Origin of the sequence: Synechococcus elongatus PCC 11801 (assembly GCF_003846445.2) — a bacterium.
Taxonomy (GTDB): domain Bacteria; phylum Cyanobacteriota; class Cyanobacteriia; order Synechococcales; family Synechococcaceae; genus Synechococcus; species Synechococcus elongatus_A.
Genome location: NZ_CP030139.2, coordinates 2,274,967 through 2,330,467, shown reverse-complemented (window position 1 = coordinate 2,330,467; position 55,501 = coordinate 2,274,967). Strand labels below are relative to the sequence as shown.

60 protein-coding genes (2 of these 60 running past the window's edge) are annotated in these 55,501 nt (G+C 56.1%); 30 read left to right on the top strand and 30 right to left on the bottom strand.

All coding sequences use genetic code 11. The features are described from left to right. Together DOP62_RS11655 and chrA are read left to right on the top strand one after the other, a co-directional pair. Positions 1-1,414: the 3' portion of an alpha/beta hydrolase gene (locus DOP62_RS11655; protein WP_208674973.1), read on the top strand. 170 nt of this gene lie to the left of the window's left edge; 1,414 of the gene's 1,584 nt are visible here — the last part of the coding sequence; its start codon lies beyond the left edge, outside the window; it ends in the stop codon at positions 1,412-1,414. A gap of 87 nt (positions 1,415-1,501) precedes the next feature. Next, positions 1,502-2,653, top strand: coding sequence for a chromate efflux transporter (gene chrA / locus DOP62_RS11650; protein ID WP_208674971.1), 1,152 nt, complete (start codon positions 1,502-1,504; stop codon positions 2,651-2,653). Positions 2,654-2,680: 27 nt separating this feature from the next. Here chrA and DOP62_RS11645 read toward each other — a convergent pair whose 3' ends face one another. Further along, the gene (locus DOP62_RS11645; protein ID WP_208674970.1) at positions 2,681-2,878 is read right to left on the bottom strand and encodes a hypothetical protein; all 198 of its coding nucleotides are present in this window, start codon (positions 2,876-2,878) and stop codon (positions 2,681-2,683) included. Positions 2,879-2,973: 95 nt separating this feature from the next. Between DOP62_RS11645 and DOP62_RS11640 the strand changes: the two genes are divergently transcribed. Next, entirely contained in the window at positions 2,974-4,098 is a 1,125-nt protein-coding gene (locus tag DOP62_RS11640; protein WP_370538801.1) for a glycosyltransferase family 4 protein, read from the top strand. Here the strand turns inward: DOP62_RS11640 and tsaE are convergent. Further along, entirely contained in the window at positions 4,067-4,573 is a 507-nt protein-coding gene (gene tsaE, locus DOP62_RS11635) for a tRNA (adenosine(37)-N6)-threonylcarbamoyltransferase complex ATPase subunit type 1 TsaE (protein ID WP_208674969.1), read from the bottom strand. The two genes, DOP62_RS11640 and tsaE, sit on opposite strands and share 32 nt — an antisense overlap. 74 nt (positions 4,574-4,647) lie before the next feature. Then, a complete protein-coding gene (locus DOP62_RS11630; RefSeq protein ID WP_208674968.1) occupies positions 4,648-6,057 on the bottom strand; it encodes a gluconeogenesis factor YvcK family protein in 1,410 nt (469 codons plus the stop codon). A 312-nt stretch (positions 6,058-6,369) separates the two neighbouring features. On the opposite strand from DOP62_RS11630, the gene chlP reads away from it, so the two are divergent. The 7 genes from chlP (at position 6,370) to DOP62_RS11595 (ending at position 10,123) form a co-directional block, all read left to right on the top strand. Then, positions 6,370-7,617 carry a geranylgeranyl reductase gene (gene chlP, locus DOP62_RS11625; protein ID WP_208674967.1) on the top strand — a complete coding sequence of 416 codons (1,248 nt, stop codon included), beginning with the start codon at positions 6,370-6,372 and terminating at the stop codon, positions 7,615-7,617. 81 nt (positions 7,618-7,698) lie between these two features. Then, entirely contained in the window at positions 7,699-8,409 is a 711-nt protein-coding gene (locus DOP62_RS11620) for a hypothetical protein (RefSeq protein WP_208674966.1), read from the top strand. Positions 8,410-8,488: 79 nt separating this feature from the next. After that, positions 8,489-8,758 (top strand): hypothetical protein, encoded by a 270-nt coding sequence (locus DOP62_RS11615; protein ID WP_261789936.1) that lies wholly within the window; start codon positions 8,489-8,491, stop codon positions 8,756-8,758. Positions 8,759-8,847: 89 nt separating this feature from the next. Then, entirely contained in the window at positions 8,848-9,171 is a 324-nt protein-coding gene (locus DOP62_RS11610; protein ID WP_261789935.1) for a hypothetical protein, read from the top strand. Positions 9,172-9,210: 39 nt separating this feature from the next. Further along, positions 9,211-9,480, top strand: coding sequence for a TM2 domain-containing protein (locus DOP62_RS11605; RefSeq protein ID WP_208674965.1), 270 nt, complete (start codon positions 9,211-9,213; stop codon positions 9,478-9,480). Positions 9,481-9,511: 31 nt separating this feature from the next. Next, a complete protein-coding gene (locus DOP62_RS11600; RefSeq protein ID WP_261789934.1) occupies positions 9,512-9,904 on the top strand; it encodes a DUF2752 domain-containing protein in 393 nt (130 codons plus the stop codon). A 12-nt stretch (positions 9,905-9,916) separates the two neighbouring features. Next, positions 9,917-10,123 (top strand): hypothetical protein, encoded by a 207-nt coding sequence (locus DOP62_RS11595; protein WP_208674961.1) that lies wholly within the window; start codon positions 9,917-9,919, stop codon positions 10,121-10,123. On the opposite strand, the gene DOP62_RS11590 is transcribed toward DOP62_RS11595, so the two are convergent. The 3 genes from DOP62_RS11590 to DOP62_RS11580 form a co-directional block, all read right to left on the bottom strand. Continuing rightward, complete coding sequence (locus DOP62_RS11590) at positions 10,108-11,154, bottom strand: DUF3086 domain-containing protein (RefSeq protein WP_208674959.1); 1,047 nt, start codon at positions 11,152-11,154, stop codon at positions 10,108-10,110. The two genes, DOP62_RS11595 and DOP62_RS11590, sit on opposite strands and share 16 nt — an antisense overlap. 21 nt (positions 11,155-11,175) lie before the next feature. After that, the gene (locus tag DOP62_RS11585; RefSeq protein WP_208674956.1) at positions 11,176-11,559 is read right to left on the bottom strand and encodes a DUF3119 family protein; all 384 of its coding nucleotides are present in this window, start codon (positions 11,557-11,559) and stop codon (positions 11,176-11,178) included. A gap of 62 nt (positions 11,560-11,621) precedes the next feature. After that, positions 11,622-12,413 (bottom strand): MlaE family lipid ABC transporter permease subunit, encoded by a 792-nt coding sequence (locus DOP62_RS11580; protein ID WP_208676814.1) that lies wholly within the window; start codon positions 12,411-12,413, stop codon positions 11,622-11,624. Between the two features lie 244 nt (positions 12,414-12,657). Between DOP62_RS11580 and DOP62_RS11575 the strand changes: the two genes are divergently transcribed. Genes DOP62_RS11575 through DOP62_RS11565 form a run of 3 tightly spaced genes read left to right on the top strand, consistent with a single transcriptional unit; the run spans position 12,658 to position 15,887 of the window. Further along, positions 12,658-12,954 carry a hypothetical protein gene (locus DOP62_RS11575; RefSeq protein WP_261789933.1) on the top strand — a complete coding sequence of 99 codons (297 nt, stop codon included), beginning with the start codon at positions 12,658-12,660 and terminating at the stop codon, positions 12,952-12,954. Further along, the gene (locus DOP62_RS11570; RefSeq protein ID WP_370538800.1) at positions 12,955-14,472 is read left to right on the top strand and encodes a M16 family metallopeptidase; all 1,518 of its coding nucleotides are present in this window, start codon (positions 12,955-12,957) and stop codon (positions 14,470-14,472) included. Beyond that, positions 14,469-15,887, top strand: coding sequence for a M16 family metallopeptidase (locus DOP62_RS11565; RefSeq protein ID WP_208674954.1), 1,419 nt, complete (start codon positions 14,469-14,471; stop codon positions 15,885-15,887). Before DOP62_RS11570 ends, DOP62_RS11565 begins: the two co-directional genes overlap by 4 nt. A gap of 115 nt (positions 15,888-16,002) precedes the next feature. On the opposite strand, the gene DOP62_RS11560 is transcribed toward DOP62_RS11565, so the two are convergent. The 4 genes from DOP62_RS11560 to xseA form a co-directional block, all read right to left on the bottom strand. Beyond that, positions 16,003-16,902 (bottom strand): homoserine O-succinyltransferase, encoded by a 900-nt coding sequence (locus DOP62_RS11560; RefSeq protein WP_208674952.1) that lies wholly within the window; start codon positions 16,900-16,902, stop codon positions 16,003-16,005. A gap of 48 nt (positions 16,903-16,950) precedes the next feature. Next, the gene (locus tag DOP62_RS11555) at positions 16,951-18,255 is read right to left on the bottom strand and encodes an O-acetylhomoserine aminocarboxypropyltransferase/cysteine synthase family protein (protein WP_208674950.1); all 1,305 of its coding nucleotides are present in this window, start codon (positions 18,253-18,255) and stop codon (positions 16,951-16,953) included. A 161-nt stretch (positions 18,256-18,416) separates the two neighbouring features. Continuing rightward, on the bottom strand, positions 18,417-19,871 hold the full coding sequence (locus tag DOP62_RS11550; RefSeq protein ID WP_208674948.1) for a flavin monoamine oxidase family protein: 1,455 nt from the start codon (positions 19,869-19,871) through the stop codon (positions 18,417-18,419). An 83-nt stretch (positions 19,872-19,954) separates the two neighbouring features. Continuing rightward, on the bottom strand, positions 19,955-21,193 hold the full coding sequence (xseA, locus tag DOP62_RS11545) for an exodeoxyribonuclease VII large subunit (RefSeq protein WP_208674946.1): 1,239 nt from the start codon (positions 21,191-21,193) through the stop codon (positions 19,955-19,957). Positions 21,194-21,324: 131 nt separating this feature from the next. Between xseA and DOP62_RS11540 the strand changes: the two genes are divergently transcribed. Next, positions 21,325-22,248: a bile acid:sodium symporter family protein gene (locus DOP62_RS11540; protein ID WP_208674944.1), complete on the top strand. Its 924-nt coding sequence runs from the start codon at positions 21,325-21,327 to the stop codon at positions 22,246-22,248. Between the two features lie 7 nt (positions 22,249-22,255). On the opposite strand, the gene DOP62_RS11535 is transcribed toward DOP62_RS11540, so the two are convergent. Further along, positions 22,256-24,439 carry a SulP family inorganic anion transporter gene (locus DOP62_RS11535; RefSeq protein ID WP_208674942.1) on the bottom strand — a complete coding sequence of 728 codons (2,184 nt, stop codon included), beginning with the start codon at positions 24,437-24,439 and terminating at the stop codon, positions 22,256-22,258. A gap of 113 nt (positions 24,440-24,552) precedes the next feature. Between DOP62_RS11535 and DOP62_RS11530 the strand changes: the two genes are divergently transcribed. Continuing rightward, complete coding sequence (locus tag DOP62_RS11530; RefSeq protein WP_208674940.1) at positions 24,553-24,696, top strand: hypothetical protein; 144 nt, start codon at positions 24,553-24,555, stop codon at positions 24,694-24,696. On the opposite strand, the gene DOP62_RS11525 is transcribed toward DOP62_RS11530, so the two are convergent. The 5 genes from DOP62_RS11525 to DOP62_RS11505 all read right to left on the bottom strand — a co-directional run bounded on the left by DOP62_RS11525 (position 24,690) and on the right by DOP62_RS11505 (position 27,897). Next, positions 24,690-25,286 carry a response regulator gene (locus tag DOP62_RS11525; RefSeq protein WP_261789931.1) on the bottom strand — a complete coding sequence of 199 codons (597 nt, stop codon included), beginning with the start codon at positions 25,284-25,286 and terminating at the stop codon, positions 24,690-24,692. The genes DOP62_RS11530 and DOP62_RS11525 overlap by 7 nt on opposite strands. Positions 25,287-25,962: 676 nt before the next feature. Then, a complete protein-coding gene (locus DOP62_RS11520; protein ID WP_261789930.1) occupies positions 25,963-26,487 on the bottom strand; it encodes a phycobiliprotein lyase in 525 nt (174 codons plus the stop codon). Positions 26,488-26,638: 151 nt separating this feature from the next. Further along, positions 26,639-26,920, bottom strand: a complete 282-nt coding sequence (locus tag DOP62_RS11515; protein WP_208674934.1) for a DUF7734 family protein — start codon at positions 26,918-26,920, stop codon at positions 26,639-26,641. Positions 26,921-26,945: 25 nt separating this feature from the next. Continuing rightward, on the bottom strand, positions 26,946-27,545 hold the full coding sequence (locus DOP62_RS11510) for a DUF3177 family protein (protein WP_208674932.1): 600 nt from the start codon (positions 27,543-27,545) through the stop codon (positions 26,946-26,948). A 124-nt stretch (positions 27,546-27,669) separates the two neighbouring features. Further along, entirely contained in the window at positions 27,670-27,897 is a 228-nt protein-coding gene (locus DOP62_RS11505) for a Calvin cycle protein CP12 (RefSeq protein WP_208674930.1), read from the bottom strand. Positions 27,898-28,127: 230 nt separating this feature from the next. Here DOP62_RS11505 and DOP62_RS11500 point away from each other — a divergent pair, with 230 nt between their 5' ends. Continuing rightward, on the top strand, positions 28,128-29,324 hold the full coding sequence (locus DOP62_RS11500) for an FIST signal transduction protein (protein ID WP_370538799.1): 1,197 nt from the start codon (positions 28,128-28,130) through the stop codon (positions 29,322-29,324). On the opposite strand, the gene DOP62_RS11495 is transcribed toward DOP62_RS11500, so the two are convergent. Beyond that, a complete protein-coding gene (locus tag DOP62_RS11495; protein ID WP_208674928.1) occupies positions 29,220-30,404 on the bottom strand; it encodes a metallophosphoesterase family protein in 1,185 nt (394 codons plus the stop codon). The two genes, DOP62_RS11500 and DOP62_RS11495, sit on opposite strands and share 105 nt — an antisense overlap. A gap of 75 nt (positions 30,405-30,479) precedes the next feature. Between DOP62_RS11495 and trmB the strand changes: the two genes are divergently transcribed. The 3 genes from trmB (at position 30,480) to DOP62_RS11480 (ending at position 32,828) form a co-directional block, all read left to right on the top strand. Next, on the top strand, positions 30,480-31,121 hold the full coding sequence (gene trmB, locus DOP62_RS11490) for a tRNA (guanosine(46)-N7)-methyltransferase TrmB (RefSeq protein ID WP_370538798.1): 642 nt from the start codon (positions 30,480-30,482) through the stop codon (positions 31,119-31,121). Between the two features lie 30 nt (positions 31,122-31,151). Beyond that, a complete protein-coding gene (locus tag DOP62_RS11485) occupies positions 31,152-32,543 on the top strand; it encodes an IctB family putative bicarbonate transporter (RefSeq protein WP_208674926.1) in 1,392 nt (463 codons plus the stop codon). Positions 32,544-32,627: 84 nt separating this feature from the next. Continuing rightward, positions 32,628-32,828 carry a hypothetical protein gene (locus DOP62_RS11480; protein WP_208674924.1) on the top strand — a complete coding sequence of 67 codons (201 nt, stop codon included), beginning with the start codon at positions 32,628-32,630 and terminating at the stop codon, positions 32,826-32,828. 185 nt (positions 32,829-33,013) lie between these two features. Here DOP62_RS11480 and DOP62_RS11475 read toward each other — a convergent pair whose 3' ends face one another. Then, complete coding sequence (locus tag DOP62_RS11475) at positions 33,014-33,151, bottom strand: hypothetical protein (RefSeq protein ID WP_208674922.1); 138 nt, start codon at positions 33,149-33,151, stop codon at positions 33,014-33,016. A gap of 50 nt (positions 33,152-33,201) precedes the next feature. Between DOP62_RS11475 and DOP62_RS11470 the strand changes: the two genes are divergently transcribed. After that, a complete protein-coding gene (locus tag DOP62_RS11470) occupies positions 33,202-33,360 on the top strand; it encodes a hypothetical protein (RefSeq protein ID WP_208674920.1) in 159 nt (52 codons plus the stop codon). Here the strand turns inward: DOP62_RS11470 and DOP62_RS11465 are convergent. Continuing rightward, the gene (locus DOP62_RS11465) at positions 33,357-35,822 is read right to left on the bottom strand and encodes a sensor domain-containing diguanylate cyclase (RefSeq protein ID WP_208674919.1); all 2,466 of its coding nucleotides are present in this window, start codon (positions 35,820-35,822) and stop codon (positions 33,357-33,359) included. The two genes, DOP62_RS11470 and DOP62_RS11465, sit on opposite strands and share 4 nt — an antisense overlap. After that, complete coding sequence (locus tag DOP62_RS11460) at positions 35,819-36,190, bottom strand: ArsR/SmtB family transcription factor (protein ID WP_261789926.1); 372 nt, start codon at positions 36,188-36,190, stop codon at positions 35,819-35,821. The genes DOP62_RS11465 and DOP62_RS11460 overlap by 4 nt, the downstream gene beginning before the upstream one ends. Positions 36,191-36,348: 158 nt before the next feature. Here DOP62_RS11460 and DOP62_RS11455 point away from each other — a divergent pair, with 158 nt between their 5' ends. Further along, positions 36,349-37,731: an aldehyde dehydrogenase family protein gene (locus DOP62_RS11455; RefSeq protein ID WP_208674918.1), complete on the top strand. Its 1,383-nt coding sequence runs from the start codon at positions 36,349-36,351 to the stop codon at positions 37,729-37,731. 20 nt (positions 37,732-37,751) lie between these two features. Here DOP62_RS11455 and DOP62_RS11450 read toward each other — a convergent pair whose 3' ends face one another. Beyond that, a complete protein-coding gene (locus DOP62_RS11450; protein WP_208674917.1) occupies positions 37,752-39,080 on the bottom strand; it encodes a dihydroorotase in 1,329 nt (442 codons plus the stop codon). A 141-nt stretch (positions 39,081-39,221) separates the two neighbouring features. Here DOP62_RS11450 and lepB (DOP62_RS11445) point away from each other — a divergent pair, with 141 nt between their 5' ends. Next, on the top strand, positions 39,222-39,848 hold the full coding sequence (gene lepB, locus DOP62_RS11445) for a signal peptidase I (RefSeq protein ID WP_208674916.1): 627 nt from the start codon (positions 39,222-39,224) through the stop codon (positions 39,846-39,848). On the opposite strand, the gene DOP62_RS11440 is transcribed toward lepB (DOP62_RS11445), so the two are convergent. Next, on the bottom strand, positions 39,840-41,072 hold the full coding sequence (locus DOP62_RS11440) for a dihydroorotase (RefSeq protein ID WP_208674915.1): 1,233 nt from the start codon (positions 41,070-41,072) through the stop codon (positions 39,840-39,842). The two genes, lepB (DOP62_RS11445) and DOP62_RS11440, sit on opposite strands and share 9 nt — an antisense overlap. Before the next feature lie 6 nt (positions 41,073-41,078). Further along, on the bottom strand, positions 41,079-42,416 hold the full coding sequence (locus DOP62_RS11435) for a histidine phosphatase family protein (RefSeq protein WP_370538797.1): 1,338 nt from the start codon (positions 42,414-42,416) through the stop codon (positions 41,079-41,081). A gap of 118 nt (positions 42,417-42,534) precedes the next feature. On the opposite strand from DOP62_RS11435, the gene DOP62_RS11430 reads away from it, so the two are divergent. From DOP62_RS11430 to DOP62_RS11420, 3 genes are all read left to right on the top strand, one after another. Beyond that, positions 42,535-43,959, top strand: a complete 1,425-nt coding sequence (locus tag DOP62_RS11430) for a CPBP family intramembrane glutamic endopeptidase (RefSeq protein ID WP_261789925.1) — start codon at positions 42,535-42,537, stop codon at positions 43,957-43,959. 201 nt (positions 43,960-44,160) lie between these two features. Continuing rightward, positions 44,161-44,604: a hypothetical protein gene (locus DOP62_RS11425; RefSeq protein ID WP_208674911.1), complete on the top strand. Its 444-nt coding sequence runs from the start codon at positions 44,161-44,163 to the stop codon at positions 44,602-44,604. 2 nt (positions 44,605-44,606) lie between these two features. After that, a complete protein-coding gene (locus DOP62_RS11420; protein ID WP_208674909.1) occupies positions 44,607-46,370 on the top strand; it encodes a peptidoglycan D,D-transpeptidase FtsI family protein in 1,764 nt (587 codons plus the stop codon). Here the strand turns inward: DOP62_RS11420 and DOP62_RS11415 are convergent. The 3 genes from DOP62_RS11415 to cikB all read right to left on the bottom strand — a co-directional run bounded on the left by DOP62_RS11415 (position 46,367) and on the right by cikB (position 50,240). Continuing rightward, positions 46,367-47,224: an FkbM family methyltransferase gene (locus DOP62_RS11415; RefSeq protein WP_208674907.1), complete on the bottom strand. Its 858-nt coding sequence runs from the start codon at positions 47,222-47,224 to the stop codon at positions 46,367-46,369. The two genes, DOP62_RS11420 and DOP62_RS11415, sit on opposite strands and share 4 nt — an antisense overlap. An 88-nt stretch (positions 47,225-47,312) precedes the next feature. Further along, a complete protein-coding gene (locus tag DOP62_RS11410) occupies positions 47,313-48,428 on the bottom strand; it encodes a trypsin-like peptidase domain-containing protein (RefSeq protein ID WP_208674905.1) in 1,116 nt (371 codons plus the stop codon). Between the two features lie 78 nt (positions 48,429-48,506). Further along, positions 48,507-50,240, bottom strand: coding sequence for a photosynthesis regulation sensor histidine kinase CikB (cikB, locus tag DOP62_RS11405; protein WP_208674903.1), 1,734 nt, complete (start codon positions 50,238-50,240; stop codon positions 48,507-48,509). 151 nt (positions 50,241-50,391) lie between these two features. Between cikB and lepA the strand changes: the two genes are divergently transcribed. Genes lepA through DOP62_RS11390 form a run of 3 tightly spaced genes read left to right on the top strand, consistent with a single transcriptional unit; the run spans position 50,392 to position 53,144 of the window. Continuing rightward, positions 50,392-52,206: a translation elongation factor 4 gene (gene lepA / locus DOP62_RS11400; RefSeq protein ID WP_208674902.1), complete on the top strand. Its 1,815-nt coding sequence runs from the start codon at positions 50,392-50,394 to the stop codon at positions 52,204-52,206. After that, positions 52,206-52,814 carry a signal peptidase I gene (gene lepB / locus DOP62_RS11395; RefSeq protein WP_208674901.1) on the top strand — a complete coding sequence of 203 codons (609 nt, stop codon included), beginning with the start codon at positions 52,206-52,208 and terminating at the stop codon, positions 52,812-52,814. Before lepA ends, lepB (DOP62_RS11395) begins: the two co-directional genes overlap by 1 nt. 30 nt (positions 52,815-52,844) lie before the next feature. Next, positions 52,845-53,144: a YggT family protein gene (locus tag DOP62_RS11390; protein WP_222610260.1), complete on the top strand. Its 300-nt coding sequence runs from the start codon at positions 52,845-52,847 to the stop codon at positions 53,142-53,144. Positions 53,145-53,167: 23 nt separating this feature from the next. Here DOP62_RS11390 and clpS read toward each other — a convergent pair whose 3' ends face one another. Further along, on the bottom strand, positions 53,168-53,458 hold the full coding sequence (gene clpS, locus DOP62_RS11385; RefSeq protein ID WP_323368543.1) for an ATP-dependent Clp protease adapter ClpS: 291 nt from the start codon (positions 53,456-53,458) through the stop codon (positions 53,168-53,170). Positions 53,459-53,576: 118 nt separating this feature from the next. Here clpS and petN point away from each other — a divergent pair, with 118 nt between their 5' ends. Together petN and DOP62_RS11375 are read left to right on the top strand one after the other, a co-directional pair. Next, a complete protein-coding gene (gene petN, locus DOP62_RS11380; protein WP_011243356.1) occupies positions 53,577-53,681 on the top strand; it encodes a cytochrome b6-f complex subunit PetN in 105 nt (34 codons plus the stop codon). A 15-nt stretch (positions 53,682-53,696) separates the two neighbouring features. Beyond that, a complete protein-coding gene (locus DOP62_RS11375) occupies positions 53,697-53,834 on the top strand; it encodes a hypothetical protein (protein ID WP_011377590.1) in 138 nt (45 codons plus the stop codon). 94 nt (positions 53,835-53,928) lie between these two features. Here the strand turns inward: DOP62_RS11375 and DOP62_RS11370 are convergent, their stop codons facing one another. From DOP62_RS11370 to DOP62_RS11360, 3 genes are all read right to left on the bottom strand, one after another. Further along, positions 53,929-55,035, bottom strand: coding sequence for an alkene reductase (locus DOP62_RS11370; RefSeq protein ID WP_208674899.1), 1,107 nt, complete (start codon positions 55,033-55,035; stop codon positions 53,929-53,931). A 76-nt stretch (positions 55,036-55,111) separates the two neighbouring features. Further along, positions 55,112-55,336 carry an exodeoxyribonuclease VII small subunit gene (gene xseB / locus DOP62_RS11365; protein ID WP_208674898.1) on the bottom strand — a complete coding sequence of 75 codons (225 nt, stop codon included), beginning with the start codon at positions 55,334-55,336 and terminating at the stop codon, positions 55,112-55,114. 115 nt (positions 55,337-55,451) lie between these two features. Continuing rightward, positions 55,452-55,501, bottom strand: partial view of an NAD(P)H-dependent oxidoreductase gene (locus DOP62_RS11360; protein ID WP_208674897.1) — the 3' portion only. Its footprint extends 598 nt past the window's final position; 50 of the gene's 648 nt are visible here — the last part of the coding sequence; the start codon falls outside the window, past its right edge; its stop codon occupies positions 55,452-55,454.

Genomic DNA, 55,501 nt, shown 5'->3' with positions numbered 1-55,501 from the left:
CCCTGTCGGGTCCGACCTGCGGGCACTGTTAACTTTGGTTTCACCGGAAGTTCAACAGTCCATCCGCGAAGCCCTGACATCACCCGTCCCGATCTCGCCGCAATCGATCCAGCAAATCGTCAATCGGGGCGATACCTTCAGCATCTTCCTGACCCGGCTCTCGAACGTAATTCGGGCTGAGCCAGCAGTTTCCCTAACAGATCCAGCGATCGCCACGGCGATCATCACAGCAGCACAGTCACCCCAGGGACTCTCGTTCCTCAGCGCGATTCAGTCCTTCCCAGCCGAGACGCTGCTGTTCGACCTCAATGTATTTCTGACCTACCTTCAGCAGCTCAATGACCAGCTGCTGGCGACTGAAGCGATCGTAAACCGCATTCAGCAACGTAGTCAGCCAGCAGATGCCAACCTGCAACAGCGCTATCAGTCGCCTGGCCCTAATGCAGTTCAGGTGCAGACCTTGAACTGGCAGGATCCTCAGCGCAATCGGCCCGTCCCCACCGATGTCTACCTGCCCAGCGGAACGACTCAGAATCTACCCCTCGTGGTCATTTCCCATGGGCTGGGGGAAAGTCGTCAGACCTTTGCCTACCTAGCTCGTCATCTGGCCTCCCATGGCTACGCAGTCGCTGTTCCCGAGCATGTGACCACCAGTGCCCAGTCATTTGAGAACATCTTGGTTGGCATCAGTAGCCCACCTGGCCCGCAAGCCCTGCTGGACATTCCCACGGATATTCGGTTTGTGCTCGATCAGCTGGCTGCAACACGGACGATCGCAGCACGGGTTCAAACCCAGAAAGCAGCGGTGATCGGTCATTCCTACGGAGGCTATGGCGCAATCGCTGTTGCAGGTGCCCCCCTGAGCCCTGTCAATGCTCGGCAACAATGTGAGCCGCTCGATCGCTTCCGCAACAATCTCTCGACACTGCTCCAATGCATTGCCATCAACCTGCCGCAACCCAGCTATAGCCTGAGCGATCCGCGAATTGTGGCAGCGGTCGCAGCCGATGGCCTATCCAGTGATGTGTTTGGGCCAGCCAGTCTGGCACAGGTGACAGTCCCGACGTTAATTTGGGGCGGAAGCCGTGATGTGGTCACTCCACTGAAGCCCGAGGCCGTGGCTGCATTCCAACAGCTGGGGAGTCGTCAAAAGTGGCTGGCCTTAGCCGTCAATGGCACCCATTTCACGGTGCTACCACCCAACTCCCAGCAACCGCAGGGGTTTCAGATTAACTTGCCGCCGGAGCTAATTGGCCCTAGCCAAGCCGCTGGTAATCGTCTCTTCCAGGGGTTGACTTTAGCCTTCCTTGATCAAACCCTGCGGGGCCAACCCGCCAGCCTCTTGCCTACTACGGGAACGACCACGATCGCTACGCCTGAGCTGCAGGTGTTGTTGACTCAACAGGCACCCTAACGCCCGTCCCATGACGACGTTGGCTAGGGGACAGACAGCGCGATCGCGATCGGTTTAGCCTCCAACAGCGCCCCCTGCTGGACTGTCATGGCCGATCGCTCACCCCTGCTAGAACTTGCTGCTCTCTTCCTTACTCTGGGAACCGTGGGTTTTGGGGGTCCCCAAGCTCACCTCGCGATGATGGAAGAGGCGGTCGTTCAACATCGGCAGTGGCTAACGCCCGAAGAATTTAGCGAAGGGGTGGCGCTCTGTGAGATGCTGCCGGGACCTGCATCGACCCAGATGGGCATTTACATCGGCTATCGCCGAGCGGGATGGCTGGGAGGTGTGGTCAGCGGCGTTTGCTTTATTGCACCAGCCTTTGCGATCGTGGTGGCCTTGGCTTGGGCCTACTTTCGCTTTCAAACGGTTCCTACTGTCCAAGATCTGTTTCTGGGTGCCGCACCAGCAATCACTGCGATTATTACCGCATTCTGTCTCCGTCTCAGCCAACGGGTGCTAAAAGAGCCGCTGCACTGGGGTCTGGCGATCGCAGCACTGATCCTGACGCTGAGTGAGGCCATCCCTGTATTCCTCGTCCTAGTCTTGGCCGGAGCCATCAGTTGGCTGTGGGCGAAACGATCGCAGGCTGCTTGGCTTCCCCTCTTACCGGCTGCGATCGGCCCCACTGACTTCTGGGGCTGGTCCCAATGGCCAGAACGAAGTGGTCCGCTGTTTCGCTTCTTCTTGGAAACAGGCACCTTCGTTTTTGGGGGTGGCTTGGTGATTATTCCCCTGCTCCAGCAACAAGTTGTGCAGCAATGGCAATGGCTGACAGCCCAGCAATTTGTCGATGGCGTCGCGATCGGCCAACTTAGCCCGGGGCCTGTTGTCTTAACTGCGGCTTTCATTGGCTTTGCAGTCGCAGGTTTGAGCGGGGCAGCAACGGCTACCTTCGGGATCTTTCTGCCTTCCTTTCTGTTTATTCTGTTGGCCGCACCACTTTTACAGCGATTGCGGCAAAACCAAGGCATTCAGCAATTTCTGCGCGGGGTCAGTCCCGCCGTACTCGGTGCGATCGCTGCGACCCTTTGGCCTTTAGCCCGTCCTTCTCTACAGAGCGATCAGCTGTCGATTCTGCTGTTCAGCCTGTTGCTCTTTGCCGGTAATCTTGTAGCTCTCGTGCGCTGGAAACGACCCACTTGGCAGGTAGTGCTGGTGGGAATTGGGCTAGGGTTTGCAATCGGGCCACTGCTCTAGACGGCGATCGCCAGTCCTAATGGCTGACTAGCGCCGTGCCGCGACCTGCAGGCCAATCACGGTAAGTCCCGCCGCCGCGATCGCAGACTTGAGGGGCCAAGACTGCGCGATCGGTGGCTGCGGCAGTTCGAAAGCAGCAGTCGGCAGAACAACGCCCCCGCTGATGGCCCCCAACAGGAAGCCAAGGGTCGCTAATGTTCCCAACCACTGGGTAGAAGATCGCATGCCAACAAGCTGCTCTTATTTCGGCTCATTGTGCCATCCCTGATCCCAGCATCGGCTAAGGTGGGTCGAAATTCTCTTGCGCTCCGGCGGGTGACATGCCAACTTCCCACCCCACAACAGCGGTGTCGATCGGAGGTCTCATTCCAGCCTCGACGGAGTTGCTGATCAACCTGGCCTATCTCAATCGAGAGGCTACAGGCTTGAGTCACTATGGGCTGCAACTCGTTCCTCACTTAGCGCGGACGCTCCACCCAGTGTTGCTGGCTCCCTACGGTTTGGATGGCGCAACAACCCTGCGGATCCCCGATAACATGACCGCAATCCAAGGACTGCAGGGACACCTACGACGGTTGATTTGGACCCAGACCCAGTTAGGGAAAATCTATCGGAACCTGGGCAGCCGACTGCTCTTTTCGCCGATCCCTGAAGCGCCGCTCGGGCGATCTATTCGTAAAGTCATCATGGTCCATGACGTTATTCCGTTACGGTTTCCCAACCATTCTTTTTCCTCACTTTATTTCCGTCACTATTTGCCAGCACTACTCAACGAAGCAACCCATATTTTCTGTAACTCCCACGCTACGGCTCAGGATTTACAAACCTTCTTTCGCGTTCCAGACCAGCACGTGACCATCACGCCTTTAGCCTGCGATCGCCAGCAGTTTCGACCTCTTCGGCTCAATCGCCGTAACTATTTTGTCTATGTTGGTCGCCTCAATCCCTACAAGAATCTGCAGCGTCTGATTGAGGCATTTGCGATGGTGCAACAGCAATTGGATTGTGAGCTCTGGATTGTTGGGCCTGTGGACCGTCGCTTTCTGCCCGTGATTCAAGCCCAGCTCGAGGCGCAAGGGCTGACAGCAGTCGTGAAGTTCAAAAACTATGTGCCTCGCGAGCAGCTGCCCATCATCCTCAACCAAGCGATCGCCCTCGTGCATCCCAGCCTCTGGGAAGGCTTTGGATTGACGGTTTTGGAAGCGATGTCCTGCGGAACGCCGGTACTTGTCTCCGATCGCGCCTCTTTACCAGAAGTAGTCGGCGATGCTGGGCTGTACTTTGATCCGTCCCAACCCGCAGCGATCGCTGCAGCCATGCAGGCTGTCGCTCAGGAGCCTGGGCTACAACAGCGTTTGAGTACTGCGGCCCTAGCGCGATCGCAGCAGTTCTCGTGGGAACGCACCAGCCAAATCACGATTCGGCAGCTTCAGGCATTACTGTGAACTGGGCCGCTAGTTGCGTTTGCAATTCCGTCACCGTCTCAGCATCTTGACCGACTGGGGTCAGTACCAGCTGGCGTCCTTCGGGATCCTGCATTGGGGTCAGTTGTAAGTCCCAGTAGGCAGCCGGACGATAGGGCAGGCGATCGGGCCACTCGATCACCACCAGGCCTGGCTCAAACTCCACCCCCTCCCAGTAGAGTTCGGGCAGCAGGCGCGCCACATCCGCAGTCGTTAATCGATAGAGATCGAAGTGATAGAGAGGTAAACGGCCCTCAGAATACTCGCAGACCAGCGTAAAGGTAGGACTGACCACCGCATCCACAATGCCTAGACCTTGGGCAATTCCCTGGGTCAGCGTTGTTTTACCGCTCCCCAAGTCGCCCTCCAGCAGGAGCGTGCTGCTGGCCAAAAGCTTCCGTCCTAACAGGACTCCAAACTCAGTCGTAGCAGTGGCATCCGGCAAGAAAAATCGCATTGGCTTAGAGACTGGAAAAGATCGAAGCTCAGAGCAATTAAGACATCCCCTGTAAGAGCCCTGTCAGACAAAGGTTACTTCGCGGCATGGCGATACCAACGCATCAGAGCAGCCGCCAAGCGCGTTGGTTGATGACGCACACAGTGTGTTTGCGGATCCTCTTCCATGACGTTAGCCAGGATCATTTGCCGTCCAAGTTGCAGCACAGCATCGCGATCGATCTGCACAGGCTGGGAGTTCTGCTGCGCATAGCGCTGCACTGCCGCCTCGGAAGGAGGCTGGCGCTGAACCAAGACCGCATCAAACAGCGGCTCTGGATAGACGGAATCGATCGCGCGAATATGGTCAGCCACGGTGTAGCCCAAGGTCTCACCGGGCTGGGTCATGATGTTGCAGACATAGACTCGGTAAGCAGAACTCTCCGCGAGGGCTTTGGCAATCGCCGGAACCAGCAAGTTGGGAATGATGCTGGTAAACAAGCTCCCAGGGCCAATGATGATGTAGTCCGCTGCCGCGATCGCCTCCAGAGCGCGAGGTAGAGCCGGGAGATCCGCAGGGGTGACGCCCAGACGAACGATGCGCCCACCCGCTTCAGTAATCTGCGACTCGCCTTCAATGCGGCGACCGTCCTCCAATTCTGCCCAGAGGCGCATATCTGAGAGAGTAGCCGGCAAAACTTGCCCCTGCACCGCGAGCACCTTGGAACTCGCTGCGATCGCCTTCTCAAAGTCGCCCCCAGTGACAGCAGTCATCGCCGTCAGAAAGAGGTTACCGAAGCTATGGCCGACTAAACCATCGCCACTGGCAAAGCGATAGCGAAACAGTTCCGTCAGCAGTTTTTCTTCATTGGCTAGTGCCGTCAGACAATTACGGATATCGCCAGGAGGCTGAACCCCCATCTCTCGGCGCAGGCGTCCCGAGGAGCCGCCATCATCAGCAACCGTCACGATCGCCGTCAGATTGGTGCTGTACTGCTTTAAACCACGGAGCAGTGTTGAGAGACCGGTACCTCCACCGATCGCGACGATCCGAGGACCACGGCTGAGTCGTCGGTGTGAGAGCAGCACATCCACCAGCTCTTCTTCTTGCTCTGGCCGCAGTGCTTCAGTAATTGAGCCAACGGTTCGCGACTGACCCAGGTAGAGCAGCAGCAGGCCAATGCCTAGCAGCAGAGGCCCACTCCAATAGTTGGGCAACAATTGGGTCACAAAGCCGAGGCCGCGTTGCACCGTTGTCAGCAAGAAGTAGACCGGCGTTAGGTCAGCCCAAATTGCCGCGCCGAGAAGGGCAGCAAAAAAGCCCAAAATGCTCAGCAACATCCAGCGTTTGATCAGCAGTCCTGGGCGCAACCACTTAAACCATTGCCCCACTCGATGCTGCGATCGCGCAGACAGTGCTCGCCCCAACTGCACAGAATTGCGCCGCAGTTGTCGGGAATTGAGACGCCGATCAGAAGGCCGGAGTGCGGATCGTTGACGAGTCACAGGTTTTCAGAAGACAACAGCGAATCACCAAACAGGGCAATCGATCGCTGGCCTCTAGTCTATCGCTGACCCCGACGGACCCCAAGGGATTAGCCAGCTCAAGTGCGACTGTGACCCTGGAGGGGACGGACGCCACTGAGCATTGCGATCGCGGCGATTCTCTGGGATCGCCATAGAGTCACCAAGGGAAAATCTCTCGTTCTGTTAACGTCTGTTTCAGCTTTGACACAGAGGTAAAAGGCCAGTCGGGGACAGCAAAATGCCCGTGATAGGATCCCAACCTGTAGCCAGAAAACGTTAGAGGGCAAAGCGTTGGCACTTCGGGTGGCTGTGGTCGGCGGCGGACCGGCGGGATCTTGTGCGGCGGAAACGCTCGTCAAAGCCGGCATTGAAACTTATCTGATCGAACGCAAGTTAGACAACGCAAAGCCCTGCGGCGGTGCGATTCCGCTTTGCATGGTCAGCGAGTTTGACCTACCGGCGGAGATCATCGATCGTCGCGTACGCAACATGAAGATGATTTCGCCGTCCAACCGCGAGGTCAACATCAACCTCGACAACGAGGACGAGTACATTGGCATGACCCGTCGGGAAGTGCTGGATGGCTTTCTGCGCGATCGCGCTGCCAGTCTGGGTGCCAAGCTGATCAACGGTACGCTCTTCCGCTTGGAACTACCAAAGGGCGATCGTGATCCCTACGTCTTGCACTACGCTGACCACTCCAACGGCAGCTTGGAAGGCATTGCTACGACCCTCGAAGTCGATGTGGTGATTGGTGCTGACGGTGCCAACTCACGGATTGCTAAGGCAATTGATGCAGGCGATTACAACTACGCGATCGCTTTCCAAGAGCGCATCCGTCTGCCCGAAGACAAGATGCACTACTACGAAAATCTGGCGGAAATGTACGTCGGTGGCGACGTTTCGCCCGACTTCTACGCTTGGGTCTTCCCCAAATACGACCACGTAGCGGTCGGCACAGGCACGATGCACGTCAACCAACGCCTGATCAAGAAATTGCAAGCGGGCATTCGCGCTCGGGCAGCGAACCGTTTGGAAGGCGGCAAGATCATCAAAGTCGAAGCGCACCCCATTCCCGAGCATCCGCGTCCGCGTCGGGTTGTTGGTCGGGCTGCACTGGTTGGCGACGCGGCAGGCTACGTCACCAAGTCTTCGGGTGAAGGCATCTACTTCGCTGCTAAATCGGGTCGGATGTGCGCTGAAACGATTGTTGAAACCTCCAACAATGGCGCTCGTATCCCCACCGAAGCGGATCTGAAACAGTATCTGCGCCGCTGGGATAAGAAGTACGGCACCACCTACAAAGTGCTGGACTTGCTACAAACCGTCTTCTATCGCTCCGATGCCACCCGCGAAGCCTTTGTGGAAATGTGCGACGACAAAGACGTGCAGCGACTGACCTTTGACAGCTACCTCTACAAGACTGTTGTGCCGGCGAATCCCTTGGTGCAGCTGAAAATCACGGCCAAAACGCTGGGCAGCCTGCTGCGCGGTAATGCTTTGGCTCCGGCTGAATACAAACCGATTGATGCGGCTTAATTACAGCCTCTGATGCACAATCAAAGCGGCTCCTGCGGGGGCCGTTTTTTATTGAGTGCGACTGGCAATCGCGAAACTCTGATGACTCCACTCAAACTGCGATCGCTCTGGCAAGAAGGCTGGCAACTGTTTCAGCAATATCCGGCTGAATTGCTGGGTTTCTCGGCAGTCAGCTTACTGATTCAAAGTGGCTTGCAAAGCCTACCAATCCTTGGCTGGTTAGCGCTCCCCTTCTTTATTGGCCCCCTGACCTTGGGTTTGAACTGGGGAATTTGGCAGCGGCTCCGCGATCGCGATCGCCCCTTTAGTGACTTCTGGATTGGCTTTCAGCACCCCTTCCTGTTTTGGCAGTCCTTCTGGGCCGTGACTTGGATCAGTACGATCGCCCTAATCTGCTGGAGTCCTTGGCTGATTGGGGTTGTTGGACTATGGAGCTGGTGGGAGGTCAATCGCAACATTGCGATCGCGATCGGCATCAGCAGCAGTGCTTTGGGTCTGATCGGCTTCGTCAGTTTTTGCTACCTGATGATTGGCTATCAATTCACCTTCCTTTTGATTGCCGATCGCCATCTACGGGCTTGGCCAGCCATGCAACGCAGCCTGCGCATGGTGCGATCGCATTGGCTACCAGCGGTTGTTGGGATGACTGTCTGGACAGGGGTGAGTAGTGCGATCACGATCGTTACCTGTTGTCTGGGCTTGGTAGTGATTCTGCCGCTGTTTTATTGCTGCCTCGCGGTCGCCTATCAACGCTTGCAAACACTGGAGCAGGCGCTAGACCAACACGCTTGAGCCTGAATTTTTCTTAAGAAGAGCAAAATCTCCGGCGATCGCCCCGATACTCGAAACGTCAACTTCCCCTGCGATCGCGATGACCTCTGGCTCTGGGTCCAGTCATGAGGAGCTGCTGGAGCGCCACTATGAGTTTCGCCTTGGCGCGTATCTCTCGCGAGGCTGGGAGATTTTCAAGGCAAATATCGGACTCTTTATTGCTTACCTTTTAGTCGTTGGCATCATTTACGCAGTCTTAGCTGGCATCGATGGCGCCTTTGCAGGAGATGACAATACGGTGCCACGATTGGGTCCTGGGGGAGCAATTCAACTAATCGTCAATGGACCACTGTCAGCAGGATTTTTTTAGTTGCATTCAAAATAATCAAGCAGCAACGTATCGAGTTTGGGGATTTCTTTCGCGGCTTTAATTGTTTTCTGCCCTTCTTCCTCACGTCTTTGCTGATCAGCGCATTAACAGTGATCGGCTTTGTCCTGTTGGTCATTCCTGGTATTTATTTAAGCGTTGGTTATCTTTTTGCGATCCCTTTAGTAGCAGAGCGCCAATTCGAGCCTTGGCAGGCTTTAGAGTTTAGCTGCAAGCTGGTTACTCAGCAGTGGTTTGCCTTTTTCGGCTTTTTGATTGTTCTTACATTAATTAATATCGCTGGCATTATTCCCTGTGGACTTGGTTTACTGTTCACAATTCCTTGGTCTGTTTGTGCGATCGCAGCAGCCTATGAAGACATTATTGGGATTGCCAATTTTTCAGAAGATGCTTGAATAAGGAAGAAACTTCTTTCTCAGCTTGAGCCCATCCCAATGACGACATCACCATCGAACAATCAAGCCAATAGCAAGAAAATTTTGGCTGGTATTTTAGCCATCATTCTGGGTGCCTTGGGCATTCACAAATTTGTCTTGGGCTATACCACCGAAGGTATCATTATGCTTTTGGTCTCCATCCTCAGCTGTGGTTTTCTGGCGCCTGTCATGAGCATCATTGGCATCATTGAAGGCATCATCTACCTGACCAAGACTGATGAGCAATTCGAAGCGATCTACATCACGGGTCGCAAGCCTTGGTTCTAGTCGAAAATTTCGACAGCAACGGCAGGTAGGCTTGCTCCTCCTCGGGGGTGGAGCGCTGTATACGGCACTCTACGGTCGCGATCGCCTGCCACTGCAATGGACCTGTCCACTCTTAGCGCTTACAGGTTTGCCCTGTCCTACCTGTGGCATGACGCGATCGCTCGCAGCCACTGGGCGTGGTGATTGGGCAACAGCTGTTCAATTTCATGCGTTTGGGCCGCCTCTACTGATTGCCAGTCTGGCAGCAGGTTTAATCTGGGCAGCTGAACTGTGGCGAGGGCGATCGCTCCTACCTTGGCGATCGCTTATTCGCAAAATTGGGCTACCACTCTTAGTGGGTCTACTGATCTACTACATCACTCGCTTGTGGATCAGTTGGCAAGCGGGCAGTTGGCCACCACCTTGGGCGATCGCTCCTCTTTAACTTGGGCGTCCTATGAAATCTCGTTTCCTGATTAATCGCAGTCTCTTGCTAGTCATGGGAGGCGTCTACTTCGTTGCTCTCTCACAGTTGCAATGGCCAGTCGTCGCGCGCGAGTTTCTCGCCCTCGTTCCCTTTCAACTAGTGATTCTCTGGGGATTGCGCCGCTATTGGCGACCCTCTCTGAGCGATCGCCCGAGCTTGGATCAGAACAGGTCGTAGCTAGGTTGACGGGGATCGGGTGCAAAAGCCAACCAAAGCGGGAATTGCAGCAGCGACAGGCTAACGCTCTCCTCACCGTCATCAATGATGATCAGGGGCAGATCGCCGCGCTCCTCAATCCGTTCTGCTTTCTGAACAAGTGCATCGGCAAACTCAAAGAGCGTGATGCCTTGATTTGGGCCAAAGTCTTCCCGCGAAAGCCCTAAGCAATCCTGTAGACCTCGCCGCCATTCGCCAAGCCGTTCGGGGGTACTGGCCAAAATCAGCGGCACGAGTCGCTCACCATAGAGGTGGTTGAGCACGGAAATCACCGCGGAAGCAATCAAGACATTCTGCTGACGGCTGCCAAAACTACGGAGTGCCCCGCGGCCACCAGCGGTAAAAAACCAGTCGCGGACAGGCTCTTCATGCACCGCTTCAAAGGTGCGACGCAGCACCCACGGTTGACCGTAGTAGTCTGGCGACTGGCGGTAGCGATTGAGTTCTTGCTCGATCAGTTCTGCCTCCGGTGCAAATTCTGGGTCTGCAAAACCGGGGCGCAATGGCACCATCTGCTCGGGAGGTGCCGGTGGTGGTGCAATTACTTCCGGCGCTGCGATCGGTTGTGGCGGGACTAAATCCAACTGCTCAGCCGTGGCTGCCAAATCCTGCAGGCTACCGACGAGATAGTCTTTAAAGCTTTGAACGCGGACAGCGATCTCCTGCGATTTGCCGGCAAAGCTGCTGCGAATTTCCTGCTGAATGCGATCGCGCCGCTGCTCTAGCTTTTCAATGGAGGCCAGCAACGCGGCTTGGCGGGCTTCCAGATCTGCAAGGGCGATCGCGGTCAATCGCTGCAGAGCATCTTCAGCAGTCGGGGTGTCATCAATGCTGGCGCTCGGTGGGGTTTCCTCCCTCGGAGTGACCTCAACGGGGGTGAACAGCTCGGGTGTCGGTTCAGCCACCGCTTCAGGATCTCGTCCCAGCTCTGGCAACAACACCGGCGGTGTCTCTGGTTCTGGGGGTAATACCGAGAAATCGTCTGGCAGCATGGAAAACCCTAGGAACGACAACTACCGAGCCGGACAAAACTGTTCGAGCGCTGCCCGTAGACCGCGACTATCAAACAGAATCGGTAGAAAGTGAATGCTTTCAGTCTCGCGAAAGTAGAAGAGGACCGGCAGCGGCGACCAATAAATACGCCAGTTCAGCCACATCGAATAGGGAAAACGACGCAACAGGCGATCGCCCCGATAAATGTCTAAATCCGTGGCGGTAAAGAACAAGCGCAAGGTTGCTGCTTGATAGACCAAAAACAGCCCAAATGCGGCAACCCCCAAACTCAGCCAGAGATTGAGCCACAGCAGCGGCAGTGCAGCCAATACTACAGCGCCCGGCAGCCGATAACTGGGGGCTAGGGGTAAAACAGTTGGCGCTGTTGCCACATCAGTCAGCATGATGTTTTTCGCTCACGCGATCGCTGTCCTCGCTATTTTGCCATTGCTGTTGTGGCGGATGGTCACAGCGCGACATCGCCCACACCACTAAACATGAACTGCGACAGGAAGAAATCCAAGACAAAAATCATCAAGAGGGAAGTGACAACCGAACCTGTCGTAGACTCACCGACGCCTCTAGCACCGCCAGTGGTGGTTAGCCCCCAGTTGGTCCCGATCGCTGCAACCACCAGACCAAAGATCACCGCTTTAATTAAGCTGCTCAGCACATCCCAGGGCTCCAGAAAATTCCGAATGCCGTCAAAAAAGATACTGAGCGGAATGCCATAGGCAGACTGCGCCACCAAGCTGCCGGCAAACAGGCCGATCAGGCCAAACCCGAGCGAGAGCACCGGCATCATCAAGCAGCAGGCCAACGTCCGTGGCACCACCAAATAGTCGACCGGATCAGTCCGCAACATCAACAGCGCATCAATCTGTTCGGTCACTTGCATCGTGCCGATTTCAGCGGCGAAGGCGGAGCCAATCCGACCCGCCACCACCACACCGGTTAGCACTGGTGCCAGTTCTCGAAACAGGGCCAACGCCAAGACGCCACCCACGACATTGCCAGCCCCAAAATTGATGAACTCTCGGGCCACTTGAATTGTGAAAACGGCCCCGACTGAGACACCTGTCAAAAGCGTGATTAACAGTGAGGATGGCCCAACGTTGGCCATTTGCTCTCGGGTGTTGTGGGGATCGATCCGAGCACGAAAGAGATGAAGCACCACCTGCCCAGCCAGCAACACAGCGAGCAGCAGTCGACTTAACCAGCGCTTGAGGCTGTTCAGGGCTCTTCTCCAGCAATTAATAGGCCGCGATCGCCGCTTAGGCTACCGGTCGATTCTCCAAGATGGAGAAATCCAAGATAAAGTGTTTCTAAAATGAGAGCCAAACGTTTTGCAACAGTTGGCTTCAATTCCTTCTCACGATACGAACGGCTTTTCGGTTCCGCCAACTATTACTTAATTAAGTCTTAAGAATTTTAACGATTTCAGGTCTCTCCGGAAGGGCATCGCTAGATTGAAAGCAACTAACTTGCCCTTGGTGTCTCCCATGCTCCTTCGGCCCCTGCCTGAACGATTTTTGCGATCGCTTGCGGTTGCAGGAACTTTGGGCTTTGTTGCACCGCTAGCGGTGATGGGGGTGCTGTGGTTGGTGATGGCCAGTTTGAGCTGGCTACCCGGTATCGGATCTTGGGGACAAGCTGGTTTACAAGTTTTGCGTTACTTCTGCGATACCTTCGGCAGCGGTAATCCTCTTTATGGGCTGCTGGTCATTGGCTCTACCTGCGCAGTCGTCGGCATGATGTTCGACACTTACGCAGTCTCCGTGTCACGGGCTTCACGCTAATTGTTCCGGCTTTCACCTCAGCGATCGCGCCGTCGCGGGCTGCTCTGGCTGCTCATTGTGTTGTGTGTTGTTGTCAGCCAGAGCACCGCGATCGCAGCACCACTCGATCTCAGTCCCTACTGGCAAGCTGCTCAGACACAGGTTGAAGACTTTCAGTTGCGCAACGGTTTGCACTTCATCGTCATGCGGAGGCCACAGGCTCCAGTAGTATCCGTGCTGACCTATGCCGCCGTGGGCGGTGCAGATGAACAGCCTGGGCAGACGGGGATTGCTCACTTTCTCGAGCATCTAGCTTTTAAGGGCACCACGACCATCGGCACTCGCAACTATGCTGAGGAAGCGCCCTTACTGGCTGAACTCGACCAACTTAACCGGCAACTACAACAAGCTCAGGGGGCAGAGATCACAGCTTTGACCCAGCGCTTTCAGGCGGTGCAGGCCCAGGCTGCCCGCTACGTTCAGCAGAATGAATTTGGGCAGCGCCTCGAGAATGCCGGAGCGGTGGGTTTGAATGCCACCACCAGTGCAGATGCCACCACCTATTTCTGTAGCTTGCCAGCCCAGCAACTTGAACTCTGGATGGCGCTGGAAGCGGAGCGTTTTCGGCAGCCGGTGTTCCGTGAGTTTTTTGAAGAAAAGGCTGTCATTCTCGAAGAACGGCGGCAGCGCTTAGACAATGACCCCGTCAGTCAGCTGCTGGAAGCCCTCAAAGCCAAAGCCTTTCCCAATCAGCCCTACGGACGTCCTGTGATCGGTGAACGGGCAGATATTGAAGCCCTCGATCGCGCCACAGTCCAGCGGTTTTTTGAGCAGTATTACGGTCCCAATAACCTGACGATCGCGATTGTTGGGGATGTGGATCCGACCCAAGTTCGTCGTTGGGCCAACCAGTACTTTGCAGCCGAACCATCGCGACCCACCCCGGCACGCCCCAAAGCGATCGCTAAACCTCAAGCAGGCACGATGACGTTAACGGCTCGCAGCCAGCCCTGGGCAGTCGTCGCCTATCCGATGCCAGCGGCTCGAGATCCGGATCAACTGGCGATGCAATTACTGGCGGAAGTTCTCAGCAGAGGGCGGCGATCGCGGCTTTACCAGAACTTAGTTGAAGGCGATCGCTTGGTTGTGGCGGCCCAAGCCTTTCCAAATTTCCCCGGCGATCGCCTGCCCAGTCTATTTGTCATCTCCGCTTCACCACGACCGGGTGTTGAGCCGCAAACAGTTGTTCAAGCTATCACCGCTATGGTGGAACAGCTCCGGCAGCAACCCCTGACTCAAGCGGAACTCGATCGCGTTCGCAATCAACTGCGGATGGATTTACTGGAGGGCTTGGAGTCTAATGCAGGCATGGCTCAGCAGCTAGCTGAATATCAGGCCGAGGCGGGTGATTGGCGGCAACTCTTCCGCGATCTGGAAGCACTGGAGCAGTTAACCCCCGAAGACTTGCAGCGAGCAGCTCGCCGTCTCTTCCAGCGCGATCGCCAGTTGGTGGGGCAACTGTTAGGAGCCGCATCGTGATCCGCCGCTGGCTCCTGCTTGGGATTGCACTTCTGCTCTGCTGGCTCCAGAGTCCTGCCCATGCGATCGCAGCGACTAATCTGCAACAACCCAACATCGATCGCTGCCGCTTAGATAACGGCCTGCGGGTGTATCTGCTTGAAGATCGCAGCTTGCCTTTGGTCAGTGGCCGCCTGTTAGTGGATGCAGGTTCCCGTCTGGATTCAGCTGATCGCTGGGGAACCGCTGACTTCACGGCGGCGATGCTTCGTCAGGGCAGCAGTCGGGCATACCCCATCGATCGGCTCGACCAAGAGCTCGAAGAACGGGCTGCCAGCCTTGAATCCAGTCCCGGCGTTACTGTCGCTAGCCTCAGCTTTCGCAGCTTTAGTCCTGACCTTGCCTTTGTGCTCGATCGCCTGTTTGAGCTGCTGACCGATCCGGCTTTTCCCAGTGATCGCCTCCAGCAGCTCCGCGATCGCAGCTTAGCGGTCTTGGCCCGACAAAACGATCGTCCCGACGCGATCGCCAGTCGAGAACTGCCCAAGTTGATCTATGGACCTAGCGATGCTTTAGCTCGGAGCCTAACAGCTGCTGATCTGCAGCGGGTACGGCGGGAGGATTTAGTCGCTTTTCACCAACGCTATTACCGTCCTGATCGCTTCTGGTTGGGAATCGTGGGGGATTTCCAAGCGGCGCCACTCTGTCAAACCCTGCAAGCGACTTGGGGGCAATGGCAACCCTCTCAGACCTCTACGATTGCTGACCTGCCAACCGAGCCGCTAACGCCACCCGCCACAGCTATCTATCTCATCGACCAGCCACAGCTCAGCCAAAGTACTGTTCAGATGGCAAGCCTTGGCGGACGCCTCGACGATCCTGACTATGCCGCCCTGACAGTGCTCAATGAACTGCTCAATGGCTTCTCGGGACGGCTCTCCAACCAAATCCGATCGCGGCTCGGCCTTGCCTACAGCGTCTATGGCAGCGGTCAGCCTAATTTTGAGCGTCCGGGTCTGTTTGTGGCAGGAGGCCAAACTGCAGAATCCACGACCGCAGCCTTGATTCAAGCGCTCCGGGCTGAGTTAGCCACCGTGCGATCGCAGCCCATCAGTGAGGCTGAACTGCAGCAAATCCGCGATCGCCTGCTCAATAGCTTTGTTTTCAACTTCCAATCTCCCGACCAAACCTTGGGGCGGCTCCTGCGTACCGAATTTTTCCAATATCCCGAAGACTTTCTCTGGCGCTATCGAGACGCACTGCTGAAAGTGACCCCTGCCGATGTGCAGGCAGTAGCCCAGCGCTGGATTCAACTAGATCAGATGCCGATTCTGGTGATAGGCGATCGTGCCGCTCTCTTACCGCAGCTGCAAACACTTAACTTGCCTGTTCAAGACTGGCCGCTGGATCAACAGCCAACATCCGTCACACCCTAACGACTCACCAAAAAAGCAGTCTCTTGGGGGGCTGAAAGCATAGGTAAACCTGACAGTCGTCCATCCTCATCGGTACTGGCTCAATGCCAGTAAGAGACCGATTGCTCAGCTGGGATTAGCAGGACAGCGGCTGATAGACCTCATAGTTGAGCCAGTTGGTGTAAAGCAATTGGGCATGGCTGCGCCAACGCACACGGGGAGTCTGATTAGGATCGTCGTTGGGGTAATAGTTCAGCGGCAGATTGATCGGGAGGCCTTTGTCGCGATCGCGCCGATATTCGCGATCGAGCGTGTCAGCATCATATTCGGGATGGTTGAACAGATAGGTTCGATGTTGGGCAGCATCCCAGAGGAGATGCAGACCTGCTTCATCGCTTTCAGCTAACACTTGTAGCTGCGGCTGAGCCACGACTTCTTCTGTGATGACTTCTGTGTGACGACTGACCGGCACGAGGAAATCATCATCATGGCCGCGCACTAAAGGGGAACTGCGATCGCGGAGATGATGCCAAAAGACGCCAAATCGTTTGGCCGGTAAGGTGCGTTTCTCAATGCCGTGGAAGTGCTGCAGCGCCGCTTGTGCACCCCAGCAAATGAACAAGCTTGATCTCACAGCCTCGCGACTCCAATCCAGAATCGTCGTTAATTCCGACCAGTAATCTACGGCTTGCCAAGGCAGGGTTTCCACCGGCGCACCCGTCACAATCAAGCCATCGAAGCTGCGATCGCGGATTTGATCGAAGGTGCGATAGAAGTTGCGGAGATGTTCGGGATCTGTGTGAGTCGGTTGGTAGCTGGCGGTGTGAATGAGTGTCAGCTCGACTTGCAGCGGCGTGTTTGCGAGGACACGCGCAATCTGAGTCTCGGTCGTGACTTTGGTCGGCATCAGGTTGAGCACCACCACCTGCAAGGCTCGGATGTCCTGTCGCCGGGCATCAGCATCCCCCAAGGTGAAGACGTGTTCCGCGTCCAAAATCCGACGAGCCGGTAAATCCTGCGGAATGATGATCGGCATAGCAAAACACTGGGTGGGCCTGCGATCGCAAGCCCAGAACAGAACAACCTAGGCGACTTGCGAAGCCTGCAGGGCTTGGTCGAGATCGGCCAAAATGTCATCCAAATGTTCTAGCCCAACTGAGAGCCGCACAAAGTCAGGGCTCACGCCTGCGGCCGCTTGTTCCTCGGGCGAAAGCTGTTGGTGGGTTGTGGAAGCGGGATGAATGACCAAGGTTTTGGCATCCAAGACGTTGGCCAAATTGGAGGCGAGTTTGACCGCCGAGATAAAGCGCTTACCAGCCTCCAGTCCGCCTTGGACACCAAAGCCCAAGATTGCGCCCGCGCCGTTGGGGAGATAACGTTGCGCGCGATCGTAGTCGGGATGGCTGGGGAGTCCCGGATAGTTCACCCAAGTCACGAGGGGATGCTGCTCCAGCCATTCCGCCACTGCTTGCGCATTGCGAACGTGGCGCTCAGCTCGTAGGGGCAGGGTTTCGACCCCTAGCAAAACTTGCTGGGCATTGAAGGGCGAGAGGGTAGCGCCGGTGTCGCGCAGCAGTCCAGTCCGAATTTTGAGAACGTAGGCTAGGCCAGGGGCAACGGCTCCCGGATGGTTACCAAAGGCATCCCAGAAATTCACGCCGTGGTAGCTCGGGTCGGGGCCTGCAATTTCGGGAAACTTACCGTTATTCCAAGGGAAATCGCCTTTTTCGAGGACAAGACCGCCGAGGGAAGTGCCATGGCCGCCCGCCAGTTTAGTCAGGGACAGGACGACGATATCTGCTCCATGTTCTAGGGGATTAAAGAGAGGCGGCGGCGTGACGGTGTTATCGACAATGAAGGGGATACCGGCTTCATGGGCGATCGCCGCGATCGCTTCAAAGTCATCGACATTGCCTTTGGGGTTGCCGATCGACTCGGTGTAGACCAAGCGCGTGTTTTCATCGATCGCTGCCGCAACATTGCTGGCATCACTGCTATCGACAAAGCGCACCTCAATTCCGAAGCGTTTGAGGGTGTGGCGGAAGAGGTTGATTGTGCCGCCGTAGAGATTCGTCGTGCTGATGATGTTTTGACCGGCGGAGGTAATCGCCGCGATCGCATAAAAAATCGCTGCCTGACCCGAACTGGTGGCAACCGCACCCGTGCCCCCATGCAGAGCGGCCAGTCGCTGCTCCAACACATCCGTGGTGGGGTTCATTAGGCGGGTGTAGATGTTGCCAAACGCCCTGAGTGCAAACAGATTGGCAGCGTGCTCGGCGTCCTGAAAGACGTAGCTGGTGGTTTGGTAAATGGGAACCGCTCGCGAGCCGGTGGTGGGGTCAGGCTTCTGGCCTGCATGAAGCGCTAGCGTTTCCAGGTGTTGAGACATGAAATTTCCTCGAATCTAAACTCGCAGAGACAGCCAGCTCGATCGCCCTGCAACCCCCAACCGTTCTGTCTTGATTGGGTAGCATCGCAGCCCGCTGGGCAATCTCAAGGTTCCCGCGATGACAAGTCAGGCGACGTTGCCCAACTTCTGAGGGGTGGGCACTACCGCTGGCTAAGGATCGCTTGCGCTGCCCGTTCACCTGACCGAATCGCACCATCGATAAACGTCGGCCACTGACTCGCAGTTTCTGTCCCTGCCCAGTGCAAGGGCCCGACAGGATCGCGAACAGTGGATTTGAACAGGTAGGTTGCTCCCGGTGCAAGATAACCGGCGTAACAGCCCTTGGTCCAAGGCTGCATTGCCCAGTTCATCTCTTGGTAGAAGACGGGTTTGAGGATGCGATCGCCAAAGCGGCTTTGCAGGGAAGCCAGGAGTTGTTGACGGCGATCGCTAGCGGAGAGTCGCAGTACCTGTCGCGCGGTTTCAGCGTAGACAAAGCCAGTGAGGATGCCCTGTTTGGAATATTCGGGCGGGGTACTGCTATCGGCGGTTTCACCAACTAAGGAGCCGTAGTCAATCGAAGCTCCGCTGAGGCCGTCCTTGCGCCAGAACGGTTCCTCAAACACCATGCCGACTTTGATCACACAGCCTTGGGGCCAGCGTTGAGTAATTTGGGCGCGATCGGTGGGCAGGCTTGGCTCGTATTCAATGCTGCCTGCTAAAGTCGGCGGCACGGCGATGACAACAGATTTGGCGGCGATCGCTTGTTGATCGGTGAACACGGTCACGCCGCGATCGCTCCAGCGAATTTTGCGGACGGGTTGTTTGAACTGGATGCGCGAGCCGAGTCGCTCTGCCAATCGCTTCGCAACAACTTGTGCCCCGCCAATGATCCGATCCTGCTGGGCGGCGCCCTCAAAGCCATCCAGCATCGCCAAGCCCCCACAGGCGCGGATGATGAACAGTAGTTGCAGCATCGAAATTTCTTGGGGACTGGCGCAGGCGTAGGAAACGCTGGCAATCAGAAAGCGGCGCGCATTGGCATCCGGTACGTTTTGATCCAACCACTGACCAAACGTGATGCCGTCCCAGACTGCTGCTTGGGGATGCTGCCACGGTGCATTCGGGTCGATCTGATCGACCATGGCTGACAGTTGTTCGTCGGCTGCATCGATCAAGTCACTGCCAGGCACCGACTCCCAGTTGCTGCCATCTGCTTTGACGCGGTAGTAGCCACTGCTGGTCACGCCTCGGTAGAGGGTGTCGCCAAAGTTAGGGGTCGGATAGGTTTCGCAGCCCATCTCTTGAATCAGGGCGGCAAAGCGGTCTTGGGTTGCTCCCAACCACTGACCGCCTAAATCGAGCCAGCCGCCGCCTTTGAGGTCAATCGACCAAACCCGCCCCCCCACGCGATCGCGGGCTTCGAGCACCAAAACATTAAGCCCAGCCTTTTGCAGTTGCCACGCGGTCGCCAATCCTGCATAACCCGCACCCACAACAACGACATCAGCTGTTGTCGAACGCGTCTGTGCTTGGGCATGGGGCGATCGCGTCAGAACACTCGCACCAGCGGCAGCTGCTGCTCCACCCAGCAACGCACGACGAGAAACCTTCATGAATCGCGAGCCCCCGCAAGAGAATCAGGATCCATTGACCCTGTTGGGCAATCTAGCCAGTCCCTTGTTCGAGATGCGGGCTCTTAACGATCGCTTTGGTTCTCAGGTGCGGGTGTAACGGTTTCCACACAGACTTCTGCGGTGCCATCGGCCCACTGAAGGGAGAGGCAATCGCCCACCGCTAAATCCTGCGCCTGCCGAATCAGGGCACGATCGCGGCGTACCAAGGCATAACCCCGCTGCAACACGGATTCTGGATTGAGGATCGCCAACAGTTCCTGGAGATGCTCTAGGCGCTGGCGTTCCTGAGCGAGTTGCGATCGGCTGGCCTGTTGTAGCCGCTGACGCAGAGATTGCTGCTGATGTTGGGCTTGCTGTAAGCGGCGTTGGAGCAGCGGCCAACCTAAGCGGGTTTGACAGTGCTGTAGTTGGCGGTGATAGGTCTGCCACTGTTCTCGCTGTGCCTGAATCAAGCGTTGGCGCAGTTGCTGCCAGCCTTGACGCAAGTCTGTCCAAGCTGGGACGGCTCGCGTCGCTGCTGCTGTTGGGGTATGGGCAGCCCAATCCGCGACGCGATCGGCCAAGGTTTCATCCTGCTCGTGCCCCAAACCAGTGACCACGGGCATCGGACAAGTGGCGATCGCCCGCACCACCCGCTCATCGTCGAAGCAATCCAAATCTTCGCGTGCCCCACCGCCCCGCGCCAGAATGATCAACTCAGCGCGACCATCAGCCACGACCCGTGCGATCGCTGTCGCAATGGCTGCTGGCGCTTGCTCCCCTTGCACTAGCGTTGGCGAGAGTAAGACCTTAAGTCCTGGCGATCGCTGTCGCAAACTGCGTTGAATATCACCCCAAGCAGCGGCCTGAGGGGAAGTGACGACCGCGATCGTTTGGGGATAGAGCGGTAAAGGGCGCTTGCGATCGTCAGCAAATAAGCCTTCCGCTAGGAGTCGCTGTTCCAGCCGTTGGCGTTGCAGTGCTTTCAATCCATCGCCAAAGGGCAGACATTGCACAACTTGCAGTTGGTAGCTGCTGCGCTTGGGATAAAGGCGTACGGATCCCAGCAACAAAACCTGTTGCCCCACTTCGGGTCGGTGTTGCAGTTTGGCCAAGCTATTCGACCAAGCAACGCAGTCCAGCTGTTCTGAGCTCTGTGAATCCTTCAGGGTGAAGAAGAGTCCATAGGTGTGGGCTTTGCTACTGGAAACCTCGCCACAGATCCAGAGGTGCTGCAGTTGCCGCTCATCTTCAATCAGGCTTTTGAGGTAATCACTCAACCCCGCCACTGTGATCGGCGTTATGCGATCGCTGGTGGTCACTCAATCACTCCGCTCAACTGCTGGGATTCCCTGTCAGTCTGGCGCAAAGTGCTCATTCGGTTGTTCAGCGGTCAAAGCCGGTGAAGATTGAGCGATACAATCACCACCATCCTTGTTCGGCAGTCGCAGCCATGCAATCCAGTTTGCTCTCCACAGTGTTGCTGCCGCTGGCACTGTTCATCATTATGTTTGGCATGGGCCTAACGCTGACGGTACAAGACTTTCGGCGGATTTGGCAGCAACCCAAAGCGGTGGCGGTCGGACTGATTGCCCAGCTCCTGGTCTTGCCCCTTGTGGGATTTGCGATCGCTAAGTTACTGCCCCTCTCGCCTGCACTGGCTGTGGGTGTGATTATTTTGGCGGCTTGTCCGGGTGGGCCAACCTCCAATCTCTTTACGTTTTTGGCAGCTGGCGATGTGGCGCTGTCGATCACGTTGACTGCGCTCAGTAGCCTGATCACGATCGTTTCGATTCCTTGGGTGGTGAATCTCGGCCTACGGCTGTTTTTGGATCAAACCGATTCCTTTTCGCTGCCCGTTGGCCCTACAGTTTTACAAATCGCCGTGATCACGATTCTGCCCGTGACCTTGGCCATGAGCCTCCGGCATTCTGCCCCTCAACTGGCTCAGCGAGCCGATCGCAGTGTGCGGTGGGTTTCAACAGCGTTTCTGTCAGCTGTGATCGTCGGCTTCTTTGCCCAAGAACGCCAGAATATCGTGTCTTTTTTCCAAGAAGTGGGCGGAGTAGTCCTGCTTCTCAACCTCTTGTCCATGGCCTTAGGAGTGGCGTTGGCGAGCATAACCCGTTTGGGCTACGCCCGTGCTACCACGATTGGTCTTGAAGTGGGCATACAAAACGGCACCTTGGCGATCGCGATCGCAGCTTCTCCGACATTGCTCAATAACCCCACCATGGCGATTCCGGCAGCAATCTACAGCTTGGTGATGTTTGCCACCGGCGGTGCCTTTGCGTGGTGGCGCCAACGCTATCAGCCGTCGCGAGCCTCGCAGTCTGCCAGCGAAGCACCCACTGCCGTGGGCTCCCGCGCCGACTAACACAGCCCTACGACTGAAGATAGTGCTGCCGCAATTGCTGATCGTGTAACTGCTCACTTTGGCGATGGAGCAGCCAGCGATAGAGCGCGATCGCGACCATGGGGTGGCTTTGCTCTAATTCCGCCAGCGCGGTGCGGCTCAGTCCATACACCGTGCAGCGACCAACGGCGATCGCCGTTTGGGGTTGCGTTTCGCCGCGGAGAAACGCAAGCTCACCGCAGGGACTGCCGGCCAACACCTGCCGCGCTTCCCAGGCTTCGGTCGCTTGTAAATACAGCTCACCGCGCTCCAGCCAGTAGAGGGTCTCAGCCCGATCGCCCTGCTGATAGAGCACTTGGCCATCTTTCAGCTGCGATCGCTGCCATCGATGGAGGGGCACCTCGCAGTCATCAGCGAGCCTCAACAATTCGGGCAAGAGCAAGGCAAAGGGCAGACTTTTGGGGCGGCGGGCGTACCGCTCAAGGAGTTGCGCTTCTGCGGCTTGCAGAGCAGCATTCAGATCGGGAAACTGCTGATGCCCTGGCAAAACCTGCAGAAAAGGCTGGAGGGGCTTTTGATACTCGGGAGCGATCGCCGCTACCCACAGTTGCACTGACCGAGCTTGTAACTCTACGGCAAAACGGCTAAACACCTCAGCGGTTGAAGAGTCTGCCCCAGTGACTGCCTGGTAGTCCAGCAGTACGAGATGGATCTCCTCAGGACTCTGGCTCAGGCGATCTCGCACCGCTGCCACAATCCGCCGAGCCGTTCCAAAAAATAAATAGCCTTGCAGAAAGACTACCTGCAGCACCGCCCCCCGACGACGCAGAATCGCTTGCTGTGCTTCTACTCGCTCAATATTGCTATGCAGATAAGCGCCGGACACCATCGATCGAATGACCGGAGCCCGACAGTAGCTGACGATAAACGTCAAGCTACTGAACAAAATGCCTGCGGTAATCGCCTCTAGGAAACCTGCAACAATACTGATCCCCAGAATCGCGATCGTCACCCAATACTCTCGCTGGGGCAGCAGCCGAATAGAGCGAAAGACCCAGCGATCGATATAGAGCAAGCCGAGGTTGATCAGGAGCCCTGCCAAAACGGGTTTACAGAGCCACTGAGCTAGATCGCCAAGACTGACAGCGACCAACATCAGGCCAGCCGCCACCCAAGCTGCCAAGGGCGTTGAAGCCCCCGCAAGGCGATTGAGAGTACTCCGACTGCCGGATAGCAGCCCCGGCGAAAACCCACCGAACGGCACCATGATCAAGTTGGTCAGCCCAGTGCGCTGCAGCTCTTGATTGAGATCCAGCTCCCGTTTCTCAATATTTTCGAGACTGCTGAGATTCAGCGTGAGCGAAATAGCAGCTAGCAAAATCAACACTGGAATCACAGCAAACTGCGGCCAGAGCAAGGCCCAGTCAATACTTGGAATCGCAGGCCAGTTCCAGAAGAAGATTAAACGAGGGGTCAGTTTCGGTAGAAACCAGCCCGCTTGCGCTGCCTCTACGAGGGAAGCACCCAAGCCCAACCGGATCAGATGAGCGCCCACCAAGCCACTGAATAAGAGGGCTGGAGTAATCCAAACGCGGTTAAGCCTTGTTCCCAACTGCCAGAGCAGCAGACCAAACACCACTGCCACCAGCAGTTTTGCACCCGAGTCGAGGTTCCAGAGGCGATCGAGGCTCGCCGCAGAAAGCTTGAAGCCCAAGGCAACATTGAAACCGCCGGAAATCAGCAGCCAGCCCGTCGCCGCTAAAAATCCACCGACAACCGGATAGGGAATATAGCGCAGCCACTCGCCGAGCCCCAGACGCCCCATCAACCAGAGGGCAACACCGATGCTGGTAGTAGTCACAATCCAGTAGATCAGCAGAGTTGCCCCCAGCATGCCGGTATCGACCAAGGCTTCTGACTGGCTAATGGCAGCTGCCACGATCGCGAGCAAGGAGTAGATGCGTGAGTCTGGCGTGGCAATGCCATAGGCAAGCCCCTGACGATTCACACCCAAGCAATTGAGAAAGGCCGTGCTGATCAGCAACCCTGCTAGCCCCGAGGCGAGATAGGGACTGAGAACACCACCGTAAATGAGCAATCCAGCTGAAAGATTTTCACTGAGCAGGAGCGAACCTGAAACGAGTCCTGCTAACAAATTCCGCAACGGTTCTAGCTTGAGTTCAGCCCCAAGCCGTCGCCACTCCCACCCCATCGTGATTACTGGCTGAAGTCTGCTTGGCAATCCTAACCTCTGGATCGCTCAACGGCTGACTTTGGGTGAGCAAGCCTCTAAGCTCAACACGTAAGGTTGTTGGGCAGTGAGCAATGAAGTCTTCCCGTTGGATTTCTGTTGTGATCGTGGCGATCGCAGTGGGATTAGCGATCGCCTTTAACATCGACGAACTTGCTGCCCTGATTGGCGCTACCGAAACTAAAGAGGAGATTCAAACCCCAACGCCAGCTCAATAGGGACGTCCTCGGTAGAAGCGCTGAGGCTTGGGCGTTTCAGGAGCGGGAGGAGCCGGAGGCTGAGACACCGTGGGAGCAGGGGCTTCTGCCACTGCTTCGGCCTCGCTACCTGGCACGGCTGGGGTTTCGAGTAACTTTGGCAGGATTTGGATCAGTGCCTGCTGGTCTAGGATGGGCAGTCCCAAAACCTGCGTCGTTTGACCCAGCGCTGTGATCAAATCCGTGAGCAACGAGCTTGTTTGAAAAGCGGGCAACAAATCCTGAGCACCTTGGGAAATAGCCCAGCGCTGCTCAGATTCCGTAACTTGCGTTTGCGTGCTGTTGGTCAGCAAGACCTTGACGTTGGGATATTGATTGCGGCAGAAGCGGCAGAAGGCAAAGGGATTCATCCCTTCCGAGGCCATGTCAACAATGACCAAGTCCGGCAGCGTCAGTCCTGCTGCGCCCATCTGCTCCAACATGACGCCGAGATCAACGTTTGTCGCTTCTTGAATGACCGTGATCGACTGAGAGGCTAAAGCTGCAGACCAGACCTTTGCCTGAAAGGAATCGACTTGAACGAGTAATGCGGTCTTCGGGGTAGCAGCCATAGGGAAAACAACAAGATTAGATTCTTGAGAATCCGAGTATGAAGAGGAGTACATGAGGGAAGAGTGCCGAAGCAACACCGAAACAAGGAGTAACGGAGTTTTAACAAGTATTACTGAGTCAAACCGATCATGATGAACAGTTTGGCGTTTCCTACCACCGAAACCATAGGAATTTCAATGTTCTTGCGATAGAAGTTAGCCTAATCAGCCAGTTTATGTATACTTCGTTACTTTAAATTCCTTAACTGTGACGTCTTCACCCCTTCCATGGTTTTGCCTAGACTCCAAACCGTTCTAGATCACTCACTGGGATTGATCTTGTACCTAGGACAGGCACTGCTTCAATGCTGGCAATTTTAATCCTCATTTCAATAAAAACCTGACTAGTAAATGAGAACAGATGTAAACTTTCCGTGACCTTAAAGCATCCAAAGATCGGGTGATCAATTACGGTCTTCACGGACTTATCGCGAGTCAAAAATACCCTGCAGAAGCAGCTTAAGCGCGATCGATTGACCAAGATAGGCACCACTAGAACTCGCTCAATTTCAAGACTCTTGCGACAGAAAATCACCTCTTAAATGAGAGTAGACGTAAACTTTCCGTTACATTGAAGATCCTGACTGCAAAGTGGCAACTCGCTACTCTTATGAGGTCACGCGGCTAGGTACTTACCTTAGGCAAGGCGCTGCTCAAGGTACTGACCAATCATGATCTCTTCACCAGCGCGAGAAATAATGGTTTGGCGGGTTCGATAGTGTTGCCCAATCAGGCGACATTCTTCCTCAAAGCTTGAGCCACCATATTCACTGCGCAAGGTCAGGGTATCGGGGTTATTCAGCTGAAAACGGGCAATGACGGGCTTGCGGGTTGCAAAGCCGCTGTCGCGGTAGAGACGATCGCCCAACACACCAAAAACCGTTCGTCCTTCTTGAGTTTTTCCTTCGGGGCCTTGGTATTCACTCTGCCAAGTCACACAAGCACCGCAGAGCAAATCTACGTCCAACTGATGTAGAGCCGCGAGATCCAAAAGGTCGCGATCGCCTTGAGTCAACGCCGTCACGCCAATCGTGCTGATTACTTCCTGCACATCACCGCTCTTGAGGGTGTAGTAGCGGCGTTGGGAGTGCCATTGTCCATGCGATCGCTGGAAGTAGTCTTCAACAGCAGCAAGGGGTGCAGTCAGCAAGCGATCGGGCATGCGAGACTCCTGATGATGTGCCGGCATGCTAAGCGTGACCTCTGGCTAACAGATGTAGCCATTGTAACAATTTGTTAATTCCTTCGCTGGCAATCGGCAATTGCCCCTGCGTATGGGATTTCAATTACCACTGCTCAAGGTAGGTAGCTTTCTAGCTGTTTAACTCAGCCAAGAAGGCTTCCCAAGTTTGCGGCGGTGCGAGGGGTTGGTCAGGGTTATACGGGCTGCAAAAGCGCTGAATCAATTGAATCGTGGCAGAGGCTGGCAAGACCGGCACATCGGGATCGAAAGCAGTGGGCTGAGTCAGTGAACTGGAGAACCCCCGAAAGACAAGGAGTTCGATCGCTTCACCCTGATCCTCTGCCAAGACGCGCAAGACTTGGTCGCGGTGGCGCAGACTGTACTGCTCCAGTTGATGAATCGGTAGCGTCATGGTCCTTCCTCGCTTCGCATCGGCCCTAGAGTGCGCAGCGACCTTGGCGAGGCAGGCGGGTCAGCAGGAACTGCACCAAGCAGAGACCGTAGACAACCAGACCAAAGACTCCAAAGAAGCTAATCAAGCCGGGTTTATAGCCACTCAACAGCCATTCCCGCAGACCATAGGGTGGCGAAAGCCAAAAATTACAGACAGCATCTTGGACGATCACTTCGCGGGGCAGAAAGCTGCAGGGCAGCGATCGCGCACTGAGCAGCAGACCCAAGCCTGAGTAGATCGTCACGGCCCAGCGCCAAGCTGTAAAACCCAGCCGTAGGGGACGGAAGCGGGGCAGATCTTCGACTTCCTCGTTCAAATCCACCCAGAACCAGAGGCTAATCGGAATCAGTAACCGTGCGAGGAAGCCAGTCAGGAAACTCAGCGGTAGCGCTGCGACCATCATCAGCACGGTGATCGCCAACAAGCTAGCGACGCGCCAATAGATCAGCATCAGGCGCTGGATCGCCTCGAGCTTGCTAAACAGCGACCAAACCAGCAAGACAAGGGGAATAAACACCAAAATCAGAACGGCAAGGCGATAGTCCGTCCACACCAGCGATCGCAGCAGGGTTTGCGAAATCATGCGTTCCTAGCCAGCAGAACAGCGCGATCGCCCGATCGAGGCTCAATCACGCAAAAGGCTCAGGAAATACTTCCCAAGCCTGTCGATCAGCATAGCGCCAGTCGGTAAGCGCTCAGTTTGTCGATTAGTCGTCGTAGATCAGGCACTCAGCTGCGTCGGGGTTCTCATCGCAGTACTGACCAAAGAAAGGCTCAGTTTCTGATTGCTGTTGCCGTTGGTGCGAAGCCTCGGCTTGCAGTTCTTCAACGACGTCCCATGCAGCCGCTGCGTCCGGCGAGGTAGCGCCCTTCTCTTCACTGATGGCGTGAGCCTCTTGCCGGGCCTGTTCAATTTTTTCTTGGATGTCGCTCATGCGGATGACCTTCTCAGCACCGTATGGCGGAGTTCTATTCTCCGCTCAGCCACAAACACACTAGCAAACGCTGTTCCCTTTTTGTTGAGATTGCCCAGTCGTTGCAGGCTCAAGACACTCTAATTAGATCAATCATCCCCCTGGTTCTCTCCCATCCCCCAAGAGCGCACACAGAAGAGTATCGTCAGAACAGGTAGGTATGCCCTCGGTCTTTTGCGATCGCCGCGCCCATGCAGTGGAGTTGTGCCCTCTCAATCCGTCCTTCCTTGGAGCTTGCGCTGCAGGAAGTGGTGACGCGGGCGCTTGCAGATCTTGGCGTTGCCCCGGACTTAGGACTGATCTTTGTTTCAGCTAGCTTTGCCAGCGATTTTCCTCGACTCTTACCGCTGCTGCAAGAACAGTTGCAGGTACCTCGCCTCTTGGGCTGTTGCGGCGGCGGAATTGTCGGCACCCAGCAGGGTGTGGGTGTGGAGTGCGAACAACAACCCGCCTTGACGCTGCTCTTGGCTAGTCTGCCCGGAGTCCGGGCGACCCCCTTTCACCTCAGCCCAGAGGATCTGCCGGATCTGGATAGTCCACCTCAGGCTTGGATTGAGGCGATCGGCGTCAATCCCGCCGACAATCCCCAGTTTCTACTGATGGTCGATCCATTCAGCGCCAAGATTGAAGACCTCTTGCAAGGACTGGACTTTGCCTATCCCGAGTCCGTGAAGGTTGGCGGGCTGTCCAGTGGGGTCGGGACAGAATCTGCAGTGACGAGTCTATTCTTTCAAGATCGGCAAGTCGATGGCGTGATTGGCCTCGCCCTCAGCGGAAACATTCAACTGCAGGCGATCGTGGCGCAGGGCTGCCGTCCTGTGGGTCCGCTCTGGCATATCGCTGCCGCTGATCGCAACATCCTGCGACAACTGCAGACCGAAGACGACGAACCGATTTCAGCCCTCCAAGCGCTCCAGTCTGTTCTTCAACAACTACCGGCAGAATCCCAGCGATCGCTCTGCGTGGGTCTGGCCTGCAACGCCTTTCAGACGGTGCTGCAGCCGGGGGACTTTTTGATCCGCAATCTGCTGGGTTTTGACCCCCGCACTGGCGCTGTTGCCATCGGCGATCGCGTCCGAGTCGGGCAACGCTTACAACTCCATGTGCGCGATGCTCAAACCGCTGCGGATGACCTAGAGCGGCAACTGGGACATTGGTGCCAGCAGTCTGCTGCTAAACCCGCTGCGGCATTGCTGTTCTCCTGCTTGGGGCGCGGTAAGCCCTTCTATCAGCAGGCCAACTTCGAGTCGCAACTGATTCAGCATTACCTCTCGGAGTTGCCGCTAGCTGGCTTTTTCTGCAATGGCGAAATCGGCCCGATCGCTGGCAGCAGCTATTTGCATGGCTACACCTCGGTGTTGGCTTTGCTGTCGCCCAAAACTCGCTAGCGAGAGCGCGACCTGGTTATCGATCTGTTGAGCACGGCTGTAGCGATGGAAATAAGCCTGCACGTGGGGCGGAGCCTCCACTAGGCTTGGGACAGTAGTATCGCCATCAGCAACACCTGCCCAGAAGTTCCGTAGTGCTGGTAGGAGGGCGATCGCCTCTGCCTCCGACAAGTTCAAAGGCTCATGGGTCAAGAGGCGGAGCAGATAGCTCTGACTGCGATCGCCCATCCAATCGTGGGAAAACCCTTGCAGGTCGGGATGGCTGGGAATTGACTGTACTCGACGAGACTGTAGTCCCAGTTGCCAATGATCAGCGGCGGGCTGCACGGTTCCTATCCGGTAGGGATGGGGATAGCTGACCAAAGAGCCGGTGGTGACTTCCCAGAGCTGACCTTGCTGGCTAGTGGCTTGGATGTGGAGATGGCCGGTGAAGATCACCGAAACGCCACCCGCCTCCAGAATCGATCGCAACTCCTCAGCGTTTTCCAAGATGTAGCGCTGGCCGAGGGGATGTTTCTGCTGGTCGGGCAGATGTTCCAGCACATTGTGGTGAATCATCACCCAACGCTGAGCTGCCGTTGATGCTGCCAATTCCTGCTGGAGCCAATCCAATTGCTCGCGATCGACGCGACCCCGATGCAACTGATGGCCGGACTCGTCAAAGGCGATCGAGTTCAACCCAAATAGGTCGAGGTCAGGAATAAGAGTCTGGCGATAGTAGGGGCGATCGCTAGTGAAGCCAAAGTCCTGATAGAGCTCAACAAACTCTGCTACGCCCGTGCGATCGCGATCGCTGGCTGCCGCCGGCATGTCATGGTTGCCCGGCACCACATAGACGGGATAGGGCAACTGGCGCAGTTGTTGCAGCAACCAATGATGATTCTCCCGTTCGCCATGTTGGGTTAAATCCCCCGGCAGCAACAGAAAGTCCAAATCCAGCTCTGCTAGTTCTGTCAGGATTTGCTCAAAGGCTGGAATGCTGCACTCAATCAAATGGAAGCGGTGGGGATGGTGCCAAATCGTCTGCGGCAGTCCGATGTGGAGATCGCTCAGCAAGGCAAATCGAAACGATCGGTTCATTGCCACCCCCTCGGCCATCGAGCCCGATTCTAGGCGAAGCTAGGTCGAGTCCGTTGTCTTCAGTTGCAAGCATTCATGGCTAGAGTTCGCGTTCGGCAGCACGTCAATCCGCTCTCTCAGAAGTTTCAAGTGGTGACCACTTGGCCGGATTGGCAGCAGGTCTATGCGGACTGCGATCGCCCACTGCATTTGGATATTGGCTGCGCTCGGGGTCGCTTTTTGCTGGCGATGGCGACGGTTCAACCTGAGTGGAATTATCTCGGGCTGGAAATTCGCGAACCGCTGGTGGACGAAGCCAATGCGATCGCCCGCGAACGTGAGTTGACGAATCTCTACTACCACTTCAGTAACGCCAATTTGGATTTGGAACCGCTGCTGCGATCGCTGCCAACAGGGATTTTGCGGCGCGTCAGCATTCAATTCCCCGATCCTTGGTTCAAAAAACGGCATCAAAAACGGCGAGTTGTCCAGCCAGAGTTGGTGCAAGCGCTTGCTAACGCCCTCCCGGCCGGGGCTGAAGTCTTTCTTCAATCCGATGTTCTCGATGTTCAAGCGGCGATGTGTGAGCAATTTGCCGCCGAGCCTCGTTTTCAACGCACTACTTCGGAGTGGCTGCCCGAAAACCCGCTGCCGGTCCCGACGGAACGGGAAATTGCTGTGCAAAACAAGCAGTTGCCGGTCTACCGAGCGCTCTTCATTCGGCAGCCAGACCATTAAGCTCTTAAAGCAAGCGTTGACGCGATCGCGATGACTGTCTGGCAAGCTCTGACCTTTGCCCACTACCAACCTCAGCAGTGGGGACGCGGTAGTTTATTGCATCGGCTGTTTGGCAGCTTGCAGTCTTGGCGAGCCTCCAGTCAGCTTTTGGGCTGGTCCGAGGCGATTGGCGGCCTGTTGCTTGCGCTGGTTTATGGCGCAGCTCCTGTTGTACCGAGTACAGCGATTGGGCTGGGACTGGCAGCGATCGCGGCCTACTGGGTGCTGCTCTCACTGACGGATAGTGACCTGCAGCAAGCGACGCCCATTCACTGGTTGGTGCTGCTCTACTGGGGCGTTGCTGCTGTGGCGACAGTGCTGTCACCCGTGCGATCGGCGGCGATTGTGGGGCTCGCTCGGCTGACGCTCTACCTGCTGACGTTTGCGCTAGCTGCTCGGATTCTCCGTAACCCGCGCCTGCGATCGCTAGTGCTGTCAGTGATTGTGATTACGTCCCTGTTTGTTAGTGCCTACGGCCTCAATCAGTGGATCTATGGCGTTGAGGCTCTGGCGACTTGGGTGGATCCCAATTCGGTGGCTGAATTCACCTCGCGGGTCTATAGCTACCTCGGTAACCCCAACTTGTTAGCGGCTTACTTGGTGCCGACAACTGCTTTTTCGGCAGCGGCGATCGGGGCATGGCGCGGTTGGCTGCCGAAGCTGCTGGCGATCGCAGCGACCGGCGCGAGCAGCTTATGCCTGATCCTCACTTACAGTCGCGGTGGCTGGCTGGGTTTTGTCGCCATGATTTTTGTTTGGACAATGTTGAGCCTCTACTGGTTTCAGCCCCGTCTGCCCGCCCCTTGGCGACGCTGGTTATTCCCAGTAGTGCTGGGTGGATTGGTCGCGATTCTGTTGATTGCTGTCGTTGGCCTTGAGCCGCTTCGCGTGCGTGCCTTGAGCATCTTTGTCGGACGTGAAGACAGCAGCAATAACTTCCGGATCAACGTCTGGCTGGCGGTTCTACAGATGATTCAAGACCGCCCTTGGCTGGGCATTGGCCCGGGTAACACGGCCTTTAATCAGGTCTATCCGCTCTATCAACAGGCTCGCTTCACAGCGCTCAGCGCCTATTCGGTGCCGTTGGAAGTGATGGTCGAAGCAGGTGTGATCGGGTTGGCCTCCTTTATTTGGCTGCTGCTGGTGACGACCGTAACGGCGGTGCGGCAATTGACTCGACTGCGGCGCGATCGCGATCCCCAAGGCTTTTGGCTGATCGCAAGTTTGGCCGGGCTAGCTGGCATGTTGGGGCATGGTCTGTTTGACACCGTGCTCTATCGCCCTGAGGTCAGCACGCTCTGGTGGCTATGCATTGGCTCGATCGCCAGCTTTTGGCAACCCCAAGCCACTGTCCTCCCTGCAGATTCAGACGAAAAAATGTAACGAGCTACACAAAGAATTACTGCGTCGGCCTCCGGCTCTCCGGCTCAACTTTGATACTGAAAGTATCCGGTGGAGATAAAAGTTATGACGAACTCAGAAAGCGATCGCATCCGTGAACTTAACCTGCGCCGCACTGAAGAGATTCGCCGCCGCGAAGAATCAATGCTGGAACGGGCTGCTGAAGATGTGGGTCTAGAAGCGGGGCCAGAAGCAACTCGCATTCAAGGCAAAGTGCAGCCAACCTTCCGCAAAGATTACGAACGCCACGGCGGTTCAGCCAGCTAGTTGCCGTGAGCAATTGCCGAAACAGTCTCGTTCAGAAGCAGTCAGTTGTCTTAGCGAGGCTCAACTGAAGAGGTTTTTTGACCTCGATGGGCTGCTCCTCTCTCAAGCTTGGGAGAGGAGCTTTGCTTTAGCGAAGATCAGGACTGTTACCAAAGCGGCGGGCGATCGCAGCTTTGATCACTCAACTAGAAGCTGTAGGCCGCGTTCAGACCCCAAACAATCAACAGGCTAATGCTGCCCAAAATCACGACAGCTGAGAGACCGATTGCCAAGGGGTTGTCAGCGCCTTGGAACTTCATGATGCCGCGGTTGAGATCGGACATGGTGCTGCCAGAACAACAACAGTGATAAGCAGTGTTTGTCACTCCCTCTAGTGTTTGCTAATCATTGGGAGATCGCAACCTTTTTGGCGGTGATCCCAGGGGATCGTTTACAAAAAGCGATCGCCTTCACTCACCGAGAATTTTTCGACTCCAGCCAGCTGCTGCAATCGGCAGGCACGATCGCGTCTTCTGCTGTGGCTGAGCGTTAATGATCGGGGGTATTCAAGGGACAAGTAAACGAGATAACGCGATCGCGGCCCGCTTGTTTACCCTGATACATCGCAGTATCGGCACGGGCGATCAGCGTATCAATCGTCTCTTCAGATTGGATGAGCGTGACGCCAATGGTGAGGGTCAAGTCAACGAGTCCAGCATCCGTTGGCACGGGCTCAGCCACTAGATGCCGCAGTTTTTCTGCGATCGCTACTGCATTCTCAAGGGACTGAACACCTCGTAGAACAACCAAGAGTTCATCACCCCCAATCCGTGCTGCAAAATCATTGCTACGAATGGCAGATTGAATGCGCTCTGCCGTCACTTTGAGGACCGCATCACCGGCGGCATGACCATAGTAATCATTGATATTTTTAAAGTGATCGAGATCGCAAAACAAGACAGCATTTGCTTCGCCGTGACGGCGATCGAGTTCACAGAGCGATTGAATTTTGGCAATCGCAGCACGACGATTGAAAAGCCCCGTGAGTTCATCTGTTTGGGCTTGTTGCGTTAGCTCCTGTTCTGCCCGTTTCTGATTGGTGATGTCGAGATTGACCCCCGACAGTCGCAAGACCTGATCTTGGGGATCGCGGGTCACATAAATCGAGCTGTAGATATGGCGAACTTGCTGATCATTGGCACGAATGATGCGAAAGTCATGCTCAAAAAAGTTGGTCGTTGTCTGCGCTTGGATGCCCGCCATCAACTGCTGCATCTGGTCGCGATCATCGGGATAAACAAACTGCCACCAGGATGGATAGATCTCCTCTAAAGCACCCGGCTCAAGACCATAGAGCTTCCACATCTGGGCATCCCACGAGCAATGCTCCGTGACCCAGTCCAGTTCCCAAAAGCCGATGCCCGCAGCCAGCGAAGCCATCCGCATTTTTTGATTGGCTCTGCTCAGCGCTTCCTCCGCTTGTTTGGACTCTGTGATGTCGATATGGGTACCAATGCTGCGCAGGGGACGATTCTCATCGTCGTAGGCCAGGACTTTGCCGCGATCGATAATCCAGCGGTAGGAGCCATCGCGATGTTGGATTCGATATTCAATGGTGTAGATCGACTGATTGCGATCGGCGCGGGCTGACTGAAGATCTTGTTCAATCCAGATGCGATCCTCTGGATGAAGCCGCTGCAACCATTCATTCAGACTCTCGGACCAATCGCCAGGTTGGTAGCCTAGCTGATTGAGGATTCCGGGCGAGTAAAAAACCTTCTGCGTTCTGTAGTCGCTTTCATAGATCGCAAGATCACCGAAATCCATGGCGAATTCCCAGCGCTGCGCCAACTGCTGATAGCGTTCCTTAGCCTCAGCCAGTTGTTGTGCAGCTTGATAGCGATCGGTGACATCGCGCCAGGTGTAGCTCAGTGATTCATCAATGCGAACAGCACGGATATCAAAGCGACGTTCTTCTAAGTAGATATCGTGCGAGTAGGCATAGTCATTGAGGATCAGCGGCTCAGGACGAGTCATCGCCTGAATGTACTGATCCAGTAATCCACTGGCCTGATGTGCCGGCAAGATTTGGAGGAGCGTTTTGCCAATCAGTTTGTCGCGGGATGTGCGGTTGTAGAGACAGGCGGCTGGGTTGGCATCGATGTAACGGAAATCAATGATGTTGCCCTGCTCATCGCGAATGGCTGTGAGCAAGACATGGGGATCGATCAACGAGTCGAGCGTGGCTCGCAGTTGCGCTCGTTCTGCCGCTAGGGCTTGTTGCGATCGCACTTGGTCTTGGATATCTCGTAGCCCTTTGACATAGCCCGAGAGACGACCAGTGGTGTCATAAACAGCCGTGATGCGAATCGCAAACCAGCGGTAGTCGCCGTCATGATGCCGCAGTCGAAAGTTTTTCTCATGCCTTGAGACTCTGTTGGCTAGATCAGCGAGCTGCGCGTAAAGCGCTTCAAGAGCTGGGGCGTCTTGGCGGTGGATAAAGACGGACAGCCGCGTTCCGATCCAGTCCTCGGGGTTCCAACCCAAGACCAGAGGGAGGGATGGAGAAGCCCAGTGAATACGATGGTCGGCTTGGGCAAACAGCACCACATCGGAGGCATTCTCAGCTAGCAATCGATAGCGCTCTTCGAGCTGAAACCGAGCTGCAGTCTCGCGCTGACGCTGGACGGCCAGATAGACCGCAATTGCAGCAATGACAGCCCCGCCAATCATCCGGACAAGATAGCCAGCCGAGAAGAGATCTCCCCAGTACAGGCCGACAGCGATCGTGAAGCTGAGGGCAACCCCAGCAAGCAGGAGCACTTGAATGGGCGTAGCAAAGAGCACGCTCAGAACCACGGGCACCCAGTAGTAAGCCAGCAGACTGATCGCGGGCGGGAGCTGAAGGTCGAGCCAGAAGACCACGACCTGACTGGCTAGCAGTCCCAGCAATCTCCGGTTTTTGAAGGGTTTGAAGCGAACATTGAGCTGTTGCCACTGTCCCCCAGCCGTCATCTTGAGCACCCCATAACAGGGATGGGACAGGCATAGGCTTGGTGTTGGATGGCCGCGCACCACTCAAAAATGGCGCTGTTACAAATCTCGTAGTAGACGTAGCCTTGACGGGATTGACGACGCAGTAAGCCCGCCTGTTCAAGGCGCTTCAGTTGTTTGGAGGCGTTGGCTTGGCGGATACCCGTGGCTGTGACGACGTCAGACACCGTGCGTGGCCCGGACTGGAGGGCGCAGAGGACTCGCAGGCGACTCGGCTCGGAAAGCAGCTTGAAAGTACTCGCGAGTTGGGCGATCGCAGCAGAGTCCATCGGCACAGCTACTTGAGGAATTTTGAGACTCTCCTCACATTCTTCCCGAGGAATATCCATAGATTTCGGCAGAGGGCACAGCTGGGCGCGATCGCGTGAATCGGCCCCATGGTCCTTAACGCTGAGTCAATGGCGATCGCTGTGTTCTCATCACTGCCTTTCTAGGCTGAGGAACGAGAAGCGTTACGGTGAAAAGCAGATTTTGCTGAGCTGCTGCCATGACTGCCGTCGCTGTTCCCTTTTCTGCTGCCGAGACTGTGGCGGCTTTGCGGGCGACGTTCAATTCCGGGGAAACGCGATCGCTCAACTTCCGTTTGGCCCGCCTGCAGGATCTGGCTCAACTACTGACCGATCACGAGGCTGAGCTTCTTCAAGCCTTGGCTGAGGATTTGCACAAACCCGCCTTGGAAGCCTACGCCAGCGAGATCTACTTTCTGCGCGATCAAATCAAGCTGACCTGCAAACAGCTCAAGCGCTGGATGCAACCCGAGAAGACTCGCATTTCTGCAGTACAGTGGCCGGCCCAAGCCTATCGCCAAGCCGAACCGCTCGGGGTTGTACTGATCATCGGGCCTTGGAACTATCCGCTCCAACTGTTGCTGCTGCCCTTAGTCGGGGCGATCGCGGCGGGCAATTGTGCGGTGCTCAAGCCTTCGGAACTGGCTCCTGCTACCTCGAGTCTGCTGAAACGCCTGCTTAGCGATCGCTTTGATCCCAACTACATCCGGGTGCTGGAAGGCGATGCCACGGTCAGCCAAGCCCTACTAGCCGAACCGTTTGACCACATCTTCTTCACCGGGGGGACGGCGATCGGGCGCAAGGTGATGGCAGCTGCCGCCGAACATCTGACCCCTGTCACCCTAGAGCTAGGCGGCAAGTCTCCCTGCATCGTCGATGCTGATATCGATCTTGCGGTGGCTGCCCGCCGCATTGCTTGGGGCAAATTTTTTAATGCCGGTCAAACCTGCATTGCCCCCGACTATTTACTCGTGCAGCGCGCGGTCGCCGAACCACTGATCCAAGCCCTGATCGACAACATCCACCAGTTCTACGGTGAGGACCCGCAACAAAGTCCTGACTATGCCCGAATCGTCAGCGATCGCCACTGGCAGCGACTCAACGGTTTGCTCGCTGATGGCACGATTCGCCACGGTGGTCAGGTGGATGGGAGCGATCGCTACATCGCACCCACCCTGATTACGGACGTGACCTGCCGTGACCCAATCCTGCAGGAAGAAATCTTTGGGCCGATTCTGCCGATTTTGATTTACGACCAATTGGAGGAGGCGATCGCCCAGATTCGCGCCCAACCCAAGCCTCTCGCGCTGTATCTGTTCAGTCGCGATCGCCATGTTCAGAGCCGTGTACTCGCGCAAACCAGTGCGGGCAGCGTCTGTCTCAACGACACGATTCTGCAGGTGGGGGTCCCCGACCTGCCCTTCGGCGGCGTGGGGCCCAGTGGCATGGGTGCCTACCATGGCAAAGCTAGCTTCGACACCTTTAGCCACTACAAGTCCGTGCTCAAGCGTCCCTTCTGGCTGGATCTGGCCCTGCGCTATCCCCCCTACGGCGACAAGATCAACTTGTTCCGCAAGCTCTAGATCCACCCTGCGATCGCGGGTTACCAGCCTGACTCATCGAATTGCAACGCTTGGCCGCGCACCGACTCGTTGAACTGACCGCGATCGTAGACAATCTGACCACCCACAATCGTCACCTGCGGCCAGCCAGTTAGGTTCCACCCTTCAAAAGGACTCCAGCCGCACTTGGTCTGCAGATCTTCGCGCCGCACCGGCTGGTAGCGATCGAGATCAACCAGCACCAAGTCAGCGTCATAGCCCGGCTCAATCTTGCCTTTATTGGCAATGCCGAAGATCTTGGCCACATTGGTCGACATCCACTGCGACACCTGTGCCACTGTGCAGCGTCCTTGCTGGGCTTGGGTCAGCATCAGCGGCAGCGAGGTTTCGACACCGGGCATTCCAGATGGGCAGTTAGGGTAGGGCTGGGCTTTTTCCTCAAGGGTGTGCGGTGCGTGGTCCGTGGCGATACAGTCAATCACGCCATCCAACAGCGCCTGCCAGAGCACTTCGTTATCCCAGCGCGTCCGCAAGGGTGGGTTCATCTGGGCCAAGCTACCGATTTCGTAATAGGCATCGCGATTGAGCAGCAGGTGTTGAGGCGTCACCTCCGTCGTCACCCAAGCGGGCTTATCTTGGCGCAGTAGCAACGCTTCATCGCCGGTCGAGAGGTGGAGAATGTGGAGCCGCCGCTGATATTTCTTGGAGAGCTTAAGCGCCAGACGGGTTGCGAGTAGTGCTGCTTCGTTGTCTTGAATTGCAGAGTGCAAATCCGGGACATGCGGGCCTGCCAGCATAAATTCTCGCCGCGCCAGAATGCGAGGTTGGTCTTCGGCATGAACCGCAATTAGCCGCCGTCCCGCTGCAAAAATCGGCTCCAGTTCCGGCTCCGTCGGCACCATCAGCGGGCTATGGGACGCGCCCATGAAAATCTTGATGCCGCAGGTGGGCGTAGCGGTATGCAGATCAGGATGGTTGTCCGGCGTGGCCCCAATGAAGAAGGCATAGTTGACCAGACTCTTTTCTGCTGCGATCGCTAACTTCTCGGTCAGGATTTCCTGCGTTGTCGTCAGTGGCTTGGTGTTGGGCATCTCCATAAAGCTGGTGACGCCACCCCGAGCACAGGCACGGCTTGCCGTGTGCAGATCTTCTTTGTGGGTCAGTCCCGGATCGCGGAAGTGCACCTGCGGGTCGATCACCCCCGGTAACAAAGCCAGTCCTTCTGCCTGAACTTCGAGCGTGTCGTCGCTGGCGGACGGCAACTGCTCGGCGATCGCGACAATCTTGCCAGCGCGAACTTCCACATCGGCCTGCTGCCACTCTCCCGACGGCAAGAGCACTCGGGCTTGACGAATCCAGAGGTCGCTCATGCAGACTGTTCCTTTCCACGTGCTATGCCGAGCCTAGGCGAGGCAGCGATCGCTTGGCAACGGGATCAAACAGCGAGGGTGGGAACTCACGGGCTAGGATGTGCATCATCTGTCCCATGCCAAGACTGACTTCTGAACTTCATGGCCAAACCAGAAACGTCGTCCACCTCTACGGCTAAATCTGAGACCCCAACCGCGAAGAAAGAAAATGTCTGGCTCGAAAATGCCAAAACACTGGGACTGAGCATCATTTTTGCTTTGGGGATTCGGCAGTTTGTCGCTGAAGCCCGCTACATTCCTTCGGGGTCAATGCTGCCGACGCTGCAGATCAACGATCGCCTGATTATCGATAAAGTCAGCTATCGCTTTAACCCGCCGCAGCGAGGCGATATCGTCGTCTTTGAGCCTCCCTTTCCGCTACGAGAACGGGGCTATGACGACGCCTTCATCAAGCGCGTGATTGGCCTGCCAGGCGATACCGTCGAAGTCCGCGATGGCCGTGTCTCGGTCAATGGCAAGGTTCTCAACGAGAATTACGTTGCCCAAGAGCCCAGTTACACCTGGGGTCCCAAAACAGTCCCCGCCAATAGCTACCTCGTACTGGGCGATAACCGCAATAACAGCTACGACAGCCATTACTGGGGCTTCGTACCGGCCAACAAAATCATTGGCAAAGCACTGGTGCGCTTCTGGCCACTCAATCGTTTGGGGGAAGTCGATCCTCCGCCTAGCCATCAGCAAACGCCCCCAACAGAGCCCTTAAGCTGACTGCCAAATACGGCCAATCATGGTCTGTCCGAGCAAATGGGTATTGCGCGCTTGCGATCGCAGACTCGTTTCACTCACAGTCCATGATTGTTGCGGGTCAAACACCGTCACGCGATCGCCCTCGCTCAGCGATCGCGGCGTTTCCCCGATACAGTGCTGCGGCCCAGTCGATAGTCGCTGCCAGAGTGTCAGCGGTGACCAGCCCGCTTCCACCACTAGCTTTTGCCAGAGTTGGGGCAGCGCCAGTTCCAACCCAATCGCTCCAGCCGGAGCTTCACCAAAGGCCACGGTCTTTTCTTCGTAGAGATAGGGACTGTGATCAACCGCGATCGCCTCAATCAGACCGTCTCGAACCGCTTGTTGCAGCACGGCCTGCTCGTCCGGCTCAGGCAGGGGTGGCGCTAAGCGTAGGTTGGGCTCATAGTCCGACAGATCCGCCGTATTACCCAGCAGGTGCAGCCATGTGACGCTTGCCGTGACCGGCAGTCCTCGTTGTTTGGCTTGGGCAATCAACTCAACACTGCGGGCAGTGGAAATGCGCATCAGATGAACCGGCGTCGGAGAGTCTGCCAGCAGTTCTAACAACAGTGCTAAAGCAGCAGTCTCCGAACTCTGAGGGTCAACCGGCAGTCCCCAGCGCAGGGCCAGACTCCCTTGGCGAGCGCGTCCTTTACCCCGCAACTGGCGATCGCAAGGCCAGATCAACAGCGGGCGATTGAGACTGCGGCTATAGAGCAGCAGTTGCCGCAGGAAAGCGGGGCTGGCCAACGGCTGACCATCACCAAACCCGATCGCGCCCTGAGTCGCTAATTCTGCTAGCTCGCTCAGCTGTTCACCTTGTCCCTGCTGCGAGTAGGCCGCCCAATAATCCAGCTGCACACTGCCCAACTGGCGCGGGCGAGCAGTCAAGGCTTCGGCCTGATCGAGCCAAGGCTCGCCCTCCGGTAGCAACAACACGCGGCCAAAACCACCTGCCGCTGCTGCTGCAGCAAGACTCTGCCAAGTCTCCCGCGGTTCTGCACCAGGTTCGCCCGATCGGCTATAGAGATCCGTGAGGGCAGGCCCTAGGACCCAATCAGGATGGCTATGAACTTGATCCTCAGGCTGGGTATCTAAGCTGTCTGCGATCGCGATCAATCGCCCACCTTGGATGCGCACATCGCGACGGCGATCGCTTCCTGTCGCCGGATCGAGGACACGAATTTGGCGAAACAGATCGGCCATGACTGGCTAGAGCGCTCCTGCAGCCGTACGGTCGAGAACCGCGCCGTCTAAATGCAGGGTCAGGTTCATCGCCTGCAGGACTGGTCGCGACTCGAGCCGCTTCGGATAGTCAACAACCGTGACTGCGCCGTTGCCCTGCTTGATTGACCAAATATCCGCCGGGGCAAGACCGAGGACATGGCAAAGGATGACTTTGTTGACCGCATCGTGGGCCACCACCAGCCCCGTGCTCCCTTCCGGCGCGTTGGCCACGATCGCTTCCCACGCGGCCACCGAGCGATCCCAGACATCCTGTAGGTTTTCACCCTCCGGCATTTGCACTTGCTCGGGATGATCCTTCCACAGCTGCAATAGCTCACCAAACTCAGCAGCAATTTCTTCTTCGAGCTTGCCTTCCCAAAGGCCGTGGCCAATTTCCTGTAAGCGATCGTCCACTGACAGTTCGCAGTGGGGATGGCGTTCGAGAATGAGCTCTGCCGTTTCCTTGGGCCGCGCCATCGGGCTGCTGACGGCGAAATCAATCTGAATTGGCGCGAGGAATTCCGCTGCCGATCGTGCTTGGACCCGACCGTTGTCATTGAGTGGAATATCGATTTGACCTTGGAAGCGTTTCTGACGGTTCCAGTCAGTTTCACCGTGGCGTACCAACAGCAGGCGCACGCCGCTACTAGCCCCGCGATCGGGCAGGGCATCGCCCAAGGGTGCCGTCAGATTCAGGCACTCAAGTTGCGCCGGTTGCTTCGTGCCATCTGCAAAGTTGAGAACACTGATGCCGCAGTTCGACTGGCGAATCACTTGGTAAGCCGAGGGGGCAACACCGAGGGCCGTAGCAAGCAGCGATCGCAAAATGCCGTTGTGGGCAACCAGCAGGATAGTTTGGTCGCGATGGCGATCGAGCAGTTCTGCCCAGAATTGGCGGGCTTGCTCAAACAGCGCCAGAACCGGTGCATGTTCCCGACTACCGCCTTGTCCATCGGGCACCGTCAACACCAGCTCATGCGGCTGTTCGTGCCATTGACGATAGAGGTCGGCATACTGCGATCGCACGGTGTCGCGATGCAACCCTTCCCAAATCGGCAGATCGACTTCTAATAGGCCGTCGCTGACTGCTAGAGCAGGTGGATTCTCAATTCGCTCAATGATGATTTCAGCCGTGCGCTTCGCCCGTTGCAGAGGACTGCAGTAAGCCGCTGTAAAAGGAATGCCATTCAGAGCGGCGGCTACTTTGGCCGCATCCGCTGCACCACGATCGGTCAGCTGAGAATCATCGCAGCGTCCTTGGATACGCCCCGCGGCGTTATAGCTGCTTTGTCCGTGGCGGACGAGGACAACACGCGTAGCCAAGGTTTTCTCCGCTGAGTTGGTGCAAAGGTCAGGCCAAAAGCCCGAATCATTTTACGCTGAGCCGACCGCCTCAAGGCCAATGGGATAATGCCGGGGACGAATGCGACAGCGAGAGCCCATGGGCATACGGCGGTTACTAGTCTGGAGTCTGTCTCTGTTGGCATGCCTGTTGATGGGCAATGTTTTGCTGGCAAGTTGGCAGCAACCCCAGGTGCAAAGTCAGCTGGAATTGCGGCAAAGCGAGTTATCACTGCAAGTCCTGCAACTCCAGGATCAATGGGCCAGCGCTGACACCGATCGCCAAAATACTCTTGCCGCCGCCGAAAGCAGTTTTCGCCAACGCGTTGAACAACTCCAAGACAACAGCGCAACCGAACTGCTCGTACAAAGCGACCGGCTCAGCCAAGCACTTGTGGAGCTGGGATTACTGGAAGCTGTAGGGGGCAAACCCCAAGCTGCGATCGCCACCTGGCAAAATGCGATCGCCGCCACCCTTCCCAACTCACCCACCCAGCAGGTGGCTGCTGTGCTGACAGGGCTCTGGCAAGATCCACCACGCCTGTTGCCCGATGCTGAACCTCAGCTGCGATCGCAGCTACGGGGTTGGTTCCAGACCCAAGCCTTAGAGCAGCTCTACAGCCTGCAACAGCGATCCGAAGCCCTCGCCAGTCTTGCGCAGCGTCAAAATCGAGCCGCTTGGCAAGCCCTGATCGCACTTTTGTTGCTCAATGGCCTGCCATTGATCGGATCACTGCTGGGCCTAGTCCTCTTGGGGTACTTGGGTTGGCGGCGCTGGCGCAAGCAACCGTTTCCGCCTTTACAGGGCTGGACGGTGCCCTGGGACTCGACGGTGGTCGCTTGGGTAATGCTGCCCGGCTTCATTTTGATTGGCCAGATTGGCCTCAACCAGCTGTTGCTCCCAACACTCTTGGCTGCTGTTGGCTTCGATAGCAGTCGGATGGATGTCAGTGGCCAAGCATTTTCTATCTTGGTTCGCTACGGCTTGATGGCCGTTCTGGTATTGGGGCTACTTGCTTGGACATTGCAGCGCTATCGGCCCCTGCCACCCGATTGGTTTGTTCTCCGCTGGCGATCGCGCTGGGCGCTGTGGGGAATTGGCGGCTATTGGGTTGCCCTACCAATTGTGATTGGCACCTCTTTACTGAATCAGCTGATCTGGCAGGGACGCGGCGGTAGCAATCCGCTGCTGGAGTTGGTTCTGGATACAGGTAGCCGTAGCGCCCTGTTCTGGTTCTGGGTGACCGCCGCGATCGCCGCACCACTGTTTGAAGAAGTGCTCTTTCGGGGCTTTCTGATGGCCTCGCTAACGCGGTGGCTGCCGGTGCGGGGAGCGATCGCCCTCAGTGGTCTTCTCTTCGCCCTCGCCCACCTCAGCCTGTCGGAAGTCTTGCCGCTGTTTGCCCTTGGCTGTTTGCTGGGCGATGTCTATGCCCGCAGCCGCAACCTGTTGGCGCCGATGCTGCTACACGGCCTTTGGAATAGCGGTACGCTGATCAGCCTGCTGTTGTTGAGTCAGCCCTGAGCTATTCGCCGCGATCGCAGCCCCGTTTTGGTGAGCAAGCGCTATCTTTAAGCGGAAACGTAGCCGGCAATACACATCGGGTTTCTCCGTTCCAGAGATTCTTAACAGAATCTTTAAAAGCAACGACAAGTCTTTTCGAGACGACTCGCCCACGGCATACTCAGCCGTGTTTTCCCTTCATCCCTCTGCCCCTGAACCACCATGGTCGCCGTTCCTGCCCGCTCGATTCCCCAGCCTCGATCGCTGACGGTGGTTACCCCCACGACAACGCCGCGGAGCCGATCGCGATCGGCAACGAAGACGCGCAGTTTGCCTTGGTTAGGGGCCTGCCAAAAAATTGGATTGGGACTGGGTGCCAGTCTGGGTGCGGGTGTGCTGGGCGTCTATTGCTTCAATGTCTATCTTGATTCGCGCTGGAGTCGTGATTTTCGCCAGCTAGATCACCTGCGTCAACAAGAGTTAAAACTGACTGCAACCACAGCTCTGTTGCGCGATGAGGTTTTGGAACAGGGGCAGCAAACCGGACAGGGTTGGGTGTCGGCAAAACCCTCCGATTTAATCTTTTTACAACCCGCTCCACCCCGACCGGCGGAACCAGCACCTGAGTCCCAACCCCAAGCTCCAGCCATCTCTGTGGGGTACTAGCGATGGCGGTACTGCCGCAAGCGCGAGGAGGCCGGCGACCCCGGCGATCGTCACGTCGTTCAGTACCGACTCAGGTCATTGAGCCCCGGCGTCTACTGACCATTTGGCTATTACTCGTCCTGGGAGCTGCCTGTCTGGGGTGGCGGCTCTTCACCGTCCAAGTTCTGGAAGGACCAACGCTGCGGCAGAAGGCGGCAGAACAGCAGCAGGTTACCCTTTCGCCCTTTTTGCCACGGCGACCAATCATTGACCAGCAGGGCAATTTGCTTGCGCTGGATCAAGAAATTTACACGCTTTACGTCCATCCGCGTCTATTTAAGGAACCCATTCCGGCCGTTGCGGAAAAGCTCGCGCCAATTTTGGGCATGGACAAGGCAGCTCTCCAGCAGCGCTTTCAAGCACAAGAGAGTGGGATTCGCCTGCGATCGGACCTCTCACGGGATACCGTCAGTACCCTGCGCGGTCTCTATCTCGATGGCCTAGAGTTTGAGCAGCGGGCGCAGCGACTCTATCCCTTTAAAGACCTCTATGCCAATATCGTTGGCTTCCTCAACGACGAACGAAAGGGCCAAGCCGGTCTTGAGTTCAGCCAGCAAAATCTCCTACAACGCCCAGTACTCAAAGCCTCCGTAGAGCGATCGGGCGATGGCAGTCTGCTACCCGATGGCGTGCCGGCTGGTTTTCTACACCAAGACGATATGCGGTTGCAGCTGACACTCGATGGTCGACTGCAACGCACCACACAAACCGTTCTGCGGCAGCAGCTAAAGCGCTATTCCGCCAAGCGGGGGGCCGCGATCGTGATGGATGTCCGCGATGGTTCACTCCTGGCGCTAGTCAGCGAGCCCACCTACGATGCCAATCGCTACTACGAGGCCGATCCCAAGCTATTCAACGATTGGGCAGTTCACGATCTCTATGAGCCAGGTTCTACCTTTAAGCCAATCAACATTGCGATCGCCCTGGAAGAAAAAGTTCTCGACATCAACGACGTCATTTATGACGAAGGCCGCATCCAAGTCGGGGGCTGGCCCATCAACAACCATGACTACAGCACCTCTGGGGGTAGAGGACCGCTCTCCCTCGAAAAGGTCATGCAGTATTCCAGCAATGTGGCCATGGTGCACATCATGGACCGGCTCCGACCCCAGCGTTATTTTGAGTGGCTCCAAAAGCTGCAGATCGATAAAGCGGTCGGCACGGATCTACCCTTTGCCACGGCGGGGCAAATCAAGGCGCGGAATGAATTTGTGAATCACGTGATTGAGCCTGCAACCGCTTCTTTTGGCCAAGGGTTTTCATTAACACCACTCAAGCTTTTGCAACTACATGCCGCGATCGCCAATGGCGGCAAACTCGTCACCCCCCACGTGATTGCTGGACTAGTGGACAGTCAAGGGCAGCTCTACTGGCAACCGCCGCGTCCTGAAGCCCCGCAGCTCTTCTCGGCCGAGACATCAAAGCAAGTCATGAGCTTGATGGAGAGTGTTGTGGTGGATGGCAGTGGTAAACCCGCTCAAATCAAGGGTTACCGACTGGGAGGAAAAACGGGTACAGCCCAAAAAGCAGAGAACGGCATGTACGTCGCCGGTGCCCGGATTACCAGCTTTGTTGGGGTCTTGCCTGCGGATAATCCACGCTACGCCATTCTTGTAGTGGTCGACGAGCCAAGGGGTGATGATGCCTACGGCTCAACCGTTGCTGCACCGGTGGTTAAGCAAATGGCCGAAGCCCTCGTCGCGATCGAGGGCTTGGCCCCCACCTAATTGCCCCGCACTAGATTCCGAATTTTTGCCTTAAGACGCTTGAGCTTCGATGGGGTTGTGACAGGCTCTTCTAGCTGCGTTGCCGTTGGTAGGGTAGTTGATCTGGCAGCAGCAGACAAAGCATCCATCTCCCGCATCAATAGCCGCAGGTGATAATGACCCAACGGCCAAGTTGTCAAATTGGGAATTGCGACATAATCCCAAAAAAACTGTTCCTTTGAAGCCTCAATAAAATCTTCTCGAGAAAGAAGAATTCCAAAAACTGAAAAAATATTGTAACCAAGAACCGACAAGAAGTCATAGACGTCTTTAGACTCGTAGGGATAATTGGAAAGCGACAAATCTCCTAGTTCAAAAGAAATTACTGGATGATACTTTTTAATAACATCTTGGGCTCCTTTTAAGATCATAAGTTCAGCCCCTTCTGCATCTATTTTGATGTAGCGCAGACCTTGAAACTGATCAACAAAGGAATCCAATCGACGCACATCAACAGTTATTATCTCCCTTTCAATTGAGTTGTCATGATAAATCCTTTCACGAAAACCGCTATACTCTGGAAAATTTTGCACATAAACGAATTGAGTTGTTTCTTCTTTATCTCCTAAAGCGCAATTGTAGGCACAAAAACTTTTAGACTGGGCTTGAAAAGCTGGGTGATTTAAGATTTCAGCTTTCAGCTTTTGATATTCAGCTTGTAAAGGCTCGAAGGCATAAATCTTTCCTGTTTCACCTACAGCGTCTAGCATTGGCAAGGTATGGAGCCCAGTGTGAGCACCAATATCGATGGCTGTATCACCAGGCCGCAAGAGACATCGGTAGATTTGTTCAAGCATTTTTTCATAAATGGCCATTTTGGCTACCTCAATATTTTGAATTTTGATTTTATGGCTGTAGTTTAAGCCATTTATCAAAATCCCTGAACTCCTCGATCGCGATCGCTCATTGAGAGGGTGTCAAATTCGTGGTCCAGGTTTTAGCGTCACCAACTTCCACTTTGAGGAAGCCTTTGGAATAGGCAGGGTCCGGGCAGCGATCGCGGTTGGCATTGGGGTAGTCAAAGGCTTCCTCTTGGATACAGAAGGGGAAATCTCCAGACCAGAGCGTTTGATCGGACTCGGCGAAGACGTAGACTTCATCAACGCGATTAAGCAAGTTGGGAAAGAACTGACAGTCCTCTTTGTCTAGGTTCCACCAGCCTTCACTGCGATAGCTATCGGCTGATGTATCGAAATAGGCGATCGCAACAGAAAGCTTCTCACCCGATTGATTACAGACTTCGTAACCCGCATCACTACGCTCGGGATTTTCGACCTGCTCAACTTGGGATTCTTCAGGCTCACTGAACTGGTCAAGCGCGATCGCTTGATTTTGCGCATTTTCTTTCACATACCGCTCGGCAATGCGCGGTTCGATCGCAAAGCCAATTCCTTCGGACTGCGCTGGATCGAGCTTGGATACAACCACACCGACGACACAACCCCGCTTGTCGAGCACTGGCCCGCCGGAGTTACCAGGGTTGATGGCGATATCAGTTTGGATTAAGCCTTGATCCGTGACAAAACGGCTGATAATTCCCTGCGAAATAGACCATTCCTGACCCAAGGGCGAACCGATCGCATAGACCGTACTTGCCGTTTCAATCTCATCATCCAGCTTCAAGGGAGTGCCAATTTCGACATCGGTTTTAATCAACGCCAAATCGGAGGAATCAGCTTCGCCTTCACCCACAGCCAGCAGTTGAGCCTCGACCGTATTGCCCCGCACATCTTTGACCGTCAGTTGACCACCGTTGCCTTTAACAACGTGAGCGTTAGTCAGAATGATTGAGCCATTATCGTTTTTGACAACGAAACCAGATCCCAAGCCTGTTGCAGTCTCAATTTTGACGACACTGCCCTTACTGCGTTTAAAGATGTCACTAGCTTCCAACTGGCGCGATCCGCACAGGTCACCATCAGGATTGAACGCTTGTCGCGATCGCCCGCAACTTTGAACGAGCAGTGAGATCAATGCAAGACCCAGCAGGGGTCGCCACATCCGAGCAACAGTAGGCATAGGGACCTGCGATCGCAAAGAAGCCTTCGTTTTGCAGTGTAGGGGTTGGAATTGATCCTGCAACTGTGACGACGGACGCTAGGCAACGGTGGCCGTGGGAGCCAGAGGAATCAAACAGGTCACTGTTGTGCCCAAGCCCTCACCGGGACTGAACAGTTCCACCATGCCCCCCATGCTCTCCAATAGGCGGCGACAGATCACCAGACCCAAGCCGCTGCCCCCAAACTGTCGCGTCAACGAGCTATCCGCTTGGCTAAACGGCTGAAACAAACTGTCTTGTCGTTCCGGTGCTACCCCAATCCCGCTGTCTTCAATCTCTAATTTGAGATAGCCCGGCAAATCGAAGCCATTGGCACAGAGCGGTTGCCACACCGCCATGGCTCGCACTTCAACGTAGCCATTGAGTGTGAACTTAATCGCATTTCCGACCAGATTGAACAACACCTGCAAGAGACGCTGGCGATCGCCCCACAAGTCGACCAACTCTGTGCCAGCGGCTATCTGACAGCGATAGACCAATCCTTTCGACTGGGCTTGGCTGCGAAGACAGGTTTCTACTTCCGCCAGCAAGCTCCTCAGAGAGACAGTTTCAGACTGCAGTTGCAGCCGTCCAGCTTCGATGCGGGCAATGTCAAGGATATCGTTGATGATGCCCAGCAAATGCAGTGCCGAGTGATAAGCCCCCTCAACAAACTCCTGCCGCTCTTCGGGGGTATCCGCAAGATCGTCTTGCAGCAATTGCAGATAGCCAATCATGCCGGTCAGCGGCGTGCGCAGCTCGTGGGATGTATTCGCTAAAAAGTCAGTTTTCAGCTGGGAGAGGGCTTCCGACTGGCGATGCGCTTCGATCAAAGCCTGCTGCTGTTCCAACAAAGTTTGGTTGGCCCGCTGCAATTCCAGCGCCAAAGCCTGACTTTGGGCATAGAGGCGGGCATGGGCGAGGGCGGTCCCGACTTGATCTGCCAGCTCCCAAACCAGATCGCGATCGCCCACACTTAATTCCTCCGCCGATCGCAGCAGCAAGACGCCGTTGGGATGCTCCTGATAGCCGGTCGGGACAATCCATATTGGTTCTGCAGGCGATCGCTCAAAGTCAACGACGGCTTGGGTGGGTCGCAAACTGAGGAGTGCATCCGCGAGGGCAGGATTGGCGGCGATCGCTAGCTGTTCGCCCAAAACCACGGGCAGATTGGCCTGCCGATATTCCGCCACAATCGCGATCGCTGTCGATCCCAGTTCATAGGGGCAGAGTAGGCAGCGCTGAAGACCGAGTGCCTGTCCCAACCCTTGAACAGTGTGTTGCCAAATCGTTTCAGGGTCGAGGGTGCGGCGAATATCCCAAGCAATTTGGGCAAACAACTTGGCATGGTGCGGCGGCGCGATCGCGATCGGAGGTTCTGGCAGAACTTCAGGTAGCGGCTCCTGCTGCCGCCCAATCACCAACAGCAATGAGCTGGCCTGCTGCGGTTGCAGAATCGGGCTGAGGGTCAGGTCAAAAACGTAAACCTGTCCCTGAAAACGAAAGCCAGTGCGAAATTGCTCAGCGCGGCCTCGATGCATGGCCCGTCGCATCCGCGCCAGATAGAGGTTGAGATCAACCGGCGTAAACTGCTCGCTGAGATAACTACCGACGACTTGATCACTATTCAACCCAAGCCGTTGTCCACTGCGCCAAGCGAAGGACAGATAGCGTCCTAGCAGATCTTGGACAAAGTACAAATCCGCCGTGGAGGCCAGTTGTGCCGCCGACGGCGTAATCCAAGCGAGTTCTAGGGGATTCGCAGCAGTCGAGCGCGATCGGGAAGCAGTCATGGCGCGATCGACCTTCGACAGTCCGGCCTTAGCGTAGCAATCGCGTTGAGAAATGGCTGTTGAGCTGTCACCCACCCAAGAGAGCTTTAGACGGCCTTTAGAATGGGAAAGCTGCCTTGGCTGCTGCGCTTTTCCTACGGGTTCCGGCTGTATGACCGACGTTTCGGTTTCAAAAATTCGTAACTTTTGCATCATTGCCCACATCGACCACGGCAAATCGACCCTGGCCGATCGCTTGCTGCAAGAAACGGGAACGGTGCAAGCCCGCGAAATGAAGGAACAGTTCCTCGACAACATGGAACTGGAGCGCGAGCGCGGCATCACGATTAAGCTGCAGGCGGCGCGGATGAACTACCGCGCTCAGGACGGCGAGCAGTATGTGCTCAACCTGATCGACACGCCGGGCCACGTCGACTTTTCCTATGAAGTGTCGCGATCGCTGCAAGCCTGCGAAGGGGCGCTGCTGGTGGTCGATGCTTCGCAGGGTGTAGAAGCGCAGACCTTGGCCAACGTCTATCTGGCCTTGGAAAACGACCTCGAAATCATCCCTGTCCTCAACAAAATCGACTTGCCCGGTGCGGATCCCGAGCGGGTCAAACGCGAGATCGAAGAAGTGATTGGGCTGGATTGTAGCGGTGCAATCGAAGCCTCGGCTAAGTCTGGCATCGGCATCGATGAAATTTTAGAGAGCATCGTTCACCTCGTGCCGCCGCCCAGCGATACGACTCAGGAACCGCTGCGGGCGCTGATTTTCGACAGCTACTACGATCCCTATCGCGGTGTGATCGTCTACTTCCGCGTCATTGACGGCACCGTGCGCAAAGGCGATCGCATTCGACTGATGGCCTCGGGCAAGGAATACGAGATCGATGAGCTGGGTGTGCTTTCGCCCAACCAAGTCCAAGTCGAAGAATTGCATGCGGGCGAAGTGGGCTACATTGCCGCTTCCATCAAGGCCGTGGCTGATGCACGGGTCGGCGACACGATCACCTTGGCACGGGCGCGAGCGGCAGAACCGCTACCCGGCTACGTCGAAGCCAAGCCGATGGTCTTCTGCGGGCTCTTCCCCACAGATTCCGATCGTTATCCCGACCTGCGCGATGCGCTCGAAAAGCTGCAACTGAGCGACGCTGCCCTTCAGTACGAACCGGAAACTTCCAGTGCTATGGGCTTTGGCTTCCGCTGTGGCTTTCTCGGTCTGCTGCACATGGAAATTGTGCAAGAACGGCTGGAGCGGGAATACAATCTCGACCTGATTACCACGGCGCCTTCGGTGGTCTATCAAGTCACCACGCTTGATGGCGAAGTGCTGCGGGTGGATAACCCCTCCAAACTGCCACCACCTCAGCAGCGCGAAAAGATCGAAGAGCCCTACGTCAAGGTTGAAATCATCACGCCCGAAGGGTACGTCGGGGCGCTGATGGACCTCTGCCAAACGCGGCGCGGCATCTTCATTGACATGAAGTATCTGACCCAGGAGCGGACAACGCTGATCTACGAAATGCCCTTGGCGGAAGTGGTCACGGACTTCTTTGACCAGATGAAGTCACGCACCAAAGGCTACGCCAGCATGGAGTATTCGCTGATTGGCTACCGCGAAGGCGAGCTGGTGCGGATGGACATTCTGATTAACAGCGAGCCGGTTGATCCCCTTGCGACGATCGTGCACCGCGATAAGGCCTACTACGTTGGTAAGGCGCTGGTTGAGAAACTGAAGGAACTGATTCCCCGTCACCAGTTCAAGATCCCACTGCAAGCTGCGATCGGCTCCCGCGTTATTGCCAGCGAAAGCATTCCAGCGTTGCGCAAAGACGTCTTGGCCAAGTGCTACGGCGGTGATATCAGCCGGAAGAAGAAACTGCTGCAGAAACAGGCCAAGGGTAAAAAGCGGATGAAGGCGATCGGCACCGTCGATGTGCCCCAAGAAGCTTTCATGGCTGTCCTTAAGCTCGATCGCGAGGGCTGATGACGATCCCTGATTCAGTCACCCCGTGGTGGCAGCAGCTCTGGCAAAGTCAAAAGGATAATCTACGGCTGCTGTTACTAGCGGCGGTACTGGCCTTATTAATCCGGGGATGGATCGCAGAACCACGCTTCATCCCCTCAGATTCGATGCTGCCGACCCTACACGTGGGCGATCGCCTGATTGTGGAAAAGGTCAGCTATCAGATGCATCCGCCACGACCCGGCGATATCGTTGTCTTCCAGCCGCCACCCGTCCTGCAACAGGTGGGCTACCGCGCAGATCAGGCGTTTATCAAGCGCGTGATTGCCCAGCCCGGCCAAACAGTTCAAGTCCATCAAGGACAAGTCCTCGTAGATGGAAACCCGTTGACGGAACCCTACCTCGCGGAACCGCCTGCCTACGAGTGGGGACCCTATTTAGTGCCAGAGGGCGGCTTATTCGTGATGGGGGACAACCGCAACAACAGCAACGACTCCCATATCTGGGGCTTTTTACCTGAAGGTAATGTGATTGGTCGGGCCTGGCTGCGCTTTTGGCCGCTCGATCGTTGGGGGCGGGTCAATACGGCGATCGCCACTCCCCTCGAGTCGACAACTCCCCTCAGTTAGAGTGAGAACAGACAGATTGCTTGGACGGTGATGATGAGTTCTTCGCTTGGTCTGCTGCTCAACACGCTTTCGATCACCCTCAACATCTACTTCGTGTTGTTGATCATTCGTGTGCTCCTGAGCTGGTTTCCGAATTTTCAGGGCAGTCAGTTCATGCTGATCTTGGGTCAACTCACCGATCCCTATCTCGATTTATTCCGGCGATTCATTCCGCCGTTGGGTGGGATGGACTTCTCGCCAATTCTGGCTTTTTTCATCCTGCAAGCCGTCACCCAAGCAGTTCAGCAACTGGCTATCCAGACTTCAGGAAGCTTCTCGGCTTTCTACTAAGCTCCATCAGCCCGCGGGTGCAATCAAACAGCTTCTAGCGGGGCCATGGTCAAGCCTTCGCGCCGCAGTTGCTCGTGATAGAGCTCTGCTTGCTCTTGGGGGCCGCTCCACACGGTGGCGGCTCCTTCAAAATGAACTTGATTGGTGAGATCCCAAGCGCGATCGCCCGTCATGCCCGGAATGTACTTCAGCAGGCAGTCTGCGACGTGCTGAAACGTATTGACGTCGTCGTCAAGCACAATCACACGAAAGTGCGGATAGGGCTGGCGAACGCGAGTTGTCGTTGTACCAGGGGCAGTCGCTGGTGCAGCGATCGCTTGCAGTGAACAGGTCAGCACGGTCAAAACAGAAGCGGCATCTCTCGATCGTTTTTTAACACAAGGGCGAGGGACGCCTAGAATACTAAGAACGCTCTCATCAGGTTGGGGACTCATGGAACTGTTGACCTTTGGTTGGGCCGCTTTGCTGGCTGTCTTCACGTTCTCGCTGGCAATGGTGGTCTGGGGTCGGAATGGCGACGGCAGCATTGGCTTCTAGGTCAGCGCGATCGCTATGACTGAATTTTTACCGTCCATCTTGGCAGTGGTCGCCCTCAGTTTGATGGTGGCTGTTACTGCTGGTGTTATCTATCTCACTGCCGTCGATTGGCGGGATAAGCGGCGTCGGGCTCGCGAAGGGAGCTCCCGCTAGCGATCGCGCCCATCCCTCGGCACTGTAATGACAAAAAACCGCCACAGCGTTCTGCCATGGCGGTTTTTTGCTGGGCAATTAATGCCGGTGTTGGTTAGACAGACGCTGCTTCCAAACTGGGATAGTCGGTGTAGCCCCGTTCATCACCGCCGTAGAAGGTGTTGCGATCGTAGGCATTGAGGGGCGCATCCTGAGCGAAGCGCTCCACCAAGTCGGGGTTGGAAATGTAGATCCGACCAAAGGCCACCAGATCGGCAGCACCCGAGACGATCGCCGCTTCGGCAGTGGCACGGCTGTAACCACCCGCTGCAATTACCGTGCCGTTGTAAAGCGCTCGGAACACCGGCGTCGCTAGCTGATTGAACTCTGGGCTTTCTTCAGCTTTGTCCCAACGCGGTTCAATCCAGTGCAGGTAGGCCAAGTTGTAGGGGTTCAGCATCTGAGCGACATAGCTGAACAGACCGACGGGATCGGAGTCGTGCATGTCGTTGAACTGCCCCCAAGGGGAGAGGCGCAGGCCGACGCGATCGCTTCCCCAAACACTGATCACCGCTTCGAGGACCTCGCGCAGGAAACGGCTGCGATTCTCAAACGAGCCGCCGTAGCGATCGCTGCGCTGATTAGTGCCATCCTGCAAAAACTGATCGATCAGATAGCCGTTGGCCCCGTGGACTTCGACGCCATCAAAGCCCGCCGCCAAAGCATTTTCAGCCGCACGGCGATAGTCCTCGACAATGCCCGCGATCTCCTCGGTTTCCAAAGCGCGCGGCGTCACAAAAGGCTGTTCCCCTTGGAAGGTTGCAGCCATGCCTGCCGGTTGAATTGCACTCGGGGCAAGGGGCAGCGCGCCGTCGGGCTGCAAGGAGGGATGGGAAATCCGACCCACATGCCAGAGCTGCAAGAAGATGCAACCGCCGCGATCGTGGACTGCCTGCACGATTGGTTTCCAGCCTTCCACCTGTTCCGCAGAATGGATGCCCGGTGTCAGAGGATAGCCCTGTCCCTGCGGTGAGATCTGACTGGCTTCCGTGATGATCAGCCCCGCTGAAGCGCGTTGCTGGTAGTAGCGCACGTTCAACTCATTTGGGACGTTATCGGGGCCGGTAGCCCGATTGCGGGTGAGCGGTGCCATAACAACACGGTTGCGCAATTGGTAGCGACCAACTTGCACCGGAGTGAGTAATTTGAGCGATTCGGACATAGGTCACAGCAGTTCATCAAGATCGCCATCCTACGGAATTTGGCAGGGCGATCACTGTCTTCAGGGTTTCAGATCATCACTGCGGTGGCTCGGACGGCTCATCAAGCGATTCGATCAGCAGATCCAACTCGGCTTGCTTGTCACGCAGGAAGCGATCGCATTGCTGTAGGCGTTGGCTGGCCTGCTGAAATTGCTCCAGCACTTCTGCTAAGGGCAGTTCGCCACTCTCTAGTTGCTGGACAACTTGTTCCACTTCCGCGATCGCGGTTTCGTAGCTCCAAGCAGGTTTGGCTTTGGCCATTGAGTCATCTAGCAGCACTGATTTGAACGGTAGCAAAGAAGGCTGGTGCTGGCAGACAAGAGCGCCTTAGCCTGCTTACCCAGCCCATTTTTCACTCTTGAGTTACCGGCAAAACCTAGCGAGTCTCAATCAGTTCAGCTGCCGGATAGCGAACCTTCACTAGAC

Coding starts and splice junctions, on each gene's coding strand:
- chrA (WP_208674971.1), top strand. CDS start 1,502: ATGGCCGATCGCTCACCCCTGCTAGAACTTGCTGCTCTCTTCCTTACT.
- DOP62_RS11645 (WP_208674970.1), bottom strand. CDS start 2,878: ATGCGATCTTCTACCCAGTGGTTGGGAACATTAGCGACCCTTGGCTTC.
- DOP62_RS11640 (WP_370538801.1), top strand. CDS start 2,974: ATGCCAACTTCCCACCCCACAACAGCGGTGTCGATCGGAGGTCTCATT.
- tsaE (WP_208674969.1), bottom strand. CDS start 4,573: ATGCGATTTTTCTTGCCGGATGCCACTGCTACGACTGAGTTTGGAGTC.
- DOP62_RS11620 (WP_208674966.1), top strand. CDS start 7,699: ATGACTCCACTCAAACTGCGATCGCTCTGGCAAGAAGGCTGGCAACTG.
- DOP62_RS11615 (WP_261789936.1), top strand. CDS start 8,489: ATGACCTCTGGCTCTGGGTCCAGTCATGAGGAGCTGCTGGAGCGCCAC.
- DOP62_RS11605 (WP_208674965.1), top strand. CDS start 9,211: ATGACGACATCACCATCGAACAATCAAGCCAATAGCAAGAAAATTTTG.
- DOP62_RS11595 (WP_208674961.1), top strand. CDS start 9,917: ATGAAATCTCGTTTCCTGATTAATCGCAGTCTCTTGCTAGTCATGGGA.
- DOP62_RS11590 (WP_208674959.1), bottom strand. CDS start 11,154: ATGCTGCCAGACGATTTCTCGGTATTACCCCCAGAACCAGAGACACCG.
- DOP62_RS11585 (WP_208674956.1), bottom strand. CDS start 11,559: ATGCTGACTGATGTGGCAACAGCGCCAACTGTTTTACCCCTAGCCCCC.
- DOP62_RS11575 (WP_261789933.1), top strand. CDS start 12,658: ATGCTCCTTCGGCCCCTGCCTGAACGATTTTTGCGATCGCTTGCGGTT.
- DOP62_RS11560 (WP_208674952.1), bottom strand. CDS start 16,902: ATGCCGATCATCATTCCGCAGGATTTACCGGCTCGTCGGATTTTGGAC.
- DOP62_RS11555 (WP_208674950.1), bottom strand. CDS start 18,255: ATGTCTCAACACCTGGAAACGCTAGCGCTTCATGCAGGCCAGAAGCCT.
- DOP62_RS11550 (WP_208674948.1), bottom strand. CDS start 19,871: ATGAAGGTTTCTCGTCGTGCGTTGCTGGGTGGAGCAGCAGCTGCCGCT.
- DOP62_RS11540 (WP_208674944.1), top strand. CDS start 21,325: ATGCAATCCAGTTTGCTCTCCACAGTGTTGCTGCCGCTGGCACTGTTC.
- DOP62_RS11535 (WP_208674942.1), bottom strand. CDS start 24,439: ATGGGGTGGGAGTGGCGACGGCTTGGGGCTGAACTCAAGCTAGAACCG.
- DOP62_RS11530 (WP_208674940.1), top strand. CDS start 24,553: ATGAAGTCTTCCCGTTGGATTTCTGTTGTGATCGTGGCGATCGCAGTG.
- DOP62_RS11525 (WP_261789931.1), bottom strand. CDS start 25,286: ATGGCTGCTACCCCGAAGACCGCATTACTCGTTCAAGTCGATTCCTTT.
- DOP62_RS11520 (WP_261789930.1), bottom strand. CDS start 26,487: ATGCCCGATCGCTTGCTGACTGCACCCCTTGCTGCTGTTGAAGACTAC.
- DOP62_RS11515 (WP_208674934.1), bottom strand. CDS start 26,920: ATGACGCTACCGATTCATCAACTGGAGCAGTACAGTCTGCGCCACCGC.
- DOP62_RS11510 (WP_208674932.1), bottom strand. CDS start 27,545: ATGATTTCGCAAACCCTGCTGCGATCGCTGGTGTGGACGGACTATCGC.
- DOP62_RS11505 (WP_208674930.1), bottom strand. CDS start 27,897: ATGAGCGACATCCAAGAAAAAATTGAACAGGCCCGGCAAGAGGCTCAC.
- DOP62_RS11500 (WP_370538799.1), top strand. CDS start 28,128: ATGCAGTGGAGTTGTGCCCTCTCAATCCGTCCTTCCTTGGAGCTTGCG.
- DOP62_RS11495 (WP_208674928.1), bottom strand. CDS start 30,404: ATGAACCGATCGTTTCGATTTGCCTTGCTGAGCGATCTCCACATCGGA.
- trmB (WP_370538798.1), top strand. CDS start 30,480: ATGGCTAGAGTTCGCGTTCGGCAGCACGTCAATCCGCTCTCTCAGAAG.
- DOP62_RS11485 (WP_208674926.1), top strand. CDS start 31,152: ATGACTGTCTGGCAAGCTCTGACCTTTGCCCACTACCAACCTCAGCAG.
- DOP62_RS11480 (WP_208674924.1), top strand. CDS start 32,628: ATGACGAACTCAGAAAGCGATCGCATCCGTGAACTTAACCTGCGCCGC.
- DOP62_RS11475 (WP_208674922.1), bottom strand. CDS start 33,151: ATGTCCGATCTCAACCGCGGCATCATGAAGTTCCAAGGCGCTGACAAC.
- DOP62_RS11465 (WP_208674919.1), bottom strand. CDS start 35,822: ATGACGGCTGGGGGACAGTGGCAACAGCTCAATGTTCGCTTCAAACCC.
- DOP62_RS11460 (WP_261789926.1), bottom strand. CDS start 36,190: ATGGATATTCCTCGGGAAGAATGTGAGGAGAGTCTCAAAATTCCTCAA.
- DOP62_RS11455 (WP_208674918.1), top strand. CDS start 36,349: ATGACTGCCGTCGCTGTTCCCTTTTCTGCTGCCGAGACTGTGGCGGCT.
- DOP62_RS11450 (WP_208674917.1), bottom strand. CDS start 39,080: ATGAGCGACCTCTGGATTCGTCAAGCCCGAGTGCTCTTGCCGTCGGGA.
- lepB (WP_208674916.1), top strand. CDS start 39,222: ATGGCCAAACCAGAAACGTCGTCCACCTCTACGGCTAAATCTGAGACC.
- DOP62_RS11440 (WP_208674915.1), bottom strand. CDS start 41,072: ATGGCCGATCTGTTTCGCCAAATTCGTGTCCTCGATCCGGCGACAGGA.
- DOP62_RS11430 (WP_261789925.1), top strand. CDS start 42,535: ATGGGCATACGGCGGTTACTAGTCTGGAGTCTGTCTCTGTTGGCATGC.
- DOP62_RS11425 (WP_208674911.1), top strand. CDS start 44,161: ATGGTCGCCGTTCCTGCCCGCTCGATTCCCCAGCCTCGATCGCTGACG.
- DOP62_RS11420 (WP_208674909.1), top strand. CDS start 44,607: ATGGCGGTACTGCCGCAAGCGCGAGGAGGCCGGCGACCCCGGCGATCG.
- DOP62_RS11415 (WP_208674907.1), bottom strand. CDS start 47,224: ATGGCCATTTATGAAAAAATGCTTGAACAAATCTACCGATGTCTCTTG.
- DOP62_RS11410 (WP_208674905.1), bottom strand. CDS start 48,428: ATGCCTACTGTTGCTCGGATGTGGCGACCCCTGCTGGGTCTTGCATTG.
- cikB (WP_208674903.1), bottom strand. CDS start 50,240: ATGACTGCTTCCCGATCGCGCTCGACTGCTGCGAATCCCCTAGAACTC.
- lepA (WP_208674902.1), top strand. CDS start 50,392: ATGACCGACGTTTCGGTTTCAAAAATTCGTAACTTTTGCATCATTGCC.
- lepB (WP_208674901.1), top strand. CDS start 52,206: ATGACGATCCCTGATTCAGTCACCCCGTGGTGGCAGCAGCTCTGGCAA.
- DOP62_RS11390 (WP_222610260.1), top strand. CDS start 52,845: ATGATGAGTTCTTCGCTTGGTCTGCTGCTCAACACGCTTTCGATCACC.
- petN (WP_011243356.1), top strand. CDS start 53,577: ATGGAACTGTTGACCTTTGGTTGGGCCGCTTTGCTGGCTGTCTTCACG.
- DOP62_RS11375 (WP_011377590.1), top strand. CDS start 53,697: ATGACTGAATTTTTACCGTCCATCTTGGCAGTGGTCGCCCTCAGTTTG.
- DOP62_RS11370 (WP_208674899.1), bottom strand. CDS start 55,035: ATGTCCGAATCGCTCAAATTACTCACTCCGGTGCAAGTTGGTCGCTAC.
- xseB (WP_208674898.1), bottom strand. CDS start 55,336: ATGGCCAAAGCCAAACCTGCTTGGAGCTACGAAACCGCGATCGCGGAA.